Origin of the sequence: Roseovarius sp. E0-M6, from assembly GCF_037083845.1 — a bacterium.
Classification (GTDB): domain Bacteria; phylum Pseudomonadota; class Alphaproteobacteria; order Rhodobacterales; family Rhodobacteraceae; genus Roseovarius.
Genome location: NZ_JBAPLA010000007.1, coordinates 114,941 through 172,611 on the forward strand (window position 1 = coordinate 114,941; position 57,671 = coordinate 172,611).

Sequence of the window (57,671 nt, forward strand, 5' to 3'; positions counted from 1 at the left end):
CATGTGCGGGATGACCCGTGCGCTTATTTCCGACCCCGAGATGCCCGAGAAGGCGCGCGCCGGGCGGATTGACGATATCCGCGCCTGTATCGCCTGCAATCAGGCCTGCATCGGTCACATGCTGAACGGGACGCCGATTTCATGTATTCAGCGGCCCGAAACCGGGCGCGAGCTTGACTATGGCACGCTTCTTCCCGCCGCCACGCCGCGGCGGGTTCTGGTCGCCGGGGGCGGCCCTGCCGGTATGAAGGCCGCGATCACCGCCGCCAAACGGGGTCACGCGGTGACGCTTTGCGATGCTTCGGCGCGATTGGGCGGACAGGTGAACCTCGCGCAGCTTTTGCCGGGCCGGGCCGAGTTCGGCGGTCTCACCACGAACCTGTCGCATGAACTCGGCATGGCGGGCGTGACCTTGTGCCTCAACACGCCCGTTACCCGCCAGATGATCGAGGCCGAGGCCCCCGATGCCGTTGTGATCGCCACCGGCGCGCGCCCTTATGCACCCGCCATTGATGGCGCGGAGGAGGCGCATGTGCTTGACGCGTGGCAGGTTCTTGAGGGGGCGAATACCGGTGCGCGCGTCGTGATTGCTGATTGGCGCTGTGACTGGGTGGGACTTGGCCTTGCCGAGAAGCTGGCGCGGGATGGATGCCATGTGCGCCTTGCGGTGAACGGGCCAATGGCGGGGCAGGCGATCCCGCAATATGTGCGGGACAAATGGCTGGGTGATCTGCATCGGCTTGGCGTTGAGATCATGCCGCATCTGCGCCTGTTCGGTGCAGATGACGAGAGCGCGTGGTTTCAGCACACTCTGAGCGGGGAGCCAGTCGAGATGGAGGGCACCGACACGCTTGTCACCGCGTTGGGCCATGCGCCCGAGACGACGCTTGCGCGCGCGTTGACGGGGTGGGGCGGAGAAACGCACGAGATTGGCGATTGCCTGAGCCCGCGCACCGCCGAGGAGGCGGTGCTTGAGGGGTTGCGCATCGGGGCTGTGATATGAGGTTATGGCAATGATCCACATGCTCTCCGCATTCGACCTCGGGGACGATGAGGCGATGAGCGATTTTCAGGTGGCCTATGCCGCCTTCGTGGCCGACCTTGAAAAGGCGGGCCTCATCGCCTCTGCCTCACCTCTGGGGGCCCGCCACGCGGACACCCCGATGGACACCGACGACAGCCGGGATCATACCCTGTTTTCGATCCTCAGTTTCCGCGACCGGCCCCAGCTCGATGCCGCCTATGCCCATATCGAGGCGCGCGCACACCCCGGCACGGCCAGTCATGGCGATATGTATGCCCGCGTCCGCAAAGCGGTTTTCACCTGCTGGGAAGATATTTCGCAAGCGGGTTGATCGGATCGCGGGGGCGCGGCATGATCATGTCGGGACGGGTCATGACAGGGGCGAACGGGACATGTCAAAAGCGATAGAGATCGCCGCTGAGCGATTTGCACGCGGAGAAATCACCCGCGAAGAGTTTGAAGATATCCGCGACGCGTTGGGTGAGTCGGAGGCCGCCGCCCCGGCCCCCGCGCCATCGCCGGATTTGCAGGTCAACGTCGCGGCCACCGGAACGCAGGCCGCAGCGCCCATCGCCCCGGCCGCGATGCCCGCCCCACAGGCGGTGGATGTAACCGGTATCTCCAAGGCACTGGCGATCTCGCTGCATGTCTCTGCCGTTGTCTCGGTGATCTGTGCGGTGCTGATCGCGGTTCAGGGCTCGCCCGAGGCGCGATTGGCCATGGTGCTCGCGTTTGAGACACAGCCGGGTCTTATCGCGATTACCGTGTTGCCATCGCTTGTCGCGACGGTGCTGTATCTTGTCTGGAAGAAGAAAAGCACCGACACGCTTGTCGCGCTGCGGGGTCCGCAATCGGTGACACCGGCGGGGTCGGTCTATTGGTATTTCGTGCCGGTCGCGTTTTTCTGGAAGCCCTACGAGGCGATGCGGAATCTCGTGCTGGGCTTCGGGATCAAGCAGGACAAGCATTGGCTCATGCCGCTCTGGTGGGGCATTTTCTGGGGCACTGTCGGCTTTGCCATTGTGATTGGCATGATCTTTGTCGACGGTGTCAACACCTCGTCGCAGGCGCGCGCCTATGTCGTCTTCTCAATGATGCTCTATCTTGCCGAATCGGTGTCACTCTTTGTCACTTGGATGATCACCGACGCCGTCACCACTGCCGAACGCCGGACCCTGCGCGAGGCCGACTTGTGATGGCGGTGAAAGAGAAGGCGCGCCCATCGGTCGGAGCGCGCCCCGCAGGCTTCAGGCGTTCTTGAACCACCATCTTTCCAGGAACAAGCGGCCATCCACTTCGTAATTGTTCGAGATCTGGCCAAACCCGACCTTGTCCGTGACCGCGAACACGTCATTGGCGAAGAAAGGCACGATGGCGCCGCCGTCGTCACGGACCAGTCGTTGCATATCGGCGTACATTTCACCGCGCACATTCGGGTCAAGTTCGGACCGGGCCCGCACAAGCAAATCGTTGAACTGCTGATGATCCCAGAAGGTATCGTTCCATGACGCCCCTGCGGCATAAGCTTGGGTAAAGATGCTGTCGGGCGTTGCATAGCCGGGCCAGTAGCAGGCGCACCACGGCTTTTTCATCCAGACTTCGGACCAATACCCGTCATCGACCTCGCGATTGACCTCGATGTTGATCCCCGCTTTGGCGGCGTGCTCCTTGTAGAGGACGGCGGCATCCACCGCGCCGGTAAAGGCGGCGTCCGCGGCACTGAGCGACAGATCCACGCTATCAAGCCCCGCCTGCCTGAGATGCCACCGGGCCTTGTCGGGGTCATAGGCGCGCTGTTCAAGTTCGGCGTTGTGGAACGGGTAGGCCGCACTGATCGGGTGATCGTTGCCGATCTGTCCGTGACCGAACAGGATGGTTTCAAGCAAGGCTTCACGATCGAGGCCAAGTTTCACGGCCATGCGGATGTGATGATCATCAAACGGCGCGGTGTTGGTGTGCATCGGGAAGGTGTAATGCGTCTTGCCCTCCACCTCGCTGACGGTGATGCCAGCGGTCTGACGCAAGAGATCGATGGTTTTGAGTTCGACACGGTCCATACCGTCGATTTCACCGGTCCTGAGCGCGTTTGTCCGCGCCGTGACATCGGGGATCGACACAAGTTCGGCGCTGTCGAAATGGCCACGGTCCTCGTGCCAGTAGTTCGGGTTCTTCTCGAAGGCGGCCCGCACCCCCGGTTCGAAATTCACCAACCGGTAAGCGCCCACGCCCACACCGTTTTCGAAGGCCAGACTGCCATCGTCCCGCGCGGCATATATGGGGAAGTTGAAGCTGCTCAGCTTGAAGGGGAAATCCGCGTCGCCACCGGCCAGTTCCACAACCACGCGGTCCGGCCCGTCCTGTCTGACCTCGAGAACCGGGTCCATCATCGTCTTGGCCGAAGACGATGAATTTTCGCCCCGATGGTGATTGATCGAAGCGATCACGTCTTCGGCGGTCAGCGACTTGCCGTCGTGAAATTCGACACCGGACCTTAGCTTGAAACTCCAGACCCGGGCATCAGGGCTCGAATCCCATTCGGTGGCGAGCTTGGGCACAAGCGCGCCATTGGTGTCGACCTCGGTCAGGGTGTTGGTCACGGCATAATGGGTCGATGACAAAAGACCGTTGAGAACCTTGCCGGGGTCCAGCACATCGGTGGAACTGCCGTGGCCCATGCCGAACCGCATGTGACCGCCCTTGACGGGGGCTGAGGCCTGCGCTGTGCGCGCGAGGCCCGCTGCCGCCGAAAGGGCCACGCCGGTGGCCATGGAGTGCTGAATGAATTTTCTGCGTGTGACATCGCCCTGTCTCGGGGCGCGGACATGTCTTGGATCATTGGTCATCTTGTCCTCCTTGTGGGTGTTCGCCAACGCTTCTGACGGGTTGGCTGATTTTTGAGTGGTGGGTATGCCGGGGCTTATCCGACCGCTTCTTCGCGGCCATAGATGGTGGCGTTGACTTCCGGGTCACCGACAACGCCCGGGGCCGTCTCGTAGACGAAAACACCCATGATACGCATCGTGTCGCCCTCGACCGGGGATACCCTGTGCAATGAGTTGCACCCCCGGAAGACGCAGAGCGCCCCGGCCTCACGGGCGACCGACACGGTGTCGTCCGGGCGTTCGCCCCGCAAAACCGCCGCGACATAGTCGTAGTTCTGATCGTCGTCGCTTCGGGTGTTGGGCACCATTTCGAAATCACCGCCGCTTTCGGACGCCTGTAGCATGAGGGTCATGGTAAAGGCGTTGACGGAGTCGAAATGCCATGCGGACCTATCGCCGGTCTTGTAGCAGACAAGGTTCACAGGTTGGCTGGGGTCCGCGTTGTCATAGAGTGTTTCGCTGCCGACGATCTCGGCAATGAATTCGCGAACCGGTGCCCAGTGATAAAGTGTCTTCACGGGGCTGTCTTCGTTGAACCGGTCATAGGCCAGCATCCGCATGCTCGCGCTCAGGAACATGTTGATCGGATGGCTTTCAGACAGCGACGGATCGCCCTTTCGCTGTAGATAGCAATTGCGCTCTGAACAATTGTGATGCGCGCGGGGAAGCGCGCCCTCGGCATCGGCCACGGCGCGCAGGCGCGCCTCGGGGCGAATGAAGTCAGGGAGCGAGACATACTGATTTTGGTCGAGCTCCTGCTTGAGACGCGCGACAAGGGCGGCGCGACGGGGGTCGTCACGGTCGGCAATCGGATAGGCATCCAAGTTCACAACATCTTCGGGGCGCATTTCCAGTATCCTTTTCTTGGCGGTGTTGATCTTATCAAGCATTCATAAATTTGTTGGACGATCAACAAAAAATTTACGTCCGCCAATAACGCCCCTATGATGGCACGTGCAGATTCTTCAGGAGCCCGGAATGTCCGATACCTCGCCCACACTGGGTAAAACACGCCCGCGCACCCATGCGGAAATCAACGAATACAGGCGCAAATCCTTTGTGGAAGGGGCGATCAGATCTCTGGCGGAGCATGGCGTCTCGGGGACGACTGTCGCATCCATATGCAAGCAGGCCGGCAGTTCGCGTGGCCTTCTGGGACATTATTTCAGCACCAAGGATGAGGTGATGGTCGCGGCGCTCCAACACCTGTTCAGCCAGATTTCGGGCTCGATCAAGACCTCACTTGACCGTCAGGACGCCACCGCGACACAGAAGCTGCTGACGCTGCCGGACTTCCTATTCGCGCCGGCGATCTTCACCGATCTGAACCGCACCGCGTTTCTTGCGCTGTGGCATGAGACCCGGTTCAACCCGCATGTGCGCAAGGCCAATCGTCAGCTTTACCGCGACTATATCAATCGTGTGGAACGCATGGTCGACGCCGCCGCCAAAGAGACCGGCATATCGGTCGATGCGCGGCGTATCACCCTGAGCTTTGTCGCCATATCGGACGGTCTGTGGCTGGGTCTGTCGATCCATGACGACGTGATCACCGGAGAGCAAGCCATCGAAATCTGCCGCGATCTTCTGCTCCGGGAACTGCGGATGACGTAACGGACAGCCCCGCGTCGTGCCGGGTTTGCCAGAGGCTCCAACGCTTGAGAAGGATGGAGCATCATCAGCAAGATGTCGCCGCATTTTGCACAGGCGGAGCCCGGCTGTCGCAAAAGATGTGTGCGAGGTTTGATCCAAACATCAAACCCGGATATTCACCATGAGGCGATCATGCGACCGAGCAATTTCACATCAGTAGATCAACAAAACCCAACTGCGGTCAAACTTTGAACACGTCCGCATGTTCTGATGCAATGAAAGATCGGTAGAATTTGGGAACGAACTCGATGACATGCTTTGCGGGAGCACTGGCGGATCCTGTTTTCTTTGTCGCAACAGGCATCATTGCGCTGGCTGCCTTTACCATGCTTTGGATGCTGATAACCCAAAAGTTCAATGGCAAGGTATTTTACGCGCTCACGTTCATCGGGATAATCTGGATGCTGTTGAGCGTCGGTTTCGAGGCAGCCTCGAGCAGCTTCTCCTGTCAGCTTCAATGGGCGATCATGGCCTGGCTGGGCAATGCTCTGGTTCCGCTCGCCTGGTGTTACTTCGTGGTCTCCTATGTGGATAATGCGTCGTGGGTCCATACGCGCATTGCCCGCGCCACACTGATCGCGTTGCCCGTTGGTATTTTCGCGTTGGCCGCGACGAACCAATGGCACAACCTTGTCTATACCGAAGCCACGGTCATTCAGGCCGGTAGTGACCACATAAATTACGTTCACGGGCCGGGCTTCTACGCGATCGTCGCAATTCTTTACTCTTTCGTGCTCGTAACGCTCGTGCGCCTTGCCAAAGCATTCGCTCGCGCCAAGCGGGCCGCGTGGCCATTGGTGACCATGCTTGCCGTGATCACCGTGACACCTCTTGCAGCGAATGCAGCCTATGTGGGCCTTGGTTTTACCGTCTTCGGACTCGATCCCACGGCCTTCATGTTCACGCTTGGTGTTCTCGCGTTCTCTTGGTTGCTCGTTACAAACAAGACGATGGATATGGCCTCTATTGGTCAGTCCGTCCTATTTAACACCATGAGCGAACCTGTTGTTCTGATCGATAAGCAGCGCGACATCGTGCTTATGAACACGGCGGCAAAATCCAGAAATCTGGATAACGGCGCCGGCCATGTGTTGCACGACCTGTTTGCGAATGTCGAACACTTGACCACGTCCGACAGCGTCGCTCAGCTGCGCATAGGGCAGCGCGATTACGAACCTCGGATCCAGAAGATTGAAAGCCCGCTCAACCCATCAGAGGCGGTGCTTGGCTGGAGCATTACCTTCGTGGACATCACGGACAGAATCGCCATCCATACGTCTTTGGAGGACGCACTCGAAAAGGCAAATCACGCCAATCGCGCGAAAGACGAATTCGTTTCGGTCGTCAGTCATGAAATGCGAACGCCCCTCACATCGCTGAGAGGTGGCTTGGAACTCGCGCTCAGTGGCCGTCTTGGAGAATTGAGTGGCCCTGTACAGTCGCTGCTCGAAATTGCACACCGAAACGGCGTCCGTCTGTCACGAATGATCGACCATATTTTGCTGGCGCAAAAGATGGACATCGGCGCATTGTCTTTGGAATGCGAGGCTGTCGATCTTGACCGCCTCCTTGATGAGAGCCTTCAAGAGAACAAGCTCTTTGCGGCCGAACGGGGCATACACCTTGTCAAGGCGCAGACCGAACAGCCCGCATTCGTTTCAGGCGATGCCTTCGCGATCCGTCAGATCATCGACAACCTGCTGTCCAATGCCATCAAGTTTTCCAGAAAAGACGGCGTCGTCGAGGGTGCGATACACGTCACGGGCCGCAACGTAAGGTTGTCGATCAAAGACACAGGTCAAGGGATCCCCGAAGGCATGGAAAAGCAAGTCTTCGGTCGTTTTGAACAAGTGGCAAATAGCGAACAAGGCTCCACACAAGGATCTGGGCTCGGTCTGCATATCTCCAAGCAATTGGCACAGCAGATGAGGGGCGACATCTATTATGAAAGTCAAATAGGCACAGGCACCACGTTCAACGTCGAGTTCGCGCTTTTGGAGCAAAACGCCGACGACACCGAACGGCTGGCGGGGTGAGCTCATCATAACGATCTCGTCAGAGCAGAGGTTTATCGCCCGATAGAAGCCGGTTCTAGGCGCGCCCACTCACTCAACAGAAAGATAGCCAGTTCACGCCCTTTCCTTGGGCAAAGCGGCCGCTTCGATCTTTCTGGCTGCCATGGTCGACTTTCAACTGGCGCAAGAGTCACCAAGGTGCCTTCACTATCAGGTCCTTGCCACCGGTATCCTATCGGTCTGCGTCATCGGATCGCTCGCGTATGGCGATACAGATGCCGCCACGCTCATGCTAGTCTTCGCCTGCGTCGGCCTGGTGCTCGAGGCGGGGAAGTACCCGCTGGCCCCGGTCATCCTCGGACTCGTACTTGCACCGATCATCGAGGTCTCGCTGCGTCGCGCACTTATTATGGAAGGTTTTGACCTCCTTGCCGTCGTCACGCAGCCTCTGGCGGCGATGATCCTGTTGATTGCGCTTATCTTCCTGGTGGGTCCGTGGGCGGCGCGCGCCGTTGCGGCGGCTCGTCATGGGCGATCCACGCCTAAATCCACACCGACTGACGGAGACTAGAATGGAAGGCAGAATTACCCTCGAGCGAGATGGTCACGTGGCAACTGTCACAATAGACCGACCGACAAAGTTGAATGCGCTGACCCTCGGCATGTACGAGGCGCTCGGCGAGGTGATGCAGCAGGTGTCGCAGGCGCGTGCCTATGTGGCCATTTCGATGATGCTTTACCTTGCCGGGTCGGTGTCATTCTTTGTCACATGGATGATCACCAACGGCGTCACCACCGCCGAACGCCGGACCCTGCGCGAGGCTGATTTGTGATGGATGTGCTGGGCGAGGCGCGCCCATGGGTCGGAGCACGCACCACAAGCTTCTGGCGTTCTTGAACCACTATCTTTCCAGGAACAAGCGGCCATCCACTTCGCAATTGTTCGAGATATGGCCAAACCCGACCTTGTCCGTGACAGCGAACACGTCATTGGCTTGAGACAGAAGAGCAGCCGATAACAGGGGGTGCGAGCGTTCCATTAACAATCGACTCACGATTGCTTTCAACCCAAGTTTGTAACGTGTTTCAGCAACCGGCAAAGCCTAGGATGAGGGGCCCACTGAATTTGATGCTACTTGCTGGGTCATCGCTCTGAGAAAACGGAGAAGCGGCAGGTCTGATCTCTTCTGGCCGACCGACGCGCAGGTGACGCGGCTGGAGCCTTTTCCCCGGATTCCCACGGCACGCCCCGAACCGATGATCGGCGTGTTCTGAATGGCATTATCTTTTTAAATCGCGATGGCTGCGGTGGTGGAACGCATCTGCCGAATACGGTCGGCCAAAGACGTTGAGCTTTGACGCGGCGACCCGGACCTCTGTATCGGCTCGGACGATTCGGTCGCAATCTGTGAGCAGCACCTTGAGGCGTGTCCCAGCCCCATGACCTTCCGGTGCCAGAGGCGCCTTCGCAACGTCCCGATCTGATTGCAGGACGTCGCTGCTATCACAAACCTACGCCACATAAGGAGGCCACGCCCAGGCAACCGTTAAAGGCGTTCCGAGCGATTGAGGCTTCTGTTGACAGCCTGTCAATGCGGGGCCGTCACCCTGTGTGGCGCGACGAAACACGGGGTGACGCGATCGGGTTGCACCACTAGCGCAAACCTGTTTCGTTCCCCTCATCACTTACCTCTTACGCCTTTTGAATGCGACAGCCGCCTGGCTGCCGCAGCATCAGAGTTTCGGCGGATTGGTGCCACGTTCTCGCGACGCATCCCTGTTGACGCGCTCGCGACGAACCCAAACTAAGAAGATGTCGATATGAAACGTTACTTGTTGGGAACCGCACTCGCAGCGACGATGCCGGTGGCCGCAGCCGCTCAGGATTGCGGTGAAGTCTCGATTGCGGAGATGAACTGGGCCTCGGCGCAGATCGTCGTTGCGGTCTCCGAGTTTCTGCTGACCCAGGGTTATTCCTGTGACGTCACGGTAGTGCCCTCGGACACCACGCCGGCTGTAACGTCGTTGTCGGAGAACAATGAACCCGACGTCGTGCCCGAAATGTGGCCGAACTCGGCAGGGGCGGCCTACGATAAGCTGAAGCAAAACGGTCGAATCGTCGAACTCACCAGCGTGCTGAACCCCGGCGGGGTCGAGGGCTGGTGGATCCCGACCTACTTGGCAGAAGAACATCCCGAGTTGACGACGATCGAGGGCATCCTCGAGAATCCCGAACTTGTCGGGGGCATGTTCAACAACTGTCCAGATGGCTGGGGCTGCCGGATCGTCAGTGATAACCTGGCCCGCGCCTACGATCTTGAAGGTCACGGAATTGAGGTGTTCAACCATGGCTCGGGCGAGACGCTCGCCACCTCGATGGCGTCGGCCTACGAGAGCGAGGAGCCGTGGTTTGGCTACTACTGGGGGCCGACCACGCCACTCGGCAAGTTCGATATGACGAGCGTTGATCTAGGTGAATTGGACGAAGAGGCGCATGCAGCCAACCAAAACGCCGACAACCCCAATCCGCAGCCCTCGGCCTTCCCGACCGCGCCTATCCTGACGGTCGTCACCAAGGATTTCCACGACAACAACCCCGAGCTGGCCGACTTCTTCAGCAAGGTGTCGTTCGAGACGTCCAAGATGAGCCAGCTGCTGGCCTGGCAGGATGAGAATAACGCCTCCACCGAGGAAGCCGCGGTCTACTACCTGCAGAACAACCAAGATACCTGGAGCGAGTGGCTGAACGAAAGCGCGCGCGAGAACCTGTCACAGTTGCTGGAGCAGTAACGACAGGAAGAAATGAATCCGGCGGGGAAGCATGGCTGTTTCCCCGCCGGTCCTTTGGCGCCGCAGCGCTACGGTCTGTGTTCTTTCTCGATGACTGTCGTGGCGCCTGTGCCAGATGGCAGTCCCGCTGCAAGGACACGAGTGAGCCGCTTGCGAGAAGGTTCCATTCATGCTCATCGCGGTGCGCGCGGAGCAATGAACCCGGTGCCCGGAAGGCATTCAAACGGTCCGTTCCGGATCCGGGAAAGTGAAAAATGGCGACTTACGATTTTCTCTTCGATACATTGGGCTTGCGAGATTGGTGCGGTGCAGAGCAGAGCGGCGGGCTCAGTTCTATGGCCGATCTCATGGGCCAGGCCGGAGGCGAGACGGAAACCACGGTCTGGGATATCCCCTTCCCTTCGCTCGACGCCCTTAACGAGGCTTGCAGCAGCGTCCCGCAGTCGCGTGACCTGACCCGCGGGTTGGAGCGTGGCTTTCTGGACATCAAGGATAGCCTCAAGGTCGTGGTCGATCCGCTGACCCAACCGCTGAGTTGGGCATTGGAAAACGCGCTCTGGACCATGCAGGCCGTTCCGTGGTGGATCATGATCCCGATGTTGATGCTTGTTACCTGGGGTGTTGGGCGCTCGGGCAAGCTGGTGGCGCTGGTTGCAGCCTGTTTCGGGTTCCTGGCGTTTATTGATTTCTATGATCACACCATGCAGACGCTGGCGATCATCTTTGTCTGTGCCTTCATATGCGTGCTGTTGGGCGTGCCCATCGGCATTGCCATGTCGCGCAATGACCGCGTGCAAAAGGCGTTGATACCGGTGCTGGACATGCTTCAGACATTGCCGCCCTTCGTTTATCTGATCCCGCTGATTTTTCTCTTCTCCGTCACCGAGCCCAAGCTCTATGGCATCGCCATCATCCTCTATGCCATTGTCCCGGTGGTGCGGTTGACCGATCTCGGCATCCGTCTCGTGGACAAGGACGTGATCGAGGCCGCAGACGCCTTCGGCATGACCAAGCGGCAGAAGTTGTTTGGCGTCCAGATTCCGCTGGCCCTGCCGAACATCATGGCAGGTGTGAACCAGACGATCATGATGAGCCTCGCGATGGTGGTTATCGCCTCGCTGGTGTCGGCGCCGGGTCTCGGCGTGTTGGTTCTGCGCGGGATCCGTAGCCTTGAGCTGGGCGTCGGCCTGCTATCCGGGCTTGGCATTGTGCTGCTCGCGATCATCCTCGATCGGGTCACCAAGGCCGCCCTGGCGCGGATCAACGCGGAGCAAAAGTCATGAGCGACGACATCAAAATCTCGGTGCGCAACCTCTACAAGATATTCGGCGAAGACCCCCAGTCCGCGCTGGAAAAGGTGCGCACCGGCACGGGCAAGGCCGAGCTGCAACGCGAAACCGGCCACGTCCTTGGGCTGAACGACATCAATGTCGACATGCCGACGGGCAAGACCACGGTCATCATGGGGCTTTCTGGGTCCGGGAAATCCACTCTGATCCGCCACCTCAATCGGCTAATCGAGCCTACGGCGGGCGAGGTCCATGTGAATGGCGAGAACATACTTGACTACAACGAACGCCGCCTACGGCGGCTTCGGCAGAATGAGATGTCGATGGTGTTCCAGAAATTCGCGCTGCTTCCGCACCGGACGGTGCTGGAGAATGCCGGCATGTCTTGGGCCATCGAAGGTAAAAATCGACGGCAATACGTCGAAGAGGTGACGAATTGGCTTAATCGCGTGGGTCTTGAGGGGCAGGGGGAGCAGTATCCTGCGCAGCTCTCGGGTGGCATGCAGCAGCGCGTCGGGATTGCCCGGGCACTGACCTCGAACTCGGACATCATGCTCATGGACGAGGCGTTCTCGGCCCTGGACCCGCTGATCCGCACGGACATGCAGGACTTGCTAATCGAATTGCAGGGGGAGCTGGCCAAAACAGTGGTTTTCATAACCCACGATCTCGACGAAGCTTTGAAGCTGGCTGATCACCTGGTCATCCTGAAGGAGGGCTTCGTGGTGCAACAGGGTGAACCCCAGAATATCCTCCTCAACCCGAACGACCCCTACATCGAGGCGTTCGTGAGCGATATCAACCGGGCCCGTGTTCTTCGAGTCCGTTCGGTGATGGAAAAGACGGCCCAAATGCCGGGCGACATCGCCGGCGAGGTGGATTTCAACGACACGCTGGAATCGGTTATTGCGGTGTCGAAGGGCGATACGACGAACAATTACCGCGTCATGGAAAGCGGCCGTCAGGTCGGTGTCCTGCACATGCGCGATCTCGTCCGAGCCTTGGTTCCGCGCAAGTCCGGTGAGGAGGTCGATGAACGTCAGGGAGCCTGTTGATCCGGCGGAAGCGGGCCAAACCTGCGGTGCGGGCAGCTTATCGAGAAACACGTAGTTGCCCATCAATGATGGCGGCTCGGATGACCGCGATCTGACGGGTGCCTTTGGATGGCCATCCCATTTGGTGATGTTTGCTCATACGCGCGGAAGAAGCGGCGCGCTGCCGACCCACGGGGGCTGGTATGACAATCGCGTTGCCTACACAAACGACCCTCTGTAAGACGCCCGCATCGCCGCCTCAGGGCGCGCCACATCTGCGGGCGCACCGCGGACCGAATGCCTTGTTCGCCGGGTCATTTTACCTATTGTGCCTCTGGCTATCCCTGTCTTGCCTGAACCGGACCTTGAACCCATGCCTGATTTCGCTCCTTTCCTGTACCGGATGGCGCTGCTGTCCGTTCTGATCGCTGCGGCGCTGCCGGCGCCGGCCCAGCAAAGCGACAGGCCGCCGCCCGCGGTAACGGTGGTGACGGTCAAGGAGCAGGACGTGTAACTGACGACGACCCTGCCGGGTCGCGTTGTCGCCTCGTCCGAGGCCGAGGTGCGCCCGCAGGTGGCGGGCATCATCACCGAGCGCCTCTTTGACGAGGGCGGGCACGTCGAGGCGGGTGATATCCTCTACCGGATCGACGCGGCGCGCTATGACGCCGCCGTCGCTCAGGCCGAGGCCGCCGTCGCCCAGGCGCAGGCACAGGTCAAGGCCACCCGCCGCGAGGCCGAGCGGCTGGAGACATTATCAAGCCGCAACGTGGTTAGCGAGCAGGCCCTGGACAGCACGATCGCTGCGCGCGATGGCGCTGTCGCCAGTCTTCAGGTCGCCGAGGCGCAGCTGCAAGCGGCCCGGATCGAGCAGGACCACACCGTCATCCGCGCGCGCCTGTCGGGCGAGATCGGGCTCTCGATGGTCAGCCCCGGCGCGCTGGTCACGGCCAGCCAGCAGGCCCCGCTGGCGACGGTGCGCAACATCGACCAGGTCTATGTGGACGTGACGCAATCGGCGGCGGAAATCCTGGCCTTTCGCAGGAGCCATCGCGACGAACGCGTCAAGGACATCCCCCAGGAGGTGACGCTGACACTGGCCGATGGCAGCGTGTTCGACCAGACCGGCACCCTGACCGCGGCCGAGCCCGTCGTCGATCCGCTGACCGGCGTCGTCGTGCTGCGGATCGAGTTCGCCAATCCCGACAAGCTGCTGCTGCCTGGCATGTATGTGCAGGCCGAAATGCCCAGCGGCCGGGCCGAGGGCGCCTTCGTGGTGCCTCAGGAGGGGGTCGCGCGCAACCGGCGCGGCCAGCCCACCGCGATGATCGTTGGCCCGGACGGCACGGTCGAGCAGCGCGTTTTGACCATACGTCAGGACGTGGGCCAGTCTTGGGTCGTCACCGGGGGTCTTGAAGACGGCGACCGTGTCGTCGTCAAGGGTCTGCAAAAGGCGTCGGCCGGCGCCAAGGTGAAGGCGCAGGAGCGCGCAGCCGAAGGCCAAAACGGGGTCACGCCCGAAGCCGGAGCCCCCGCTGAATAAACCGATCCGAACCTGACACCGACCTGACCGGAGCGCCCGTATCATGGCCCGTTTTTTCATCGACCGACCGATCTTTGCCTGGGCCATCTCGATCTTCATTCTGGGCATTGGTGTTCTGTCCATCGTCACGCTGCCGGTCGCACAATATCCGCAGATCGCGTCGCCGACGGTGTCGGTTAATGCCTCCTATCCCGGAGCAAGTGCAGAAACGGTGGCCAATACCGTCACGCAGGTGATTGAGCAGCAGATGACCGGGCTCGATGGGCTGCGCTACATTTCGTCCAGCTCGACCAGTGCGGGTGGGGCCAGCATCACGCTGACCTTCGAGACGGGAACAGATCCCGACATCGCGCAGGTCCAGGTGCAGAACAAGCTGGCGCAGGCGACCGCGCTACTGCCCGAGCCGGTGCAGCGACAGGGCGTTACTGTTCAGAAATCGTCGTCCGGATTCCTGATGGTGATCGCGCTGATCGCCGAAAACGGTGGCTACGACGCGACTGATCTGGGTGACTACCTGGAAACCAACATGGTGAACGAGCTGAGCCGCGTCGAGGGTGTCGGCAATGTGCAGGTCTTTGGCGCGCAATATGCCATGCGCATCTGGTTGGATCCTTCCAAGCTGGCCGCGTTCGAACTGACCCCGCAGGACGTTGTGGATGCGGTGCGTGTGCAGAACGCTCAGATATCGGCCGGGGAATTCGGCGCGCGCCCAGCGGTCGAGGGGCAGGTGCTGAACGCGACGATCACGGTGCAATCGCTGCTGACCACCCCCGAGGATTTCCGCCAGATCGTGATCCGTGCGGAAACCGACGGTGGTCTCGTACTGGTCAATGACGTGGCGCGGGTCGAAATCGGCGCCGAGACTTACGGCACCATTTCGCGCTACAACCAACAGGCCGCGTCCGGCCTGGCAATCAGTCTGGCACCCGGGGCCAACGCGTTGGACACGGCCGGCGCGGTCGAGTCCCGCGTTGCGGAACTGTCCGAGTTCTTCCCCGAGGGGGTCGAATACGTGATCCCCTATGACACCACACCTTTTGTCGAGATTTCCATCAAGGAGGTCATCAAGACCTTGGTCGAGGCGATCGTGTTGGTGTTTCTGGTGATGTATCTGTTTCTGCAAAACCTGCGCGCGACGTTGATCCCGACGCTGGCCGTGCCGGTTGTTCTGATGGGCACTTTCGGCGTGCTGTCATTGATGGGCTTTTCCATCAACACGCTGACCATGCTGGCGATGGTGCTGGCCATCGGCCTTCTGGTGGATGACGCCATCGTCGTGGTCGAGAACGTCGAGCGCATCATGGAGCAGGAAGGGCTTTCGCCCCGTGAGGCGACGCGCAAGTCGATGGACGAGATCACCGGCGCGCTGATCGGCATCGCCGTGGTCCTGTCGGCGGTGTTCGTGCCGATGGCGTTCTTTCCCGGCTCGACCGGGGTGATTTACCAACAGTTCTCGGTCACGATCATCTCGGCGATGATTCTCTCGGTGGTCGTGGCGCTGACGCTGACGCCGGCGCTGTGTGCGTCGCTGCTGAAGGGCAAGCATGAAGAAGGCACGCGGCACGGGCCGTTCGGCCTGTTCAACCGGGGGTTCGATGGCCTGTTGGGTGGCTATGCAGGCACCGTCGGTTGGATCGTCAAGCGGCCCGTGCGGTTGGGCATCGTCTACCTCGGCATCGTCGCGGTGATGGTGGGCCTTTTCCTGCGCACGCCAGAGGGGTTCCTGCCCGAAGAGGACCAAGGCATCATGTTCACCCTGATCCAGGGCCCCACCGGCACCACCGCCGAGCAGACGTTGGACGTGGTCAAGCAGGTCGAGAATTACTACCTGACGCAGGAAAGCGAGATGGTGGAATCCGTCTTTGGCGTCGTCGGCTTCAGCTTTGCGGGACGGGGGCAGAATCTGGGACTGGCCTTCGTCCGGCTGAAGGACTGGAAGAAACGCGAGGCGGCGGATCAGAGCGTCCAGGCGCTGGCGGGGCGGGCCTTTGGCGCGTTCAGTCAGATCCAGGGCGCGCAGGTCTTTCCCATCGTGCCGCCCTCGGTGATTGAACTGGGCAATGTATCGGGGTTCGATTTCTACGTGCAGGCGCGCGGCGGGCAGACCCACGAGCAGCTTCTGCAGGCCCGCAATCAGATGCTTGGCATGGCCGCTGAAAGCCCGCTGATCGCCAGTGCACGGCCCAGCGGGCTTGAGGATGCGGCGCAGTTCGACTTGGACATCGACTGGCGCCGTGCGGGCGCCATGGGCGTGGCCGCGACTGACGTGGGCAACCTTCTGAGCACCGCCTGGGCGGGGCAATACGTCAATGATTTCGTCGACGAGGGCCGCATCAAGCGGGTCTATGTGCAGGGCGAGCCTGAGGCGCGCAGCACTCCGTCGGACATCGAGAAATGGCGCGTGCGCAATGCCAACGGCGGGCTGGTTCCGTTTTCAAACTTCGTCACCGCTAGCTGGACGCAGGGGCCGCAAGGCGTGAATCGCTACAACGGGGTGCCTTCTATGCAGATCCAGGGCTCGCCCGTGCCGGGGGTCAGCACCGGTGAAGCGATCGCCGAGATCGAGCGGTTGGCCGAGCAGTTGCCGCCGGGGTTTCAAGTTTCACTAACCGGCCTGTCGTTGGAAGAGCAGCAATCGGGCAGCCAGGCGCCGCTGCTTTACGGGCTGTCGCTGGCCGCGATCTTTCTGGCGCTGGCCGCGCTTTATGAATCTTGGTCGATCCCCTTCGCGGTGATGCTGGCGATGCCCATCGGCGTGGTCGGCGCGCTGGGCGGTGCCTGGCTGGGCGGCTTCAAAAACGGGGTGTTCTTCCAGGTGGGTTTGCTGACAGTGATCGGCCTGACCAGCAAGAACGCGATCCTGATCGTTGAATTCGCGCGGGACAAGCGCGAGGCCGGAGAATCGATCCTGGAGGCCGCCGTCGAGGCGGCGCGACAGCGGTTCCGACCCATAATCATGACCTCGATGGCGTTCAGTCTGGGCGTTCTGCCGCTGGTCTTGAGTACCGGCGCCGGGTCCGGCGGGCGCACCGCGATCGGCAGCGGTGTGCTTTCGGGGACGATCACGGCGACGGTTCTGGGCGTGCTGTTCGTGCCGCTGTTCTTTGCCGTCATCGCAAGGCTGTCACGGCGAAAGGACGGCTGAGGCTGGCGCGGGGTTGCCACGCAGATGCGCAGTTCAAAAGTTCTATTATCGGAGGGCGGGTTTGCCGGGCAACGATCGGCCCATCGCAAGAGACGCTGAAGTATCATAAAGCAAACCGGGAATACTTTATAAATCGGCTGTCTCTCGTTCTGACCGAGGGGACGAGGGGCGCTACGCATCTTGCGAAGCCCGCCACCGGCAAGAGCGATGCCTATGCCTTGGAGCCATTGCTGGAGGTGGGCGCGCGAAAAACCACCGGGACACGCGGCGGCGATGTATCGGGCCGAACGATTGCTCAGACCTTGAACAGAGCGAACCAGCAAAAGGTGCTTCAACCGTCCGAGTTGCGGTCGTCTTCCGCGCTCACGCCGGCAGGGTCTTGCACATCGCGACCGAGTGCCGCCAGATCAGAGTATCGGTCCCCGATCCGATGGTGCGGTCTGCCACCGGTTGCGCCACCCAAGGCCACGACCAGTTCATCCGAGGCAGGGGCGTCATTGATTGCAAATTGTACAGTCAGGTAGTGCGAGCGACGACCGGTGTCGTGTTTGTCCATCAACGGTATTTGGATCTGCGTATTGGCAGGGCCACGCGAATTGGTGAAGCCAAGATAGCTTTTGGCACCAACCGCCTCACGGTAGAAGTTTCCGAACTGCAATGTATGGATCAGCGCCGAGGCGTGTTCCAGTTCGCAATCCGTGCCGGCGACGCAGGCTTTGCCGTATGCTTCGATTACCGCCCCTGATCCCGCAAGGTCGATCATCCGGTCAGTCAGGAGTTTGCCCAGAAGCGGTGCCATGCGGCGGATTTCGGGAGACAGGTCATCGACAAAGCCGCGCCCGCTTCAAGGATTCGAAACCACCGCTGCAACACCGATCATTCGCAGCATCGGGTCGGCGGCGCGGCCGCCTTCGGTGTGAATATCTTCATCGTACGTAACGACTTTTCTCAGTTCCGGAAGCATTTCAGTTCTCCTGTAGGATATTGTATTCGGTCTGGCCCGAGATCGCATGGACGATCCCGTTGGTTTCCGTCCCGTGATAGATACCGAAACGACCGTGCCGGTACTCCCGCTGGTAGCGGCGCAGCATGGAACGTTCGGCGTCGCTTTCGACTCGGTCGAGCGGCAGTGCATCGAGATCGTAGAACCTCAGGCCTTTCGGCGCTGCCCCGCTAACCGAGCCATGATAGACGATTGAGTGGGTGCCGGTCTGCGCATTCTGGAAGACGGCGTAGAGGTGGTCGAGCTTTGGGTCGAGGCCACGTTTCGCGAGATGATCCAACATGCCCTGCACCGTGTTGTCCGCCGTCGGGGCCTTGGATATGGTGACGAGCCCATCTGGTTTCTCTTCCAGCAAAACCGTCTCGCGGTCGGCCAGAACCGCGCCGATCGTGCCTTCTCCGGGTTGGGTTGCAGCGTCCACCAAGCTGCTTTCCAGGCTCAGATCGAAATATGCTCCGCGAAAGAAGCCCAAAGGCTGCCCGTCCCGGGAGTGGTGCGTCAGAACGCGCCCGATCAGAACAAGATGATCACCAGCGTCAACCAGCCGGTGACGAGCACAAGTGAAACAGGCGAGCGCGCCGTTGAGCAGCGGCATGTCCCGTGGGCCTGAGTGCCACTTGGAGAGCTTGAACTTGTCGGGGGACCGGGAGGCGAACAGCCCGGAAACCTCTTTCTGGTCGTCTGCGAGAATATTGACCGCGAAGTGCTCCGCCGAGACGAAAGCATCGCGGCTGTGCGCGGTCTTGGCAATGCAAACGAGCAACAATGGCGGGTCCAGCGAAACCGAGCTGAACGAGTTCGCGGTAAAGCCCCGGGGCATGCCATCGTCCTGACGGGTGGTCACCACCGTCACGCCAGTCGCAAAGCTGCCAAAGGCATCGCGCAGGGCGTGTTTGGCCTCGGCATCCATTGCCGAAACATTGTCCAGCGTGGAGGTCAGATCATTATGCTCCCCGAGCCGAGGCGGCGCCGGAAGGAGGCGTTGCTCTTGCCCCGTAAAGCGCAGAGGGTTGGCCGCCACCGTCCACGGCGCATGGTCCGGGTCGGGATGTTTGATCCGTTCGAGCATGTTCCGGGCTTCGACATGAGGGTCCTTGAAGATATCTGCTATGGTATTCAGCGGGCCGAAGGGGACTCGACCGCCCAGCATTTCTGTCATTTCCGCCTTGCTATGCTCCGCGCTCCACCCCGAGACGATCTTGTTGATTTCCGCGGCGTGTTGGGCCCGGCCGGCGCGCGTGGCAAAGCGGCTATCACTTCCCAGTTCTGGCCTGTTCATGACCGTGGTCAGAATCTGCCAGAAACTGTCGTCGACGATCCCAAGCGCGACATGGCCGTCCGTAGCGGGATAGAGGCCGAAGGGGACGAGAAAGGGATGCCCGTTGCCCTCAGGGCCGGGCACCGCTCCGGTCATGTCGTGCTGGTAGACCATGCGCTCGCAGAGCGAGATCATCGCGTCATACATTGCGACATCGACAAATTGGCCGATGCCTGTGGCCTCGGCCTCTCGCAAAGCCGCGAGGATGCCGAAAGACATCATCATACCGGCAAACACATCGCCGATGCCGGGGCCCACCTTGGTGGGGCTTTGCGCATCGGGGCCGGTCATCGACATCAGCCCACCCATCGACTGTGCGACCACGTCGTAGGACGGCCAGTTGCCGTAAGGGCTGACCCCTGTGCGCGGGTCGCCAAAGCCGCGAATGGCGGCATAGACGAGCCTAGGGTTTTCCGCCGCGAGGGATTCGTATGACAGCCCGAGCCGGTCCATCACACCGGGCCGGAAGTTTTCCAGAACGACATCCACCGTCGCGGCCAGCTTGCGAAAGTCGGCCTTACCCTGCGGCGACTTGAGATCAAGCTGAATGCTCTTCTTGCCGCGGTTCAGACTGACAAAGTAACCGGCCCAATCGTGGTCAGGGTCATCCGAGCGGTAGGGGCCGTTGTGGCGGCTGGTATCGCCCGTGCCGCTTTCGATCTTGATTACCTCGGCGCCGTGATCAGCAAGGAACATGCTGCAATACGGGCCGGAAAGCATTCGGCTCAGGTCCAGAACCCGCACACCCTTGAGTATCGAGCTGCTCATTGGTTCTGTTCCTTTGCGAGATCGTCCAGAAAACGCCGGATCGGCAGGTTGATAGCGCCGGGGTTTTCGGCGAGCGCCATGTGCCGCAGGCCGGGCAGAACAAGCGCCTCGGCGCCGTCGATCTCGGCCGCGATGGCGTCGGTCATTTCAGGCCCGTTGCCGAAATCCTCGTCTCCGGTAATCACCAGCGCCGGACAGGAGAGCGGCGGCTCAGGCAACACGATTTCGTCAATGCCGTCAGCGAGGACGCGATATATCGTGTCATAGATGCCCGTGCGATTGGCGAGAACCCAGCCGCGCACGGTGTCCATCATCGCCGGGTTGGCCGTCCGGTAGGCATCTGTGAACCAGCGTTCGAGCGCCGCATCGACCGTTGCCGCCGGGCCCATCTCGCGGGCTTGTTCCACACGGGCCAGAATGGCGGCTTGCGCCTCGGCGCTGCGCTTGTGCGGGGAATGGAGGATGATCAACGCACGCGTCATTGACGGCACGTCCTGCGCAAAGCGGCGGGCGATCATCCCCCCCAAAGAGAACCCGACGATACAGGCTTTCGACATGCCGCAATGCATCATTAGGTTTTGTAATTGCTTGGAAAAAAGTGACAGGTTTGGGGGGGCTTTTGGATCGGCGGATTGCCCGTGGCCGTAGAGATCATAGCTGAGCACGCGATAGTCATCGGCAAGCGCCGGAATTGTCCATTGCCAGCAATCCTTGTTCAGTCCAAGCCCATGAATGAGCACCACGCAAGGGGCGTGGGAAGGCCCTGTTATTTCATAGGCGGTGCCGTCTGGAGTGGTGTGCATCAGTGGTCCTCGTTCCGGGTCTGAGAGGCCGCGATTCCGGCTGTGACCCTAACGCCGATTTTCGGCACCCCGTCGGTCACCTGCTCGCAAGTCGCGGTCATATCGTGGCAGCTCCTTTCCGCTCAACCTGACCGTTCTGCGAAATTCGGCTTCAGATTTTTCGACGCCGAGTGACGATTTTTTGCATATCCCGAGCACCAAAAACCGTTCTGTATGAGTCGAATGTTGACCGGGAGAGACAGAATGGCAGAAATTCAAGCCTATCAAATGCTGATCAATGGCGCCTGGGTCGATGCGTCGGACGGGGGGGCGTTCGACAGCACGAATCCGGCGACTGGCGAAGTTTGGTCGCGTGTGCCGGAGGCCACGGAGGCCGATGTCGAAACCGCTGTGCAGGCCGCGCACGAGGCCTTTCTGAAAGGCCCGTGGTCGAAGATGACCCCGACGCAGAGGGGCAAATGTCTTCGGCGGTTAGCCGAGTTGCTGGTTGAGCGGTCGGAAACACTGGGGCGCATCGAAAGCATCGACACCGGCAAAATGCTGAAGGAAACCAAGTGGCAGGCGGCCTATATCGCCGAATTCTTCCAGTTCTTCGCCGGCTGCGCCGACAAGATCAGCGGCGAGACGCTGCCTATAGACAAGCCCGACCTGTTTGTCTTTACCAAGCGCGAGCCGCTGGGAGTAGTGGCGGCCGTGGTGCCATGGAACAGCCAGCTTTTCCTTGTGGCGGTGAAAATTGGGCCCGCACTGGCGGCGGGCAATACGGTGGTGTTGAAGGCCAGCGAACACGCCTCCGCCGCAATGTTGGAGTTTGGCAAGCTGATTGAGGAGGCCGGGTTTCCTCCGGGTGTGGTCAATATCATCACCGGTCACGGAAACCCGTGCGGTCGGGCGCTGACCAGCCATAAGCTGGTGGCGCGCGTAAGCTTCACCGGTGGCCCGGGGGCGGCGCGGCATGTGCTTGAGAACACCAAGAACAACTTTGCCGAGGTGAGCCTCGAGCTTGGCGGCAAGTCGCCCTTCATCGTCTTTGACGACGCCAATATCGAAAGTGCCGTCAACGCCTCTATCGCAGGCATCTTCGGGGCGACGGGGCAAAGCTGTGTCGCTGGCTCGCGGCTTTACCTGCATGAGGACATCGCCGAGGAATTCCTTGATCGCATGGTTACGCAAGCCCGCGAGATCACGATCGGCGACCCGCTGGCGGACGAAACCCAGATGGGTCCGCTCTGCACGCCGGGACAACGCGACCGGATCGAGAGCGAGCTGGCCTTCGCGGTGGAGGAGGGTGCGACGGTGCTTACCGGCGGGAAACGACCCGAGGGCATGCATGGCCTGTATTTCGAGCCCACCATCGTGTCGTGCCCGCGGCAGGATTTGCGCATCGTCGATACCGAGCTTTTCGGCCCGGTCCTCTGCGTGCAGACGTTCAAGACCGAGGACGAGGTCATCGAACTGGCCAATGACACGGAACATGGGCTGGCCGCTGGTATCTTTACCCGCGACAGCGCGCGCTCGCTGCGGATGGCAGATGCGGTGCGTGCCGGGATCGTCTGGGTCAACACCTATCGTGTCGTCTCGCCGATTGCCGAGTTCGGTGGGGTCAAGGGCTCGGGCTATGGCCGGGAGAGCGGGTTCCAGGCGATGTACGATTATACCAGACCCAAGACGGTGTGGATGAACACGTCGGATGCGCCGATGGCCAATCCGTTCGTGATGCGCTGAGGGAGGCATGACAATGAAGTTTCAACTGGCAATCAACCTTGAACGGGTAAGCGACGGTGCGGACATGCGCGCGGTACGTGATCACACGCTTGAGATGGTGCAGATGGCCGAAGAAGGTGGGTTCGACATCGTCTGGGCCGCCGAACATCACGCGCTCGAAATGACCATCGCGCCCAACCCGTTTCAGATTTTGACATGGTGGTCCGAGCATACCGATCGTATCCGCCTTGGCACTGCTGTTGCCACCGCCGCCTACTGGCACCCGATCGGGCTTGCCGGGGAAGCGGCGTTTCTCGACCTGATCAGCGGTGGGCGGCTGGAATTCGGAATCGGTTCAGGTGCCTATCAGCGTGAGTTTGACCGGATGCATCCCGGTCTCAAACAATCGGATGCGTGGCAGTACATGCAGGAGATGTTGCCGGCTGTGCGGGCCCTGTGGAAGGGCGACTATTCCCATGACGGTGAGTTCTGGAAATTTCCCACCGCCACGTCTTGTCCCAAGCCCTTGCAGGATGAGGTGCCGGTCTGGGTCGCCGCGCGGTCGCCGATCACGTTTGACTATGCGCTGCGCGAGCGCTGCAACGTCCTGAGCTGGCCTCTGACCCGCCCGTTCTCGGAGGCCGAACTTTACAAACAACGGCTTGATGAGGCGATCGAGAAGGCTGGCCACGATTTTCGCCCGATATTCGCGATGATGCGCCATGCCGCCGTTTACGATAACGAGGCTGACCGGCAGAGAGCTCTGAATGCGATCCGTTTGGTGTTGGGGCAGTTCGAAAACCTGTTCCGCAATGCGGGAGACGTGGAGAACGGCTTTCCCAAGCAGATTCCCTTGGAGGAACTGGCAGGGCGCGAGCAATATGACCCGGCAATGCTGGAGGAAAACCTGCTTTTCGGTTCGCCCGACACGGTGATCCGGAAACTGAAACGTTATGAGGCATTGGGCGTCGATGCCTTTGTCTACTATGCGTCAATGGGATTGGATGCCGACGCGCAGAAACGCTCGATGAAGTTGTTCTGCGACGAAGTGATGCCCGCTTTCAAGTAAGGAGAAAATGTTATGTCTGAAGGGGTCAAGGTCGTTCGAGACGGTCATGTGCTCGAGGTCACGCTGGACCGTCCGAAGGTGAATGCGATTGACGTGGAGACCAGCCGCGCGCTGGCGGAGGCGTTCCGGGAATTGCATGAGGACAAGGAGTTGCGCTGTGCCATCCTGACTGGCGGTGGCGACAAAATCTTCTCTGCGGGGTGGGATCTGAAGGCGCTGAACGCAGGCGAGATGCAGCTCGATAATTGGTGGGAAAGCGATGATTACGGCTTTGGCGGATTCACCGGGCTGACCGAGAACTGGGCGTTGAACAAGCCGGTGATCGCGGCGATCAACGGGTTGGCCATCGGTGGCGGATTCGAGATGGCGATGGCCTGTGACCTGATGATTGCCGCCGATCATGTGGAATTCGGATTGCCCGAGATGCCATTGGGAATCGTGCCTGATGCCGGCGCTTTGCAGCGCCTACCCCGGCGCATTCCGCACAACATCGCGATGGAGATGTTCCTGCTGGGTCGGAGGATGACCGCAACGGAAGCGGCGCACTACGGTTTGGTCAATAAAGTTGTTCCGAAAGAAGGGCTTATAGATGCCGCTCGGGAGTGGGCGGCGAGCATCGCGTGGTCCGCGCCTTTGGCCATGCAGAGCGTGAAGGAAGTGCAGCGGGCCATCGAATGCGTGCCGCTGGAAGAGGCGTTCGAGAAAATGCGCGGTGATGAGCTTGAGGTCTATCGGAAAATGCTGAAATCGGAGGATGCCAAGGAAGGCGTGGCGGCCTTCGTGGAAAAACGCGAACCGAAATTCCTGGGGGAGTAAGGATGTATCGGGAGCCCTCTGATGTGAAGCGCGTGGCGAGCCTTGGCGCAGGACCGATTGGCGGCGGTTGGACGGCGCATTTCCTGGCGCGCGGCTATGACGTGACCGCCTATATCCACGACCCGTCGGAGCGTGATGCGCTGATGGCAGTGGTCGAAACCGGGTGGGTGAGCCTAACCGAGCTGGGACTTGCGCCGGGGGCGTCGATGGACCGGCTCCGGGTTACAAGCGATTTGGACGAGGCCGTGAAGGGTGTTGATTTCATTCAGGAAAATGGGCCCGAGCGGTTGGATGTGAAACAGGCGCTGTATCGGCGTTTGGGGGAAATCGTTCCGGAAGACGTGGTGATCGGATCATCGACCTCGGGGCTGACGATGACCGAGATCGCCTCTGACTGCGCGACGCCGGAGCGCTGCGTGATCGGACACCCCTTCAACCCGCCTTACCTGTTGCCGCTGGTTGAAATCGTTGGTGGAAAACAGACGGATAAGCGGGCAGTGGACTGGGCGGCGGCGTTCTATGAGGCGGCTGGAAAGGCGCCTTTGGTGATGAAGAAAGAGGTGCCGGGTTTCGTGGCCACGCGGTTGCAGGAGGCGCTTTGGCGTGAGGCGCTGCACATGGTGTCAAATGGCGAAGCGACGCCGGAAGATATTGATATCGCATTGAAAAATGGCCCCGCCCCACGCATGGCTGTGCAGGGGCAATGCATGGCGTTTCACGTCGCCTGTGGCGAAGGTGGCATGGCGACAAACCTCGATCAGTTCGGTCCGGCGCTGAAATGGCCATGGACACGGTTAGAGGCTCCAGAGCTGACACGAGAGTTGCGAAACCGGATGGTCGAGGGCTGCAACGCGATGGCCGGAGGGAGAAATTTCACGGATATGGCGGCGGAAAGAGACCGGAAGATCGTCGCGGTTCTGAAGGCAGTCAGGGACACCGGGTAGGGCCGAACTCGACGTTGGCGTTTGAGCGGTATCATTTTCGCCCGCGCATCCGCTGGTTCACTTGGAAGGTATCGAGATACTTCGACAGCGTTCCCGGCCATGTCGGTGCGTCTTCCTGTTCTGGCCATGCCTGACGGTATTCGCTGGGACGGCGCCCGAAACACTTACGGAATGTATAGGCGAAATGGGACAGCGAATTGAAACCGGAGGCTGCTGAAATCTCGCGAACGCCGAGATCGGTGGATATGAGCAGCACGCGGGCGTGTTGGAGCCGGAGCAGTAGGCCAAACTGAACTACCGAGCAGCCCATTGCCTGATTGAACTGGCGTTCGAGCTGACGCTGGGAGATGCCGACCTGCCGGGCGATCTCGGGCACGGGCAAGGGTTCAGAGATATTGGCCTCGATCAGGTCGATGGCGGCGGCGACGCCGGACGGCAGGCTTTCGGCGCCGCGCCCGAGCGTCTTGCGCTGGGGTGCGTCGGAGGGGCGCATCGGGTGGTGCATTATGTTGTCGGAAATCTCGCCCACGAGCCCCTCTCCGTGATCGGCGCGAATGAGATGCAGCATGAGGTCGGTGGCCGATGTGGAGCCGGCGCAGGTCATGATCTTGCCGTCGATTGTGAAAAGCTGTTCGGTGGCGAACACTTCGGGAAATTTCTCCTGAAATCCGGCGAGGTAGGACCAGTGAGTGGTTGCCTGCCGCCCGGCCAAGAGACCTGCGCGGGCGAAGACATAACTGGCGATTTCCACCGCGCAAAGGCGGATGCCCATCCGCGCCTGCCGCCGGAGCCACGACAGAAGTGCCGGATCGGCGTAATGCTCAGTTCCCCAACTGCCGGCGACGACCACGAGATCGTCGCGTGTGAGCTTTTCGGGCAGGTCGGTGCAGGTGATGGTCATCCCGTTGCTGGCCGTTACCTTTCCGGCGCGGACTGAGTGAAGCTCGTGCCGGTAGAGCGGCGCTGGCGAGAGGTAGTTAGCTATGCGCATGGGTTCCAGCAGACTGACCAGTCCCATCATGTTGAAACGCGGCAGCATTACGCATGCGATTCGGCTTGGACCGGGCTCGTTTTTCTGTGGGGCAGTGTCGGCTGGCATGGTGACATCCGTTATCGAAAGAGTGAGCAATTTCGCCATTCATATTTCAATTGCGGCGAATAATCGACATTATTTGTCCCTTCTGACCGCAATCTTGGAGAAAAAGGAGAGCATATGAATTTCGAGGTCGTTGTTACCTGCGCCGTCACTGGCGCCGGAGATACCACGGGCAGAAGCCCTCACGTGCCGGTCACACCGCGGCAGGTGGCCGATGCCGCTATTGAGGCGGCCAAGGCCGGAGCCGCCATCGCGCACATCCACGTTCGCGACCCGGAGACGGGTAAGGGCTCGCGCGATGTGGGGCTTTTCGAGGAGGCGGTCGCGCTGGTGCGTGAGAGCGACACGGACGTGGTGATCAACCTTACCGCTGGCATGGGTGGCGACTGGAGCCCGTCCACCGACGACCCCGCCATGCCCGGCCCCGGCACCGACATGATCGGCCCCGAGGACCGGTTGGCGCATGTGAAGGCGTGCCTGCCGGAAATCTGCTCGCTCGATTGCGGAACGCTGAATTTCTCGGATACCGACGATATCTATATCTCGACACCGCCCACCCTCCGGCGCATGGCCGGACTGGTGAAGGAGTGGGGCGTGAAGCCGGAACTGGAGGTGTTCGATCTTGGTCATATCCGGTTCGCCAAGCAGATGGTGGAGGAAGGGCTGATCGCCGATCCGCCGATGTTCCAGCTATGCCTTGGTATTCCGTGGGGCGCCGACCAGACGGTCGAGACCATGGCCGCGATGAAGGCGCAATTGCCATCCGGGGCGAGCTGGGCCAGTTTCGGGATTTCCCGAATGCAGATGCCGATGCTGGCCGCCGCTGTGGCGATGGGCGGTAACGTGCGTGTGGGTTTGGAGGATAACATCTATCTGGATCGCGGCGTGCTGGCCACGAATGGCCAGCTTGTCACGCGCGCGGTCGAGATCATCGAGCGGATGGGCGGCCGCGCTGTCACCCCGCAGGAAGCCCGCAACAAACTGAAGCTGAGAGGAGCCGATGGATGACTGAGGTTGCCAAAGGTGGCCTGAGCCTGAGCGGGCTGACCAAGAACTTCGGCAATTTCGTCGCGGTCGATAATGTCGATCTGGAAATCCGACGTGGCGAGTTTCTGACACTTCTCGGCCCCTCGGGGTCGGGCAAGACGACGCTGCTGATGATGATCGCGGGGTTTCTGGATATCTCGGCTGGCGATATTCTGCTGGATGGCACATCGATCCGGGAGGTTCCCGCGGACAAGCGCAATTTCGGCATGGTGTTCCAGGGTTATGCGCTCTTTCCGCATATGACTGTTCGGCAGAATGTCGGGTATGCGCTTGATGTGCGCGGACGCCCGAAAGCCGAGATCAAGGCCCGTGTGGACGAGATGCTGGACCTCGTTCAGCTTCAAGATTTCGGTCATCGCAAGCCTGGTCAGCTTTCAGGCGGTCAGCAACAGCGCGTGGCCCTTGCGCGGGCGCTGAGTTTTGCACCGCCGGTCCTGCTGCTCGACGAACCTTTGGGTGCGCTTGACAAGAAGCTGCGCATCGAAGTCCAGGCTCAGTTGAAAGAAATTCACCGCCGCGTCGGCACCACCTTCATCTATGTCACTCATGATCAGGAGGAGGCGCTTTCGATGTCGGACCGCATCGTGATCATGCAGAACGGCCGGGTCGAACAATTGGGCACCCCCACAGAACTCTATGAGCGCCCGCGCACCCGCTTTGCGGCGGGGTTCCTCGGCAAAAGCAACTTCCTGATCGAAGGCGGGGCGACCTATACACTCCGTCCCGAAAAGATCGACCTTGCGCCGAAGGGGCATATCAACGGGGCCGCCCGCCTGACTGGGACCATCCGCAGCATCACGTATCTCGGATCGATGCGCAAATACATGATCAATGTCGAGGGTCGTGACGACATCGAGGTCGATGTGGACAGTTGGCGCAATCCCCACGAACTGAACGAAGGCCAGCAGGTCGATCTGGGATGGTCGGACCAGGCCGCCGTCAAGCTGGACGAGGACTGAAGACCCGAAAACGGCGCACGGGCGAACGCGCCGGCAGATAAGGGCCGCCACGGCCCATCACCAACAAGGAGATACTGACATGCAAGACAAGCAATTCATGAAAGAGACGCTTCTCGAAAGCGCACACGCCTATAAGTCCGGGAAAATGGACCGCCGCACCTTTCTCGCGCTTTGCGGAATGGCCGGGGTCGCAACATCCTCGGTGATCGCAGGCGACGCTCAGGCTGCTGCCGACCACATCGTCATGTGGAACTGGGGCGGGATTTCCGAGGAATGCCACGGTTCGGCAATCGGTGAGCCGTTCAAGGAAAAGACCGGCATGGGCATGCGTTTTGACACCTCCGGCCCGCTCGAAGGCAAGATTCGCGAAATGGTGGACAGCGGCAACGTGACGGCGGATGTCTGCGATGCCGACCTGTTCAACGCCGTGTCGCTTGGCCCGACGGGGCATTTGGAACCCATCGACTATGACATCGTGAGCAAGGACCGGACGCTGCCGAACTATGCGCTTGAGCACGGTATCTCGATCATCCTCTACGGCTATGCCTTCGTCTATGACACCGAGATGTACGGGGATAACCCGCCGAAGGACTGGGCGGATTTCTTCGACACCGAGAATTTCCCGGGCATTCGGTCGCTCTACAAGTGGGCCAACGGGTCGCTGGAAGGCGCGCTGATGGCCGACGGGGTGCCGGGTGACGAACTCTATCCGCTCGACATGGAGCGGGCGCTGAACAAGGTGAAGTCGATCAAGGATGACAGCATCTATTGGGGTTCGGGATCCGAGGTCCACTCGATGTGCATCAGCGGCGAAGCGTCGATGGCCATCATCTGGCAGAACCGTGGCAAGAACATCGAGAGCGACACCGGGGGCCGCTATAAGCTGGTCAACAATCAGGCGCTCGCAATGCCCGGCGCCTACATCGTGCCCAAGGGCAATCCGGCGGGGCGCGAGGCGGTGATGAAATTCATCGCAACCGCACAGGAAGTGCCGGTTCAGCTCGATATCCTCGACTGCCTTGGCATGACGCCATCGAACCCCGAGGCCTTCCCGGAAATCCCTGAGGAGCAACAGGCCTATGCCATCACCTCAGAGCAGAACATCGACAAGATCGTCTATAACGATCCGGTCTGGTGGGGCGAAAATGGCGGTGACGCCGTGAACGCGTTCCTCGAGGCCATCAGCTAAGCAGACAGGTCCGGCCGACCGTCCCGGATGGCCGGACCCTTACCGACACCGCCCGAGGCAAGATTTCGCCCCGGGCAGCATCCACGCGCCCGGACACCCAAGAATGCAAGCACTCAGACAATATATTCACCCCGGCTGGTTCTTGGTCGCGCCCTTCCTTTTGGTGGTGGTGGCCTTTTATCTTGGTCCGTTGGTCAACATCCTGTGGCTTAGCGTCACCGATCCCGAACCGGGCCTTGGCAATTACGAGGCGCTTTTCACCTCGGATTCATTGGCGCGCATCCTCTGGACCACTTTGCGGACCTGCCTCATCACCACGATCTTCAGTGTGGCGATCGGCTATTGCCTTGCCTATGCGATGGTGCACGCACACAACCGAAACCAAAACATCATGCTGACGCTGCTGCTGATCAGCTTCTGGATATCGGTGCTTGTCCGGACATTCGCGTGGCTCATGCTGTTGGGTCACAACGGCCTCGTGAACAACGCGTTCGAAACGATTGGTCTCATCGACCGGCCAATCCGTTTCATGCGCAATGAACTGGGCGTGCTGATCGGCATGATCCACTACATGGTGCCCTATGCCGTGCTGCCACTCATGGTGAACATGCAGACGCTTGACCCACGTGTGATGGCCGCCTCTCGCAATCTGGGGGCAAGCGGACCTCAGACCTTCTGGCGCATCTACCTGCCGCTCACCCTGCCGGGCCTCGTGGCGTCGTCGCTCCTCGTCTTCATTCTAAGCCTCGGGTTCTACGTGACACCCGCGATCCTGGGGGGCGGCAAGGTCTTGATGGTGGCCGAATATATCTCGGTGCAGCTTCTCGTCACACTCAGATGGGGAACAGCGGCGATGCTTGGCACGCTGATGCTCCTCGGGGTGCTGGCGCTCCTTTGGGTCATGTCCCGCTTCATGCGATTCTCGGCCGTGTTCGGCGGGGGGGCGACACGATGAAACCCGGTCTTTTCGCCCATTTGACGCGGGTCGGTGCGTGGATCGCACTCCTGTTTCTGGTGCTGCCGGCGCTTATCTCGATCCCGGTGTCATTGACGCCCAAACGGTTTCTGTCGATGCCCGAGGGCACATATTCGCTGCGCCACTTCCAGAACCTCTTTACCAGCCCGGACTGGCTTTCGAGCTTTGCGCAGAGTGGAATTATCGCCACGAGCACGGCACTTCTTGCATCGACGCTTGGCACGCTCTGTGCGATCGGCCTTTGGCGCGTGACCTCACGCTTCAGCGAAATGGTCCGCGCTTTCCTGTTACTGCCGCTGATTATTCCGCAGATCATTTCCGCCATGGTGTTCTACCGGCTGCTTGTGCCGATCGGGCTCATTGACAGCTATCTTGGCCTCATCCTTGCGCATACGATTCTTGCAACGCCGATGGTGCTCATCACGGTCAGTGCGAGCCTTGCCAATTTCGATCCCAAGCTTGAACAGGCCAGCCGCAACCTTGGAGCGTCCAACTGGACAACCATGCGCCGCGTCATCCTGCCCTCGATCAAACCGGGTGTGATCGCGGGCGCACTCTTTGCCTTTATCCTGAGTTGGGATGAGATCGTCGTCACGCTCTTCATCTCGAAATTCAATGTCTACACGTTGCCGCGCCGCATGTGGAACGGCATCCGCGAAAACACTGATCCGACCGTTGCCGCGGCTGCCGTAGTCTTGATCGCCATCACGCTGCTGGCCTTTGTCATCTATGCGCTTGTCGCGCGCCGCCGGGCGCAGACAAGCCCTTCAGAGGAATGAACTCATGAATTTTGTAGTCAATCACGAGAACGAACTTCTGCTGAACACCGTGCGGAACTTCATGGAGCAGGAAATTTATCCGCACGAAGAAATGGTGGACCGGACGGGCGAAGTGCCCGAGGAACTGGGCCGCGAGATCGAGAAGAGGTCAAAGGAGCTGGGCCTCTTTGCCTGCAACCTGCCCGAAGAGGTGGGCGGCGGCGGGCTGGACTATGCCGCGATGCATCTGATTGAGCGAGAGTATGGCAAAACAAGCCATGCGCTCCACGCTTGGGCAGCACGGCCCACCGAAATTCTTCTGGCCTGCGAAGGAGATCAGCATGACCGCTATCTGACGCCTTGCGTGACAGGGGAGAAACGTGAGCTCTTCGCTCTTAGCGAACCCGAAGCAGGGTCGGATGTGATGGGCATGAAGTCCAACGCGCGCCGCGATGGAGATGACTGGATTCTCAACGGTTCCAAGCATTTCATTTCGGGGCCCTGCATGCCCGACTTCGCCATCGTTTTTGCCGCCACCGGAGAAGATGAGCGGCCGCGCGGCCCCCGCAAGCGTATCACCGCCTTCCTTGTCGATGTGGGCACGCCGGGGTTTGACTGTCGAGTGGGCAACAAGTGTGTGAGTTATCGGGGTTACAACACCTATCAGCTTAGCTTTGACGACGTCCGACTTGGTCCCGAGCAGATCTTGGGCGAAGAGGGGCGCGGCCTCGAACTGGCTGGAAAGTGGCTTGGCATGGGCCGTATCTGGGTCGGCGCATGCTGCTGTGGCAAGGCCGAGCGTATCCTTGATATGGCAACCGAATGGGCTGCGGGGCGCAGACAGTTCGGTCAGCCCATCGGGCGGTTTCAGGCCACTGGCTTCCGCCTTGCGGATGGGGCTATGGGCCTGCGAGCGGCGGACTTGCTCGTTGCGGATGCGGTTTCGCGTGCCGAGCGTGGCGCGATGGAGGACGCAGACGCCGCAATGGTCAAGGTGTTTTGCTCCGAGATGTTGAACCGGGTCGCCGATGACGCGGTGCAAATTCACGGTGGTATGGGATTAATGGAGGAGTTGCCGATCCAGCGCCTGTGGCGGGATTCGCGTCTTGAACGGATATGGGACGGCACGAGCGAAATCCAGCGGCACATCATTACCCGCGCGATCCTGCGACCGTTGGGTGCGTGAGACGTGACCCCGGAAAAGCGGAAGAACTTCGAGCGGCTTCTTAACCCGCGCCACATCGCCTTCATCGGTGGTGCCGACGCGGCGGTTGCAATCGGTGAGGCGCGCCGTGCCGGGTTCGCCGGGCAGATGTGGGTCGTCAATCCGAAACGAGAGACGCTTGCCGGGCTTGGCTGTGTGCCCGCGATTGCGGATCTGCCCGAAGCGCCGGACGCGGTTTTCCTTGCCATTCCAGCGTCGGCCGTGCCGGAAACAGTTGCGGAACTGGCGCGGATGGGGGCCGGCGGGATTGTTTGCTACACCGCCGGGTTCGGTGAGGCGCACGCGGCGGGACGCGCACTCGAAGCGGAAATGAAGGCCGCGATTGGTGACATGGTCCTGATCGGTCCGAATTGCTACGGTATTATCAATTACGTCGGTCGGTCCGCACTCTGGCCCTTTGCCCATGGCGGGGCTTGCCCCGGGTATGGCGCGGCGATCATCACCCAGTCGGGGATGTTCTCTTCCGACATTACGATGAGCCAACGGTCATTGCCAATGGCTTACATGGCCTCGGCGGGAAATCAGGCGGATCTTGGGTTGACCGAGCTTGTCGATTTGTTGTGCGAAAGGCCGGAAGTGCGGGCCATCGGTCTGCATGTCGAGGGATTGTCGGATATTGCAGCCTTCGAGCGGGCGGCATTGAAAGCATTGGGGGCCGGCACGCCGGTGGTGGCGCTCAAGACCGGGCGTTCGGCGATTGGCGAGACGTTGACGCTGAGCCATACCGGATCGCTGGCGGGGTCGGCAGAGCTTTATGAGGCTCTCTTCGAGAGGGTGGGCGTGATCAGCGTCACCAACCCGTCGCAACTGCTGGAGACGCTGAAATTCCTCTGCGTCGCGGGTGCGCCGGAAGGGCCGGACGTGCTGGGCTTTACCTGTTCCGGTGGCGGGGCGACGATGCTGGCAGATCATGGCGAGGCGATAGGGCTGAGTTACCCGGCGCCGGACGCGGGGGCGCATGCGGCGCTGACGGCGCTGTTGCCGCCGATCGCTACCGTGTCGAACCCGCTGGATTACACCACGCCGATCTGGGGTCAGCCCGACCGCACCGGTCCGGTGTTTTCCGAGGCGCTGGCACGTGTGCCGGCGCAGGCGACGCTTCTGGTGCAGGATTATCCCGCGCCGGGGCTGGATGAGACAGAACACCTCTACCTCAATGACGGGCTGGCCTTTGCCGAAGCGGCGAGGGCGGCACGCCTGCCTGCCGCGATCTGTGCGACCATTCCGGAGAATATCGGGGCGCATGTGCGCGACACTTTCATCTCTCACGGGATCGCGCCTATGCAGGGAGTTCACGAGACGTTGAATGCGATCCGCGATGCCGCCAGATGGTCTGTGGCGCGCAAACGTATCCTCGCTAACCCGCCGGCCCGCTTGGTCGCGGCATCCCTTGGGGGGCGGCCGCGCATGCTTAGCGAAGCGCGGGGCAAGGACCGGCTTGCGGATGCTGGAATTCCCGTCCCGCCGGGCCGCCAAGTCTCAGAAGATCAGCTTTGCGAGATCGCCGATGAGCTTGGCTACCCGGTGGCGCTCAAGATGATGGGTGAAGAACTGGCACACAAGACCGAGGCCGGCGCGGTGGCGCTTGCGCTCGAAGACCCCGACGCGCTTCGCAGGGCTGTCACAGAAATGCGCGACCGCGTGGCTTGTTATTCGGAACAGGCCGTGACCGACAGTTTCCTGGTCGAAACGATGGCGCCAACGCCGCTTGCGGAACTTGTCGTGGGCATCCGCCGCGACCCACAATTCGGCATGGCCATGACATTGGGCAGTGGTGGCATCCTTGTGGAACTTGTCGGGGATACGGTTTCGCTGCTTCTGCCAGCCAAGCCCGCCGACATCGCCGATGCGCTTGACCGTCTGCGTGTCTCGGCGCTCTTGCGCGGTTTTCGTGGTAGGCCCGCCGCCGATCAGTCGGCGCTCGTTGCCGCACTTGCCGGGCTGGCCGATTATGCAATGAAACATGCGGACAGTATTGCGGAAATCGAAATCAACCCGCTATTCGTCTATGAAAAGGGTGTGTTGGCCATCGATGTTCTGATGCAAATGGATGACCCATGACCCGTATTCCCAATCCCGATCTTTCCGTGGGTGCGGACAACAAGCAAGGCTGGAACCAGCCGGCACATCGCAGGCATGGTTTTCACAACGCTCACCTGTTGTTGCGTCGCGCACTGATGCTGCGCGCCGACCAACACCTTGTTCTGGAGTCTGCGGAATGTTCCGGCCTCGCGGACCGGCCCGAGGTCGCGACCCTGATCGGACGGCCTGAATTCTCGGCGCTTGTGTGTGTGCGCGGCACCGATGTCGTTCTGTCGCGCCACGCACCGGATTTCCCGGCGGATCAGCCGCATTCGATCCAGTCGGTGACCAAACTTTTCATGCATCTGATCGCTGGCCGGCTGATTGGCGAAGGCCGGTTGGACCCTGATAAAGCCGTCGAACGGCACGTCCCGGAGATTGGCAGCGGTTACCGGGGAGCCAGCATTCAGGATGTGCTCGACATGAATGTTATCAACGATTTCGTCGAGGACTATTCCGACCCGTATGCCGACAGCTTTGCAGAGGAGGTTGCGCTTGGCTGGCGCCTGCCATCTGAAGGCACGGTTGAGATCACGTTGCGGGATTTCGTTTCGTCGATCAAAGGCCGCGATCTTGCGAACCGTTCGGGCGAGATCAATTATTGCTCTGCCAATACGGATCTTCTCACATTGATCTGTGACCGAATAATACCGGGGCAGTTGCCCGACCTAATGATGGATATTGTCGAGGCGTCGGGCTTGACCGGGGCATTCCACATCAGCTTGAGTCCAGACGGACTGCCGGCCTTTTCCGGGGGCGGCTGTCTGAGCGCGATTGATCTCGCGCGCTTCGGCCTTCTGCTGGCGCGTGTCGCCCGGGGCGAAGATGCCGGGCCGTGGAACCATGACCTCGCCCGTCAGACCCGCGTCGAAGCGGCTAAAACTTTGTCGCCGCCACGCGATTTCGTTCGCTACGCGAACCAGATGATGACCAATGGCAGATGGATCGGTCACGCGGGATATGGCGGTCAGTTTCTTATGGTGGACACGAAGACGGGTTTGTCCTGTGCATATCTCAGCGTGCTGGAGAACGCGTCCGGGTATTGCGAAGATTATATGGCCGAGACGATCGAGTGTCTGCAAATCCTGACCGAGGTATTCGAGCGCGAAACGGGCCTGTAAGGGTAGGGCAGGATCTAACTTTTGGTTTTGCTGCTTTGCGGCGAGCAGCGTCATCTTAGCTGACCCGTGCAGATTCTGTTATTCGGAGGCCGGGTGTGTTCCCGGCGGGCGTCGAGCATCCTGAGCACACCATCACTGGAAGGGTCGTAACGGTTTTCAGGCGCCATCCACAGCGGTGCTTTTCTGGTGGGGGCGTTGATGATCAGAAGCACCTCCTCCCAGACCATGCCTGAAGCCAAACGACGAACACGCAGCACCCAGCCTTGTGAGGTTTCGTTCAGCCGCTCGATGTAGCGGCTTTGCCGCTTTCGAGCTATTCTGCAGCAGTAGATCCACCTTTGCCTGAGAACCCACCATGCCCCCGAATGCAAGCCTGCATCTAATCCGAGCGTTTGTTACTGTCGCGAACGCTGGGAATATCAAACGTGCCGCTGAAATAACTGGCCTGACACAAAGCGCAGTCAGTAAGCAGATATTGCAACTTGAGAACGCCCTGAAAGTGAAATTGTTCAAACGAACCGCTCGGGGTGTAATCTTGACGGAAGCGGGCGCGCTGATCTTTCAGGATTGTGAGTTCGGTTTGAAAACAATCGACATCGCGCTGGGGCGGATTGAGATGGGCGCTGGCCCTGCCGTACTCGTCGTTGCTTGTGCGCGGTCATTCGCGACCTGCGTCCTATCGCACTATATCGGTGAATTCTGTCAGGAACATCCTTGGATCGATGTGAGGGTCGATGGCTATCGCCATTTTGGTGACTTGCGTCGTGGGGAAGCAGATGTGGGAATCCGCGTGGGGAAGGGCGGCTGGCCCGGCGTTGCAGCCAAGCGCCTTTGCATCGATCCGCTTGTTCCGGTGTGTTCACCATCATTGAAATCCAAACTTTCGCTTGGATATCCCGGGGATTTTCTTCGGTATCAAGGCCTGCTTTTGCGATTTTCGGATCGCCCATACTGGCGAAACTGGGCGCATCATCACGGTGTTGATGCGCAGACTTTTGCGCGTGGACCGGTGTTTTCGGAAACTGTCATGATGCTTGAAGCCGCCGAGGCCGGGCAGGGAATTGCACTTGGTCGGGCATCTTTGGTCGGTCAAAAGATCCGTGCTGGTCGCTTGGTCGTCGCGTCACCCTACACTTTCGACGATGGTGTTGGCTATTATCTGATCGAAGACGAGCGCACCCGAAATAGGCGCGCCAATCGCCTGTTTCGAGAGTGGATTTTTGATCGGGTCGTCCCGGAAATGCTGTTCGAGATCGATGGGTGAAAGCCACCAAAAGGTATTCCACTATGGAATACCTTTGAATATCCGTTTTCGTTTGTCCTGTGTGCGGCAAAGCGACATCCTAAGCGAAGATGAACGCCAAAACAGGGGATTTCGGGAATGACAAAATCTTTTGCCTCCAGCGCCAGTGCAGCCGCGATGCTCACACTTCTCTTCGGCCCACTATCAGCAGATCAGTTATCCGACATTAAAGCGGCCGGTACGATCAATTTTGGGGTCAAGGCAGATTCAAAGCCTTGGGCCTATGTTGATACCAGTGGCAATCCTGTCGGGTTCGAGATCGACTTGGCCGAAGCCGTCGCCGAAAAGTTAGGCGTCGAGCCCACATTCACAACGGTCTCTAGCGCAAATCGCATCCAATTCCTCGAACAAGGCAACATCGATGTCGTTCTGGCGACCATGAGTGACACTGAAAAACGACGCCAAGTGGTGACCATGGTCGAGCCGCACTATTTTGCCGACGCCACCAATATTCTATTTACCGATAGTGCATTCACAGATTGGGACAGCGTCGACAACGCATCACTTTGCGGGGTTAGGGGCTCTTTCTACAACCGCTGGGTAGCTGAAGAGTACAGTGCCGATGTTCAGGCCTACGCAGGCGTGCCTGAAGCGATCGCGGCGCTAAAGCAGGGCCAGTGCGGGGGCTTCATCTATGCTGATCAGATCTTGCGGATGCAGATCGCAGAAGATGCAGCTCTGGCCGACTACGTCGTTGGGCTGGAACCGGTCAATCCGGATTACTGGGCCATGGCCGTAGAACTGGGTGAGGACGGGGCCGCGTTGAATTCGGAGCTGTCGGAGATCGTGGCCGACCTGCATGCTTCGGGGGCTATACTCAGATTTGCGCAAGAACACGGGCTGGGTGATAACCCCTTCCTGCAGGAGCAAGCAGCCGACTGACCTACGCACTCTGTGGCATGGAACTGGGGACACGGATTTGGTTCACTGTCCGCCTAAATAGGAGCCGGGATGGACCTGGAGACAATCGCCACGATGGGTGATTTCGATTTCACCTTCCTGTACGATAGCTTTGATCGGAGCCGGTTTCTCAAGGGCATCTACTATACCGTTTTAATCTCAGTAAGCTGTATAGTAATCAGCGTCTCGTTGGGCATGGCGGGTGCCATTCGCTTAGCTTATGGAACCCGAATTGAACGGTGGCTGATCGGCGGGTTTGTTAGTCTGTTTCGCAACACGCCACCGCTTATTCAGATCTACCTGTTCTTTTTCGGGTTTGGGGCGATTGTCTCAAATGCTACCGACAACAGCATCGTGATACCGGCTGTTGCTTGGGCCGTGATTGCCGTATCGATCTACATAACTGCGTTCAACATCGAGGCGTTTCGGGCCGCCATCGAAGGCATCCCCAAGGAACTAATGGAAGGGGCTGCATCGCTGAGCCTACCGCGAACCGCCGTGCTGTGGAAAATCGTTGTGCCCCTGGGAGTGCGAGGCGCCTTGCCTTCGGTGGGTAACAATCTGGTCGAACTGGTAAAGTCGACGTCCTATGCCTATGCGATTGCCGTTCCCGAGCTGCTCTATGCGTCCAGTCAAATCTGGGCTGATTCACTGAATGTCGTCGAAATGATGTTCGCGATGCTCGCGGTCTACATGGTCTTGATTGGAGCGGTTGTCCTGTGCACGCAAACGCTTGAAAGGCGCCTCGCGCTGCCGGGGTACGGCGGATGATCGCCTCTGTCTCGCCTGCCTCACCTCCTTCGCTTGCACGGCTCGGCGGTCCGGCGGGCGTGATACTTGGTGTCAGCCTGATCATCGCACTGCTTGTTCCAATATTTGGAGAAGATGCGATGCGCGCCGAAGTTCCCATTCTGGCAGCCCTGTCTAATTGGACACCGCTTTTGGCCAAAGGGTTTGCCGTCGACGTCGCTCTCGCGACTGCGGCTATGGCGCTGGGAACCGTCGTCGGTGTGCTGCTCGGTGCCCTTTCGACGTCAAAGAACCGGCTCACCAGAAGTATCGTATGGAGTTACACGCAGCTCTTCAGGAATATACCTGGGCTGGTGCTGCTGTTCGCTTTTGCCTTCGCCTTACCCTACAATATAGAAATAGGTCCGGTCGCGATCCCATTCCCGGCAGAGGCAAAGGTGATCGTATCCTTTGGACTCAAGATAGCCGCAAATGTAGCAGAGTTGGTACGCGGAGCAGTGGCGGCGGTGCCAAGCGGTCAGTGGGAAGCCTGCACCGCACTTGGCCTGAAACGCTTCTTGACCTTCAGATTGATCATTCTTCCCCAGTGCGTCAGGCGCATGGCGCCTCCCTGGATGAATGTAGCTGCAATTTTCTTCACCGCTGTGCCTGTGGCCTCGCTTGTGGGGATCTACGATGCCGTGGCCTATGCCGGGCTGGCGCTAAGAGCGGAGGGCAACTCCACTCTCATCATCCCGATCTACACCTACGTGCTAACTTGGTTTTTTGGCGTTGCCTACGCGCTGCAAGGTCTGACCCAACGCTTGGAAGCTCGTCAGCATGTGGTCTCCCAACAATGATACAGGAAACGCCATGACAGAGATTCAATCTTCCATACGCTTTCTTTCCGCGACTGATCTCGATCAGTTGAAACTTGGTATGGGCGATATCATTGTCCTGCTAGAAAAGGCGTTCCGCTTGAAGGCTGAGGGAAAAGTGCAGATGCCGCCCAAGATTTTTTTTCACCGTGGGGGCGCGCAGTTTTACAGCTCAATGGTCAGCGCGAGTTCCCATCTTGGCTTTGCGGGCTGCAAGTGGCAAAGTGGCGACCCCGACAATCCGTCCCTGGGCCTACCTTATATTCAAGGTCTTTACGTTCTCAACGAAGACAAGACCGGACAGATGCGCGCGATTATGGATTCCGAATGGATTACTGGCGAGCGTACTGCCGCCGCGTCCGGCCTGGTGGTTAAGCATCTTGCCCGAAAAGATGCGGCAACAGCTGGAATCCTTGGATGTGGTTTGCAGGGGCGCAAGCACGTCGAAGCGATACACGCCGTGCGACCGGATATCACAGACTATGTCTGCTACGACTTAGTACCAAGGCGTCAGGCGGAATTCATAGCAGATATGACGGAGCGTTTCCCAATGCGCTTCCGGGACGCTGCGGGGCCAGAAGAGGTTGCTCGGGCGAGCGATGTTTTGATCACTGGTGGACCCATAGAAAAGTCCCGGAAGCCTGTAATCGTACCAGAGTGGATTAGGGAAGGTGCATTGGTGGTTACCATCGACTACGATAGCTACGTGTGCGACGAGATGGTCGCTGCGATGGATCTCATACTGACAGACGACAGTGGGCAGATCGAAGATGCGAGGCGCAACGAGGGCAAATTTCCCGGTGTAAGTCGTATAGACGCGACGCTCGCAGATTTGATTTCCGGCGGCCAGGGCGCGCGCGCAAATGACAAGCAGCGTATTCTTGCCTTTAATCTTGGAATTGCCCTAGAGGACCTCGTCACCGCAATAGAAGCTCTTCGGAGAGCGCAAATCAGCAGCATAGGCACAATGTTACCATTGAGAAAACGCGTGCTTGCGGCGGAGGCGTGACTTCTCAGCTCCCGTGTCAAATCAACCCTGAACCCGTCTAAAGTTTCCGGCTTGTTCAAGCACAATTCGGCGACCTTTGACTGTCTGCTTTGATACGCGCATTTGCCAACTCGATGAGGTTTCTCATCAATGCTGTGAGGGCCAGGTTGGCAGGTTTTCCCGCTGAACCTTGAACGGATATTTCTTGGCCAGATCAGGATAGTGCCGAGCCGCGGCGAGTGCGGGCATGTAAAGCGCATCGCCAGGAACTTAAGCCCACATTGATTGAATGCCTCGCTGCGCCATGACCTCACTGGCGCGTCATGGGGCGGGGCCTGTTAGACTGAAACCTTGTTGTGGTTAAGTGTGCCGATCTTGGCGAACTTGATCAGGGTCTAAAGCGACACCACTCGACCATCGGTTTGTCCGACCTCAGCACCATCGGACAGATTTGAGGAATTGAACACTGGAGGATTTCTGGTTCATCGCATTCATCATGGAGCGAAGAGGAAAAAGAAATCTGGAACATCAATAAACACGGTTGAAAGCTGGTCAAAAAATATCCGTCGCAACACCGCTTTTGCCTACGAAAACAACTGGCCAAAGCGGTGGCGAAAACAAAGGCCCAGGCTCGGCTTCGTAGAACGATTGTCGCTGTTCCCATCGCCAGCATTGGCGCCATCGCCTACTTTGAGGAACAAGACTATAGGGAATGGAAGGAACAGAACCCAAAAGGAACCAGCCAACAGTATGCATGCGAGGTAGCCGTTCTGACAGCTGACATCATTGATGAGGTGCTGCAAGAGCTACCGCAAATGGTTAGGCCCTCGCCATCCGCTGTCATACTGCAAATGCCGGAGTGCGAGTGAAGAGTTTGAGGGTCAGATAGGTCGTCTAATTGTCTACGTCAGCACGTGTGGACAGATTTGAGGCTTCCATCCAGTGCCCTTGGAGCAGTTGCTTGCGTGGTTCTTTTCGCGTCATTGCAATATATCCGTCAAGAACTCTGACACAGGGATCACCCCGGAGATCCAAAGGTGATCCCGGGCGCGAGAAGCAGCGACATAGAGCAGGTGTCGTTCGGTATTCATAATCTCGTCGAGCCGCGCCTCGTCATTCGCAGACATCAGGCGATCCTCGAGCGGGACGATATCCTGATCAAGCGCTAGCACAGCGACAGCACGATATTCAGCGCCCTTGGCCTCGTGCATCGGCATCACCCGGACAGGCAGCCGCGGCCCGATTTCAACAGAAAGCTTGGACATGCGAACAAGGCACACGACCTCGTTATTCGGGACACCGGTCTGCTCGAGTTTCCCGAGCCAAGCATTGACCGCCTCTAATTCATCCTCACGCGTGTCAAAGCTATGAATTTCTGGTGTCTCGCCATCGAAGACGGATGTAATCCCGAGACGGTTTTCCTCTGTGCCATCTGGCTCAACGAGCGTTTCTGGCAAGAGATCATCGCTGTAGCGACGGATTTGATGGGAGGTGCGGTAGTTAACCTTGAGACTGCGGGAGCGACCACGGATTTCGACCCCTGCCGCAGCCCACGGAAATGGAGCGCGAAAGATCCGCTGCCCGATATCTCCGGCGAAGAAGAGGCCGTTCGGCGTATCACCGAGGGATTTTCCCAGCAACCGAAGCTCGGGCACGGAAATATCCTGCGCTTCGTCGATCACAGCGTGGGTGAACGGGAAGGCACCGGTTTCGGAGAGGTCGTGGGCCAGCTGCGCATTGGTTTTCATGCCTCGCGCGCCCAGCTGGGCGCGCACTCCATCGAAAATCATCCAAGCCGCATCGCGCCGCGCGGCGGGCATCCGGACCTTGCGGCCGAGTCGCGGCAGGTCGCGGTAGGTATCGAGATCCCGGATATCCCATGCATCCACGACGAGGCTCCACTCGTCGTGAAGAAAATCGTCGGTGAACGAGACATCGCTCGTGGCAGCACCGTCGCGCAGAAGCGAGCGTATCTCGTCCTCGGATGCGATGCCAGTTTCCCCGAACCGCTCGGCGTGCAAATCCGAGATCAAGGAGCCGAGAGCTCTAACCGTTATCCGCGCCCGAACGTCTTCGCCTGCCAGCAGGGGCAGTTTCCGCGCCAGACCCTCGGCCAGAGCTTCGTTGAACGTGGTCAGAAGCACCTGTGCGCCAGTGTCCTGCGCCAGTCGTCCGGCGCCTCGCGCGGGATTTCCCATTCCATGAAGCCGTTTGCCGGGGCCAGCTCGCCCGAGGGTAATTCAACCTCTCCTTGGGTGGTGAAGTCGATCTTCTCCCCCTTGCGACCGCCGGTCTGCACCTCGAATGGGGTGGGATGCCCGGCAAGGGCGGTGTTGAGCGCCGCGCGGGCGTCCTCGACGGCGGGCTGCATCGCCTCCCAGATCGTGTCGATCTCGGTGTTGTTGGCGATGCTTTTCAGCGTGATGTGCGGCACGCGGGCGTAGACGAAGCCGTGGCGGATGTCGTTATAAGTGGCGTGGGTGGCCGGGGCGGATCGCGTCACCTCGGCCTCTTTCCTCTGCCCCTCTTCGGAGTCCTTGAGCAGATACCAGGGGTATTTCGCGCCCATGATGCGGGCGCGGGCGAGAGCGAGCGCCACGCGGGAGGTGTCGATGGTGATCCAGCGCCGCCCCCATTGCTCGGCCACGTAAGCGGTGGTGCCGGAGCCGCAGGTAGGATCGAGCACGAGGTCGCCGGGATCGGTGGTCATGAGGAGGCAGCGTTTTATCACTTCGGTTGCTGTCTGAACAACATAGAGCCGCTCAGTGCCAATCTGTGTGGACTCCCAGCGGTCGGTCATCGGCAACATAGGAACATCTCCGACAAAGCGACGATAACGAATAGTGTTCTTTGTTCCTTCTATTCTTGACGCTTTGCTGAGTCTCGAAAGCCCAACAGCCCTAGTCTTCCAATGGGTTCCTTTTCGAATGCTTTCAATCGCTCCTCGGAATACAAACTCTCGGGAAGCATTTTCAGATTCACCGTCAGAATAGAGAGGGAAGAGTTGATACCTTTTGTATAGGTCTAGATGCGCGTCGTTGGCCTTTTCTGCCTTTGATAGGCTGCGATAATCGAAGGCAGCCTCTTCATACTGGTCGTAACGATCCAGCGAGGTATGGCCAGAACGCCTTGGCAACATCAATCGTCGATATTTTGTAGAATCTTTGGCCTTTCCATACCAGACCACATAATCAACCGTGTTGCTGATGAAGTTCCCTTCGATACCGCCGGTCTTCTGAAAAGCTACTAGCGATAGAAAATTCTCCTCTCCGAACACCTCATCCATCAGCGCCCGCACCCGGTGGACGTTTTCGTCCCCGATCTGGACGAAGCAGGACCCGCTCTCGGTCAGCAATTCCCGCGCCACGACCAGACGGTCGCGCAGGTATTGCAGGTAGGAATGGATGCCATCGCGCCAGGTGTCGCGAAAGGCCTTCACCTGCTCGGGCTCGCGCGTCAGGTGGTCCAGCTTGCCATCCTTCACATCGCGCGAGGTGGTGGACCACTGGAAGTTGGAGTTGAACTTGATGCCGTAGGGCGGGTCGATATAGATCGCCTGCACGCTGTTTTTCAGCCCCTCGCGCTCGGCGAGGCTCGCCATCACCTGTAGCCCGTCGCCCAGGATCATCCGGTTCGACCAGCGGGTGGCATGGCGGTAGAACTCCACCTCGGCCTCGGCATCGTCATCCGTCACGCCGAAATGATCGAAGAGGTCGGCGCCCGAACCCTCGCCGTTGCGCTGGCCGCCCCGGCGCAGATCCTCGATGATCGCCTTTGGGTGGACCTGTTCCTGCAAGTAGATTGGGGGCGCGTCGGCGGTGACGTGGGTGGCGTCCATGTCCTTGCCGCGCCAGACCAATTGCGGGTCAAGGTCCGGGTTGCGCCGGTCATACGCCGCCCGGATGGGCGCGGCATCGGCGGGATCCATCATCGGGGCAAGCTCGGGCGTGGGGATGTTCACGCGGTCGTCGGGGTGGGTGATAGGCTCGATCGGGGTTTTCTTGTCGGTCATTGGTCGGTCTCCCTGGAGCCTGCCCTGCTGTTCAAAATCATAGGCTGTGATCTGAAAATGCGTGTCATGCCGGCTCTTCTTCCAGCATGGCGCTGATCGCAGCGTCGAGTTCGGGGCCGAAGTCATGGACGGACCGCAGTTCGGCAAAGCCCCAGCGGCCGTAGCTGCCCAGCCGGTTGACCGCCGGCACCCATTTGCCGCGCATCGTGTCGGCCTTGAGCATAGCGTCGTGGCCGCGATAGCCCTTGACCTCGACCACCAGCGTGGTGGGCTCGGGCGTGTCGAGGCGGATCAGGAAGTCGGGCAGGTAGGTGCGCGGTTCGCCCTCCACCAGGTAGGGGATTTCCAGCCCGAGATTGTGGTTCTTGGCGTAAGACAGCACGCGCGGATGATCCTCGATCTGGGCGGCCAGCTTGTCCTCCCAGTCGCTGTCGGTGATGATCCAGTTGATGTGAGATTTGTCCGGGCGGGGCTGGTAGCGCGTTGATTTCGAGGTGTTGAAATTGACGCCCATGGTCGAGCCAGTCGGGTTGTAGGGATCGAGCACCGCACGCAGGATCTTCTCGCCGCCGGGCTTGTCGATCAGCGCGCCGAAGATGATGTCGCAGACCTCGTCAGCCAGTTCACGGTAAAGAAGCTGGGCGGGAACGGTATCGCCCTTGCAGACAAGGTGGCCCTCGGTCAGCCATTGGTTGACGATGCGCTTGGCCGCCGGGAAGAGGTGCATGCGCGGGGCCTCGTTCGCGTCGCGCAGCTTCTCGAAGATCATGTGCTTGGCGACATGGGTTGCAATGGTCGATTGCCGCTGTGCCTTCAGATAATCGAGCGTCAGCTTCTCGGCCTCGCCCACGATGCCCTGCATGGTGACAACGGTGGCCGAGACCTTTTCGGGGGTGAGCACGTAAGGCTCCAGCCCCGAGAAATCGGCGGTGAGCCGGTCGGGGGGCAGATCGGCGGTATAGCCCTGCACGCGGGGGAAGGTGATTTCCAGCGCGTCACGCTCGGGGCTGATGGCGCGGACATTGACCACGTCGCGCGGCGGCTGTGGCGGGGCGACGCGCGGCCCGTCGGAGAAGTTGAGCCCGTCGATGCCGAGGATGTCGGCATATTCGGTTCTGAACAGGCCATCCTCGTCGGTGTCGTAGGACAGGCGGCGCAGGGCGCGACCGATGACCTGCTCACAGATCAACTTAGTGCCGAAGGCGCGCAGTCCGAGGATATGGGTGACGTTGTTGGCGTCCCAGCCCTCGGTCAGCATCGAGACCGAGACGACGCAGCGCACCTGTTCGCCGAGGCGGTCCTTCTTGCCCACCGTGTTCATCACCTCGCGCAGGATGTCGGCATCGGTCAGGTCGCTGGACATGTTGCGCTCGGCCTGCTCGCGGCGGAACGCCTCGATCTCGTCGGCATTGGCATCGCGGAAGGATTTGTCGATATCGCCGCCCGCCTCGAGCGTGACGCTGTCGATGAGGACGGTGCGCGGGCGCGGCAGCCGTTCGAGATCGGTCGAGAAGTTGGAGAAGAGCGGGCATTTGCCCTGCACCGTCTCGATATTGCCCTCCGCATCCTCGCGGTCGTAGCCCGCCATGTAGTCGCGCAGAAGCTGGGAGTTCGCCGTATTGTTGCACACCACGATGAAGACCGGCGGGATGCCCACCTGCTCGTCCTGCCACAGCTTGAAGGTCTTCTCGTAATGGCCGTAGAGCGCGTCGATGGCAGATTTAAGCTCGATGGGGAGCTTCTGCGGATCGGGCGGCGTGCCTCTGGCCTTCTTGGGCATCTTATTCCCGATGGCCTTCCACAGGTTGCGATAGAGCGGTTCGGGCTGGCCAGGCACGTTGTCAGCCACCGGCACGCGCGGCAGCTTGACGATTCCGCACTCGATGGCATCCATCAGCGAGAAGTCGGAGACCACCCAGGGGAAGAGCACGCCCTCGGGCCAGCCCGAGCCCGACAGGAAGAACGGCGTGGCCGAGAGATCATAGACGGCGTGCAGCCCGAGTTTACGCTTGGCGGCCTCTAGCCCGGAAATCCAGAGTCGGGCCGCTTCGCGGTTTTCCTCGGCCTCCTTCCGGTCTTCGCCGGTGAGCTTCTCGACCTCGGCGGCTGGTCTTTCCCGGTAGCAATGGTGGGCCTCGTCGTTGATGACCATGATCCGGCCCAGCCCCATCAATTCGGGCATGACCCGCTGGATCATCTGGCCTTCGGTCTCGAGCGTCACGAGGTCCTCGCCATGGCCTTCCAGCGCGGCACGGGTGCCCTTGGTAAGCGGAACCTTCTCGCGCAGCTTGAAGGCGTGATAATTCGTCAGCACGATCTGGGCGCGCTGCATGTCCTGCATCAGGTCGCCGGGAACGAGGTTGATCCGGCGGTAGTAGTTGTTCGCATCGTTGGGCAGTAGCACGCGCAGACGGTCGCGGATCGTGATGCCCGGTGTGACGATCAGAAAGCCACGCGTGAAGGTCTTGGAATTCGCGCTGCGCACGGCGTTAAGCGTCTGCCAGGCGATCAGCATCGCCATCACCGTGGTCTTGCCCGCACCGGTGGCGAGTTTCAGCGCGATCCGGAAAAGGTCCGGGTTGGCCGCGTCATTCGCCGCTTCCAGACGCGCCTTGAACCGCTTGCCCCGCGCGCCCAGCTTCGGAGCGACCTCGGTCAGCCAGATCGCCACCTCGACCGCCTCGAGCTGACAAAAGAACGGGCGGATGGTCTGGCTCTTGTCGGTTTGCAGAGCGCGCCAATGCTGCAATAGCCGCTGCGTCGTGGGCGAGACCTGCCATTGTGCCGGGTTGGGCAGCATGCGCCAGACATCCACTTCGCGGCGGATTTCGTTGACGAACTAGGTGACGTTGAAGTCGATTCCAAGGCCGCCCAGTCCCTCGGTGCTCAGGTCGAGCTCATCCTGCTGGTTGCCCTTACGGCTCTTCGATTGCGGCATTGCCGCGATCAGGTCAGATCTACGGCGCGTATCAATGATGCGGTCCGTCGGCCGCCCTTCGTTATCCAACTCCCAATGGCGGTCTGGCATGGTGTAGGGCGTGTTGAGAATGGGTTGCTCGAAAAATGACATGGCGCTTATCCGATCTTTCGTCAGCCTACACGACAGCTCGAGAGGTGGTTGAATTTGCCTGAGGCTGCCACTCCTGCGCATCGCTCACAACGCCAACAAAACAAAGTCTTTGCACGCCAATGAAGGGCAGCACCACCTTGCCATACTCGGACTGTTTGAAATCACCCCGGAGAAGTTCTGCGATCGACCAGACGAAACTCCCGAGGTTCTTGATATCGCTGCCGCTCATTACCGCCCCTGACTTTTTCTCGCTCAGGATGTGCGGTGAGGCGCAGAAGTGCAAGGATGAAGGTGGCGGGCTTGTCGTTCCAGTGGTGTGTTATCTACGCCGCCGGTGCAACGATCACGCACTGCACATCTTGGATGCGCCGCGATTGCCTCCGTCTCGGCTGAGGTCAGACCTGGCCATTCTTGATCGCGGCCTTGGCCTTGCCGAGCGTGATGAACTCGCTCTCGTTCACATAGTATCGATCACCGCGCTTGATGATCTCGTAGCCCATATACCCGCGGTGGTCACGATCATCGTCGTCCGACCGAAGCGTGGGCTCTTTTCGCGCCGGTGACGATGTGCTGCTGGTCACGGTCTTGCCCGCCGCGGTCTTGCCTTTTGATTGCAACGACACGCCCTGCGCCTCCGCCAGCCTTTGGAGAACGAGGAGATTGGCGCGCGAGATGTCTGCCTGGTCGATCACCGCGAACGATACTTGGGATGTTGCCAACAGCACGAGGCCGGATACGAGCATGACGACCCCCGGAATCATGACCTGCCAGTTTAGGGCACCGCGTCCCGCGAATGACGAGACGAGGGCGATCAGTCCGATGACGATGATGATCCAGCCCGTAATCGCGACGATACCGAGAACGAGTCTCGCCGTTCCGTAGCTCTTCTCATACATCGCGTCGCTCCTTGGCCGTCAAAATACCGACCATATCCATCGACGAGAAGACTGCAACGGCGCGGTGTGCCTATGTCGGATGTCTGGGTTCTCCGAGAGCGCGTTTGCCGATGCGCACGGTCGTCCGAAGAGAATCTAGAAGCTGCATGTCGCGGATGGCACCTGAACCAATACCCACTTGACGGAGCACGCCAGATGCTGACTAACAGCGAAGCAGATCGTGATCTAGAAATGGAACCAGATGACCTGTTCGATGCCAGATTCGTAACAGACGACAACCGAGTATGATATGCCTCTGCCAACATCAGCCAAGCTTATACCGCTCAATCCGGCCAAGCCTATCCGCGAATTGAAATTTACGGAATCTTGGGTGACTGCTGAACAGGCGCGTTTTCAAAATCGCCGGATGCTCATTCCTGACGTTGATCTGAAGAACTATCGCTTCAAGGCGGTCATTGACTACATCGTAGTCCGGGTATTCACCCGCAAAACCCAGCATCAATGGATACAGAAAAAACTTCGCACAGTTCTAACTCGCGACAGTTGGATTTTACCCAGCAACCCTGGTGCCGGCGCGGTAGCTGACGAATTCGACATAAAGATCCAGGAACCCGGTTCAACGGCACTTGTGGCTGCGGCTATCGAGGCTGTTAGCAAGGAGCGAGGTGAATGCAGCGCACCAGAGATTCGCGAGATAGAATTTAGTCTCGACGTCTACAGCCGCGGTGGTGACGATGAAGAACGCGACAAAATGGTAGGTCTCCTGCAAAGGACGTATTTTGCAGATACAGAACGCTGGCCGAATAATCTGGACATGCCCAGAACGACCGCAGCTAAGACGGGTCAATCTGAGCCCGAGGTGAAAACAAATTATTTGACGCCTAGGATGGGGGCAGCGCGTGATACGTCATTGCCTGTGCGCCCCGAGCCGGATGAGTTCAGGAGCCCGTTCCTAGAAGGCACAATGTATCTGGGCGCGAAAGATAGGAGTGGCATGATCCGCATTCAGAACAAGATAAAGGATCAGCAATACCCCGAGAAAGGCACATTCACTGCACTGGCCGAAGATCAAGCAAGAGCACGTGTCGAGGTCACGCTCAAATCCTGTGACTTAGAGCGCCTCGGACTTCGCGAACTGCGCGACCTAGAAGGCTTCAGCTACGCAAAACTCCAAAGAAAATACTTCCAATTCATGCTGCCAACGTTTGCTGGCGAGAACCCGGAGAAGAGTTCAGCCATCAACGCCGGTATCAGTTTGGACCAAAAAAATCGCGCCGCCATTTTTCTTCAGTCTGGTTTGCTGGCGTTATTGAGACGAGATGAAGTCTGGGAGCACCATAAGGCTTTGGAACGTTCGAAGATAAAGAAGGTGCTTCGCCTCCATGCGGCCAGAACTGGCCCCCATTTCGACCGGGCACCTTGGCCGGACCAGGATGGCTTAACGATAGCCTTAAGCATCTGCAAATGTCTGAGATAGAAATCATCGCCGATGGCGGTCGCCTGGTTTTAAATGCTTCGCCTCTTCAGAAGGCCCGGCGGGGAGATTGGCAGGCGGGCTGGCGCCTGCGATCGTGGGCCGATAAATTGGGCCGTTTCAAAGTTGGTATCTTCCAAGGCAAACCGACCCGAACTATTGGAGCCGGGTTCGTTGCACGGGAGCGTTGGGGGGCGGGACGTCGCGGCTTTGCCGGATCTGTCGTTCCATCTCCACCAACAGCAAGCCCGGGACCGTGCAATGCACGCCTCGCGCGCGTGGTGATCAGAAACGTCATTAACAGTCGTGTGCTCCCGTTATCCAGATGATACTTCTCACGACAGATGACGGAATGTATTCCGTCCAAAAAATCCCGTCTTTGCAGGCAGATCCTTCACGGTCGGGAGTTCATAGAAACGAGGATCAGTAATGAATATTCCCGAAGCTACTAAACCCGCAATCTGGGGTGCCATCGGCGGCGCCATCGTCGCGATGGTTATCGGATTTACGTGGGGTGGTTGGGTGACTGGCGGAACGGCGACGCAGATGCAGACCACCAGCGCAGAATCAGCCATCGTTCAGGCGTTCACGCCGCTCTGCGTCGTCAAGGCTGAACAAGAGCCGGAACAGATCGCTTTGCTGAAGGAAGAAGCGAGCTATCAGCGTGACAACTTCGTGGTTGAGGCTGGCTGGGTGGACAATGTGAGCGAAAAGTATCGCTCGGAAGTGGCTGATGCGTGTGGTGATTCGATCGTGGAAGGGATGGAATAACACATGCGATTCCTGCCGATACATATGGCTGATTGAGCAGATGCTTTTCGTCACCCTGCTTTCCAACTTGATCCCTATGACGGCGATTTGAGCCGATTTGGCAACTTCACCGATGGGACCAGTGGAAAGATCGACGTGGCGGCCCCTAAGGCGTTTCGCGAACATCGGTGAATCAGTTTTTTCGCCAAACGATTTAGCGTGATGTTATGGAGGTTGAAACGGGCTATGTGGCGACAGCGATGCTGATGGTGGCGTTGAACGCCTCTAGTTGGTGGAGCTCGGGCCGCATGTTGGACACGGCGCGCGTTCTAGCCTATCTCAAGGTCTCAATGCCGTTGGTTTTGAGTTGGACCGGCCGGACCACTTGGACCACGTTGAATTTATGGTGTTATTCCGGTCCAGTCGGTCCAAGTGGTCCGGCGGCTCAGTGAGTTCGTCGCCTCTCTCGCCTGTGAATGCCCTGATCAGATCGTCGGTCAGGCTTGGCGCTTTGTCACTCCGGTTTGTCCCGGCCGGCTTCAAATACGCGCGGGCGTCTAGCATCGGCGCATGGACGTAGCGCAAGGCGCAAATTGCTCGAAGATTAGTAAAATCAGGCGAGCTTGGCAGTTAGCGGCAAGCCGCTTGGAAAATGTCAGACAGATAGGCGGACCCATTAATCCAGTGCAGACCAGTCTGGTTGCCTCTGGGCATTCATGCTACGCGCCACTCATGAGCAACCCGATCTACGCCATTGGCGACATTCATGGCCAGATGGCCCTATTGACTGACGTTCTGGACCGCATCGAAAAAGACAGTGGGCCTGAGGCTCGCATCGTCTTTCTGGGAGATTATGTGGACCGGGGTCCCGACTCCCGCGGTGTGATCGAGTTATTGTCTTGCGGGCTGGCCGAGGGGCGCGACTGGATCTGTCTGAAGGGTAACCACGATCGCTTGTTCGAATGGTTCATCGCCCCGCCGGTGCCGCGTCAGGACGCACATCTCATGGTCGGCCACCACTGGTTTCACGAACAGATCGGCGGGATCGAAACCGCCGCCTCCTACGGGATCGGCGGCATTGATCGCATGCGGCAGAAAACCTTGGCCGCTGAAATGCGCGCAGCTGTTCCCGACAGCCATTTGCGATTTTTGCAGGGCCTTTGGCTGTCACACAGGGAAGAAGATAAGTTCTTTGCCCATGCCGGTGTGCGCCCTGGTGTTCCGCTGGACCGTCAGGATGAAGAAGATCTTTTGTGGATCCGACAGGAATTCCTCCAGGATAACAGCGATCATGGTGCTTTTGTCGTCCACGGACATACGCCTGTGGATGCGCCGGACCGGCGCGCCAATCGGCTGAATCTGGACACCGGGGCAGCATACGGCGGGCCGTTGACGGCAGCAGTCTTTGAGAAGGACGAGATTTACATCCTTGGTCCAACAGGCCGCACCCGGCTTTGACCTCCCCGCGCGCGGCGTGGTCAGCGCCCCGAGGCACCGTGTTGCGACAGATAGACGTGACTGCATCGGTTCTCCGCGACACTCCGGCGAGCATACTCTTGCGTGACCGTGACCAAACATCACGCCCCCAATGATCAAGTAACCAATGAAGGTTCGTGAGCGTCATGATCTGGACACAGGCCAGATCAGCGTCTCCTATGCCCCACATGGGCTCCAGTGCTGCGTGGCGGCCATCGTCACCTAGTGTTCACTACACGATGGAAGATGCCTGATGGAAGCAGGGTTTCGAACGCCGGTCCAACATCCCTGGGCGAAACTGTCAGATGACAGCTAGGAGCCCAGTTCAACCGGTGCTGTATGTTGTAGGAGTGGCTGCTTCTACTCGTTTGAGAATGTGAATTCAGCAAAATTGGCTGCCAGGCTTTCAAGTTCCATTTTTCTGTGGTCAGCTCAACTACAATGCACCGCGCACTCGTCAGTGGAGTTGAAGAACTTTTCTCCGATGCGTAGGATAATGACGATGGAGACCAATGAGCCGACCAAAAACGTGAAACAAGCCATAGGACGCGGTGTTCTTGGCCGATGCCCGAATTGCGGAACAGGTAAGTTGTTCGCGGGTTATTTGGCGGTTAGGGATCGTTGCGAAAGCTGTGACGAGCCTTTGAGCGAATACAAGACTGCAGACTTACCTGCCCTGTTCACGATCCTTTTTGTAGGCATTTTACTGGTGCCTACCCTCTGGGTCGGCTTCGCCGTCTTTCGGCCAGATCCACTTCTGCTATTTGGTTATATGAGCGTTTTGATAATAGTGTTGACGCTGGTGATGCTGCGCTTGGTGAAAGGTGCGAACGTAGGCTACTTTTGGGCGATAGATGAAAGGGACCGTGGGGCGTAGAGGGCCAAGTCCTCCGAAAGATTGGTTTTTGCCGCAGAAGTGTAAGGTTGGCATTGTCCGCATTGCTGCCCCTCGAACTTTCATTCAAGCAACCGAGCGCAAATCAGAGGCAGACTGAGAACTATTTTTCAGGTGGTGGACACCAGATTCTGTTGCAGCCTCTGGCGCGTATGGGAGGTTCCGACCCCGGAACGTGCCGGCGCCAGAACGCATCCCTATCGCATATCTATGGCAAACCTAGGACTTCGCTTTCTCTATGGAAGGTTGCATCGGCTGCTCCCTGGATAACGAGCCATTCCTAATCCAAGCATCCGCCACGCTGCACAAATGATCCGTGGAATCCCTCCACCAACCACACTCCCATTCAGGATTGGCGAAATGGGATGACATTGCCCGCGCCACGCATGAAGGCTAAAGCCCCTTCGCGTTCGATGGCTTCTATTGCCGTGTTTCTGGCACCCTCGTCGGAGTGGAACTGATCATCCCATACGTGGCTGGTGCCTTCGTGATCTTCGACCTCCAGCGTCCATGTCCTGTCGCTCTCCAACCGATAAATATTGATGGAGAATGAGACGCCGTCGACGGTGATCTGTTGACTCTTGGCGGATTGCACAAGGTTGGGTTCGTCATCTTCGCTCATATGGAACGACTTTCAAGCTGGCGGGTTACGATCGGTTTCTTCGAAACTAGCGGTGCTTCTAGCTCCGATACAAGACGAACTGGCGGTGCAGAGCAGGTTTTTCGTGGAGAACATGGGAGCTTCAGCACCGCTCCTCGTGCCAGAAGCCATCGATGGCGACGTTCCAACGCTACTTTGCCACCGCCAAAAACGCACTTTCGAGCGGTTTTGCGCAACTCCATATCTCTAAGTCATTGATTATATTATACTCATAGGTTGCATCCATATGACGGGAACCCCAAAAACCGGGAGCAAATGTCGCGCTGTCAACGTCGATGCAACCCAAAACCCGATTTACGCAACCCTTATGCAACCCTATGGCAACCTCTTCGCGGGGGTCTGAATTAGTGAGTTCTTCTAGCTTTGGCCCGTCGATCTATAGGTGATAGGAATTGCCGCTCTTCACTCTCATTGAGTCGGATAACTGCGCCAGGCCCAGCGATCTGCATCCCAAGGCGGCGCATGCCGCCCTCCTGAAGGCGATCGAAGGCGCGCAAGCTGAAGAACGCGATGGATCGTGTTGACCGCTTCGCCTGTCCCGGAACCGGTGCCTTTCATCAAGACCCAATGCGAATAACGCCCGTTGTTCTCTTTCCCTGCGATCTCTTCAAGCCATGCGCTCAGCCGCCCAGTCCCTGAATCTGAAGCGCAACCGATAGCGCGCAGCCGGTCGACGCGGTCTTGGATCCGAGAAGCCTAGGCGCATCACTCTTGAGATTGCCATGTCCAAAATCCGCGCGCTTCCGCAACGGCAGCACCTTTGCACGGTCAAACTCGTTGTGCGCTTTTCTGGCATTACGGTTCCAGCGAAGCCTACCACGCACTTCATGCATGTCGGTCAGTCTCTGGTCACGGGTTGCACCGCGCAAAGTCGGTTCCCACAACTGGCAATGCGGATCTGACGAAAAACCCCTCTCAGAGCACAGCGTGCCACACTTCTCGCCGCCAGTCTGAGCCAGCGAATGGGCGGCCATGAGCTATGCCTGCGCAAACGACACCGCCGAAACAGAGGTCGTTATCGGCCCGAAATTCCACATCATGTCCGAGAGCCCGCAACTGTTCGGCATCGCGATGGTTCTCCGCCATAAGAAGCCTGCCATCCTCGCTTCGCCAGCGCGGCGCGTGGATGGCACTGGCTATGTCTGCGCCCGCCGCCATCCTGGCGAGGATCTGCAGAAGCGTCTGCACCTGCCCGTCGGCACCTGGTGTGGCCAGCGCCGTGGCTCCCTCTGGCCCGTGCAGGAGCATCGGCGCGAGCGTGTGGACCGGACGCTTGCCGGGCGCGGCCTCGTTCGGGGCAGTGGTGAAGCCCTCTGCCCGGTTATTGAGTGCAAAACCACCTTCCGGCACGTAAATGCACGACCCGAAGCTGTCGAAAACGCTCACCAGAGACGAACAGACCTGCCCCTCGGAATCTGCGGTCGCCACCCCCGCCGTATGCAGGTAGGCGCGCGGGCCGCCGCGCCCCGAGGATTTCTTCAAGTTGATCTCCAGAGGTTCCTCCAGAAGCGCCGCGCCCTCGGCGGCGCGCTCGCGAAACTGAAAGCTCGCCTCCGTGAGTTCGATACATAGATGATCCAGCGAGGCCGCCTCGGCCAAAGGTGCCGCCTGGAAACCCTTAAGGCTCATGGCCAGAAGCACGCCTTGCGTCATCGGCGGTTGCACCTCCACGGTGCCCTCCCCCCATGGCACTGAGAGCGGCGCGGCAAGCTCGCTCCTCTGGCACGCCAGATCCTCTTCGCTCAGGAGCCCGCCGAGGCCCTGCACGGCACGGGCCATGGCGGCTGCGATGGCGCCCTCGTAGAAGGCATCTCTGCCTTGGGCGCCGATGCGTTCCAGAAGTCGCGCCATTTCAGGTTGCGGCACGGGCGCACCGCCTGCGGCCTCGCGAATGACCGCCCAACGTTCGGCTCCACCCCGCTTGAGGCGCTCGGCCTGCTCGCCGATCGAGGCACGATCGTAGATCGAAAGGGGGCACCCCTTGCGCGCAAGCTCCACCGCAGGTGCGAGGCAGACAGACAGCGGCAGCCGCCCAAAGGTGGCGTTCGCTTCGCACCACCCCTCGGCCAGGCCCGGCACGGTTACCGAGAGGCCAACAGACCCGAGCGCCGTGAACCGCTTGTCCATCGGGGCCGCACCGGTGCCGTTGATGGCGCCTGTGCCGCGCACGGAGTCATGCATAAGCGCCAGCATGTCGCCGCCCAGCCCGCAGCTTGCGGGCGCCACCACCGCCAGTGCCGCCTGTGCCGCAATCATCGCGTCGCATGCATTTCCACCGAGGGCAAGCACCTTAAGCCCGGCGCCCGTGGCGAGCGGATGCGCTGCCGAAACCGCACCTGTGCCACCGGTTGTGATCGGTCTGACGGGTTGCATGATACCTCTTTCAAACGTTGCGAAGCAACTGGCCGAAGCCCGCGATCCGGTCATCGATGCCGGCGAGCCTGAGGCAATGCCAGAAACTTGCCTGGTTGCTGCAGATCATCGGCTTGCCGGTCGCGGCCTCCACCTCTTCCACCACCTCGAGCGAGCGCAGCGCGCCGCAACTGAGAAAGATCGCGTCCGCCTCGGGCCGGTCGAGCGAAATCGCGAAATCGCGCAGATAGGCGGGCGAGACGCGGTTCATCTCCACATCGGTCATCAGCCCCATGCCCGTAAGCGCCGCGATGCCGATGCCCGCCTCCTCGAAATAGCGCCGTTCCAGCGCGTTGATGTCTGCTGTGTAGGCTGTGCCGAGAGCGATGCTACGCACCCCGAGCGCGTCGAACGCCGCGTTCACGCCGCTCAGAAGTGTGGTGGGTTTCGCGCCCGAGGGGTGCGCTCCGATCTTGGTCGCGATCTTCTCCTCGCCGATCACGAAACTGCCGGCGGTGCAGTTGTAGCAGAGCACGTCGATGTCGCGTCTGCCCGGCAGGAAGGCCGCAAGCGTGGCGTCGAGATCGGCCTCCATTCCAGCGAGGCTTTCAACGGTGCATTCGGTGCGCATGGGCATATGGGTGAAGCTGAGCCCTAGGCCGGGCGGCGCCATGCGCATCATCTCCCCCTCGGTAAGCCCGGCATTGGCTACGCAGACAAAGCCGATGCGCCCGCGCGGATAGGGTCCGTCATCGTAGAGGATGCGTTCTTCAGGTTCGATGTCGTTCAGCATGGGGTTTGTCTCCTGCTCCGGGCGTCCCTAGTCACGGGCGGTTAGTGTTTCGGGAAGCCACAGCGCGATCTCCGGGACGGCGATTAGAATAATAACCGAGGCGAACATGATGAAGAAGAGCGGCGCCGCCGCGCGCGAGACGAAGCCGAGGCTGCGGCCTGTCATGTTCTGCACGAGGAAGAGGTTGAACCCAATCGGTGGGGTTATCAACGCCATCTCGCCGACCAGCACGATGAAGATG

At 59.6% G+C, this 57,671-nt stretch carries 47 protein-coding genes and 3 pseudogenes (2 of these 50 running past the window's edge); 35 read left to right on the forward strand and 15 right to left on the reverse strand.

Annotation, left to right across the window (positions count from 1 at the left end; all coding sequences use genetic code 11):
- From V8359_RS15880 to V8359_RS15890, 3 genes are all read left to right on the forward strand, one after another.
- Positions 1-1,003, forward strand: the 3' portion of a protein-coding gene (locus V8359_RS15880; RefSeq protein WP_336430046.1) for an oxidoreductase. 953 nt of this gene lie to the left of the window's left edge; the window shows 1,003 of its 1,956 coding nt (coding positions 954-1,956); its start codon lies beyond the left edge, outside the window; it ends in the stop codon at positions 1,001-1,003.
- 10 nt (positions 1,004-1,013) lie between these two features.
- Positions 1,014-1,355, forward strand: coding sequence for a hypothetical protein (locus V8359_RS15885; RefSeq protein WP_336430047.1), 342 nt, complete (start codon positions 1,014-1,016; stop codon positions 1,353-1,355).
- Between the two features lie 61 nt (positions 1,356-1,416).
- On the forward strand, positions 1,417-2,220 hold the full coding sequence (locus V8359_RS15890) for a DUF4328 domain-containing protein (protein ID WP_336430049.1): 804 nt from the start codon (positions 1,417-1,419) through the stop codon (positions 2,218-2,220).
- A gap of 51 nt (positions 2,221-2,271) precedes the next feature.
- On the opposite strand, the gene V8359_RS15895 is transcribed toward V8359_RS15890, so the two are convergent.
- Entirely contained in the window at positions 2,272-3,867 is a 1,596-nt protein-coding gene (locus V8359_RS15895; protein ID WP_336430050.1) for an ABC transporter substrate-binding protein, read from the reverse strand.
- A 74-nt stretch (positions 3,868-3,941) separates the two neighbouring features.
- Positions 3,942-4,796 (reverse strand): HalD/BesD family halogenase, encoded by an 855-nt coding sequence (locus V8359_RS15900; RefSeq protein WP_336430051.1) that lies wholly within the window; start codon positions 4,794-4,796, stop codon positions 3,942-3,944.
- 88 nt (positions 4,797-4,884) lie between these two features.
- Here V8359_RS15900 and V8359_RS15905 point away from each other — a divergent pair, with 88 nt between their 5' ends.
- The 11 genes and pseudogenes from V8359_RS15905 (at position 4,885) to V8359_RS15955 (ending at position 17,375) form a co-directional block, all read left to right on the forward strand.
- Entirely contained in the window at positions 4,885-5,520 is a 636-nt protein-coding gene (locus tag V8359_RS15905) for a TetR/AcrR family transcriptional regulator (RefSeq protein ID WP_336430052.1), read from the forward strand.
- 287 nt (positions 5,521-5,807) lie between these two features.
- Positions 5,808-7,595 (forward strand): sensor histidine kinase, encoded by a 1,788-nt coding sequence (locus V8359_RS15910; protein ID WP_336430053.1) that lies wholly within the window; start codon positions 5,808-5,810, stop codon positions 7,593-7,595.
- Positions 7,596-7,701: 106 nt separating this feature from the next.
- Positions 7,702-8,145 (forward strand): hypothetical protein, encoded by a 444-nt coding sequence (locus V8359_RS15915; protein ID WP_336430054.1) that lies wholly within the window; start codon positions 7,702-7,704, stop codon positions 8,143-8,145.
- A gap of 1 nt (position 8,146) precedes the next feature.
- A complete protein-coding gene (locus tag V8359_RS15920) occupies positions 8,147-8,407 on the forward strand; it encodes an enoyl-CoA hydratase/isomerase family protein (protein WP_336430055.1) in 261 nt (86 codons plus the stop codon).
- Positions 8,408-8,726: 319 nt separating this feature from the next.
- Positions 8,727-8,925 (forward strand): annotated as a pseudogene (locus V8359_RS15925) (transposase); the annotation flags it as partial.
- A gap of 470 nt (positions 8,926-9,395) precedes the next feature.
- The gene (locus V8359_RS15930) at positions 9,396-10,364 is read left to right on the forward strand and encodes an ABC transporter substrate-binding protein (RefSeq protein WP_336430056.1); all 969 of its coding nucleotides are present in this window, start codon (positions 9,396-9,398) and stop codon (positions 10,362-10,364) included.
- Between the two features lie 254 nt (positions 10,365-10,618).
- Positions 10,619-11,647 carry an ABC transporter permease gene (locus tag V8359_RS15935; RefSeq protein ID WP_336430057.1) on the forward strand — a complete coding sequence of 343 codons (1,029 nt, stop codon included), beginning with the start codon at positions 10,619-10,621 and terminating at the stop codon, positions 11,645-11,647.
- A complete protein-coding gene (locus V8359_RS15940; RefSeq protein WP_336430058.1) occupies positions 11,644-12,708 on the forward strand; it encodes a quaternary amine ABC transporter ATP-binding protein in 1,065 nt (354 codons plus the stop codon). Before V8359_RS15935 ends, V8359_RS15940 begins: the two co-directional genes overlap by 4 nt.
- Before the next feature lie 352 nt (positions 12,709-13,060).
- A complete protein-coding gene (locus V8359_RS15945) occupies positions 13,061-13,201 on the forward strand; it encodes a hypothetical protein (RefSeq protein ID WP_336430059.1) in 141 nt (46 codons plus the stop codon).
- Positions 13,202-13,213: 12 nt separating this feature from the next.
- Positions 13,214-14,230: an efflux RND transporter periplasmic adaptor subunit gene (locus tag V8359_RS15950; RefSeq protein WP_336430165.1), complete on the forward strand. Its 1,017-nt coding sequence runs from the start codon at positions 13,214-13,216 to the stop codon at positions 14,228-14,230.
- Positions 14,231-14,273: 43 nt separating this feature from the next.
- On the forward strand, positions 14,274-17,375 hold the full coding sequence (locus tag V8359_RS15955; RefSeq protein WP_336430060.1) for an efflux RND transporter permease subunit: 3,102 nt from the start codon (positions 14,274-14,276) through the stop codon (positions 17,373-17,375).
- 331 nt (positions 17,376-17,706) lie between these two features.
- Here V8359_RS15955 and V8359_RS15960 read toward each other — a convergent pair.
- The 3 genes and pseudogenes from V8359_RS15960 to V8359_RS15970 all read right to left on the reverse strand — a co-directional run bounded on the left by V8359_RS15960 (position 17,707) and on the right by V8359_RS15970 (position 21,267).
- Positions 17,707-18,339: pseudogene (locus tag V8359_RS15960) on the reverse strand (amino acid synthesis family protein).
- Between the two features lies 1 nt (position 18,340).
- Complete coding sequence (locus tag V8359_RS15965) at positions 18,341-20,464, reverse strand: CoA transferase (protein ID WP_336430061.1); 2,124 nt, start codon at positions 20,462-20,464, stop codon at positions 18,341-18,343.
- Entirely contained in the window at positions 20,461-21,267 is an 807-nt protein-coding gene (locus V8359_RS15970; protein WP_336430062.1) for an alpha/beta fold hydrolase, read from the reverse strand. Before V8359_RS15970 ends, V8359_RS15965 begins: the two co-directional genes overlap by 4 nt.
- 243 nt (positions 21,268-21,510) lie before the next feature.
- Here V8359_RS15970 and V8359_RS15975 point away from each other — a divergent pair, with 243 nt between their 5' ends.
- Genes V8359_RS15975 through V8359_RS15990 form a run of 4 tightly spaced genes read left to right on the forward strand, consistent with a single transcriptional unit; the run spans position 21,511 to position 25,800 of the window.
- On the forward strand, positions 21,511-22,992 hold the full coding sequence (locus tag V8359_RS15975; protein ID WP_336430063.1) for an aldehyde dehydrogenase: 1,482 nt from the start codon (positions 21,511-21,513) through the stop codon (positions 22,990-22,992).
- Positions 22,993-23,005: 13 nt separating this feature from the next.
- Complete coding sequence (locus V8359_RS15980; protein WP_336430064.1) at positions 23,006-24,040, forward strand: LLM class flavin-dependent oxidoreductase; 1,035 nt, start codon at positions 23,006-23,008, stop codon at positions 24,038-24,040.
- A gap of 12 nt (positions 24,041-24,052) precedes the next feature.
- Entirely contained in the window at positions 24,053-24,856 is an 804-nt protein-coding gene (locus V8359_RS15985) for a carnitinyl-CoA dehydratase (RefSeq protein WP_336430065.1), read from the forward strand.
- A 2-nt stretch (positions 24,857-24,858) separates the two neighbouring features.
- On the forward strand, positions 24,859-25,800 hold the full coding sequence (locus V8359_RS15990) for a 3-hydroxyacyl-CoA dehydrogenase NAD-binding domain-containing protein (protein ID WP_336430067.1): 942 nt from the start codon (positions 24,859-24,861) through the stop codon (positions 25,798-25,800).
- 31 nt (positions 25,801-25,831) lie between these two features.
- Here the strand turns inward: V8359_RS15990 and V8359_RS15995 are convergent, their stop codons facing one another.
- Positions 25,832-26,899 (reverse strand): GlxA family transcriptional regulator, encoded by a 1,068-nt coding sequence (locus tag V8359_RS15995; protein WP_336430068.1) that lies wholly within the window; start codon positions 26,897-26,899, stop codon positions 25,832-25,834.
- Between the two features lie 114 nt (positions 26,900-27,013).
- Between V8359_RS15995 and V8359_RS16000 the strand changes: the two genes are divergently transcribed.
- From V8359_RS16000 to V8359_RS16060, 13 genes are all read left to right on the forward strand, one after another.
- Complete coding sequence (locus V8359_RS16000; RefSeq protein ID WP_336430069.1) at positions 27,014-27,904, forward strand: 3-keto-5-aminohexanoate cleavage protein; 891 nt, start codon at positions 27,014-27,016, stop codon at positions 27,902-27,904.
- Positions 27,901-28,902 (forward strand): ABC transporter ATP-binding protein, encoded by a 1,002-nt coding sequence (locus V8359_RS16005; protein WP_336430070.1) that lies wholly within the window; start codon positions 27,901-27,903, stop codon positions 28,900-28,902. Before V8359_RS16000 ends, V8359_RS16005 begins: the two co-directional genes overlap by 4 nt.
- 79 nt (positions 28,903-28,981) lie before the next feature.
- Positions 28,982-30,091 (forward strand): extracellular solute-binding protein, encoded by a 1,110-nt coding sequence (locus V8359_RS16010; RefSeq protein WP_336430071.1) that lies wholly within the window; start codon positions 28,982-28,984, stop codon positions 30,089-30,091.
- 103 nt (positions 30,092-30,194) lie between these two features.
- The gene (locus V8359_RS16015; RefSeq protein ID WP_336430072.1) at positions 30,195-31,046 is read left to right on the forward strand and encodes an ABC transporter permease; all 852 of its coding nucleotides are present in this window, start codon (positions 30,195-30,197) and stop codon (positions 31,044-31,046) included.
- Positions 31,043-31,846: an ABC transporter permease gene (locus tag V8359_RS16020; protein WP_336430074.1), complete on the forward strand. Its 804-nt coding sequence runs from the start codon at positions 31,043-31,045 to the stop codon at positions 31,844-31,846. Before V8359_RS16015 ends, V8359_RS16020 begins: the two co-directional genes overlap by 4 nt.
- Positions 31,847-31,850: 4 nt before the next feature.
- Positions 31,851-33,011: an acyl-CoA dehydrogenase family protein gene (locus V8359_RS16025; RefSeq protein ID WP_336430075.1), complete on the forward strand. Its 1,161-nt coding sequence runs from the start codon at positions 31,851-31,853 to the stop codon at positions 33,009-33,011.
- 3 nt (positions 33,012-33,014) lie between these two features.
- On the forward strand, positions 33,015-35,111 hold the full coding sequence (locus tag V8359_RS16030) for an acetate--CoA ligase family protein (RefSeq protein WP_336430076.1): 2,097 nt from the start codon (positions 33,015-33,017) through the stop codon (positions 35,109-35,111).
- Positions 35,108-36,253, forward strand: a complete 1,146-nt coding sequence (locus V8359_RS16035) for a serine hydrolase (protein WP_336430077.1) — start codon at positions 35,108-35,110, stop codon at positions 36,251-36,253. Before V8359_RS16030 ends, V8359_RS16035 begins: the two co-directional genes overlap by 4 nt.
- Before the next feature lie 355 nt (positions 36,254-36,608).
- A complete protein-coding gene (locus V8359_RS16040) occupies positions 36,609-37,517 on the forward strand; it encodes a LysR substrate-binding domain-containing protein (protein ID WP_336430078.1) in 909 nt (302 codons plus the stop codon).
- Between the two features lie 117 nt (positions 37,518-37,634).
- Entirely contained in the window at positions 37,635-38,438 is an 804-nt protein-coding gene (locus V8359_RS16045; RefSeq protein ID WP_336430079.1) for a transporter substrate-binding domain-containing protein, read from the forward strand.
- Between the two features lie 69 nt (positions 38,439-38,507).
- Entirely contained in the window at positions 38,508-39,227 is a 720-nt protein-coding gene (locus V8359_RS16050; protein WP_336430080.1) for an amino acid ABC transporter permease, read from the forward strand.
- Positions 39,224-40,045, forward strand: a complete 822-nt coding sequence (locus V8359_RS16055; protein ID WP_336430081.1) for an amino acid ABC transporter permease — start codon at positions 39,224-39,226, stop codon at positions 40,043-40,045. The genes V8359_RS16050 and V8359_RS16055 overlap by 4 nt, the downstream gene beginning before the upstream one ends.
- Before the next feature lie 13 nt (positions 40,046-40,058).
- Positions 40,059-41,072, forward strand: coding sequence for an ornithine cyclodeaminase family protein (locus V8359_RS16060; protein WP_336430082.1), 1,014 nt, complete (start codon positions 40,059-40,061; stop codon positions 41,070-41,072).
- Between the two features lie 959 nt (positions 41,073-42,031).
- On the opposite strand, the gene V8359_RS16065 is transcribed toward V8359_RS16060, so the two are convergent.
- The 5 genes and pseudogenes from V8359_RS16065 to V8359_RS16090 all read right to left on the reverse strand — a co-directional run bounded on the left by V8359_RS16065 (position 42,032) and on the right by V8359_RS16090 (position 49,029).
- Complete coding sequence (locus V8359_RS16065) at positions 42,032-43,249, reverse strand: 3'-5' exonuclease (RefSeq protein ID WP_336430083.1); 1,218 nt, start codon at positions 43,247-43,249, stop codon at positions 42,032-42,034.
- The gene (locus V8359_RS16070) at positions 43,186-45,063 is read right to left on the reverse strand and encodes a site-specific DNA-methyltransferase (RefSeq protein ID WP_336430084.1); all 1,878 of its coding nucleotides are present in this window, start codon (positions 45,061-45,063) and stop codon (positions 43,186-43,188) included. The genes V8359_RS16065 and V8359_RS16070 overlap by 64 nt, the downstream gene beginning before the upstream one ends.
- A 64-nt stretch (positions 45,064-45,127) precedes the next feature.
- A pseudogene (locus V8359_RS16075) lies at positions 45,128-48,133 on the reverse strand (BPTD_3080 family restriction endonuclease).
- A 25-nt stretch (positions 48,134-48,158) separates the two neighbouring features.
- Entirely contained in the window at positions 48,159-48,362 is a 204-nt protein-coding gene (locus tag V8359_RS16085; RefSeq protein WP_336430087.1) for a type I restriction-modification system subunit M N-terminal domain-containing protein, read from the reverse strand.
- A 166-nt stretch (positions 48,363-48,528) separates the two neighbouring features.
- Entirely contained in the window at positions 48,529-49,029 is a 501-nt protein-coding gene (locus V8359_RS16090; RefSeq protein WP_336430088.1) for a hypothetical protein, read from the reverse strand.
- Between the two features lie 289 nt (positions 49,030-49,318).
- Between V8359_RS16090 and V8359_RS16095 the strand changes: the two genes are divergently transcribed.
- The 4 genes from V8359_RS16095 (at position 49,319) to V8359_RS16110 (ending at position 53,606) form a co-directional block, all read left to right on the forward strand.
- The gene (locus V8359_RS16095; protein ID WP_336430089.1) at positions 49,319-50,506 is read left to right on the forward strand and encodes a hypothetical protein; all 1,188 of its coding nucleotides are present in this window, start codon (positions 49,319-49,321) and stop codon (positions 50,504-50,506) included.
- A 426-nt stretch (positions 50,507-50,932) separates the two neighbouring features.
- Positions 50,933-51,274, forward strand: a complete 342-nt coding sequence (locus tag V8359_RS16100) for a hypothetical protein (protein ID WP_336430090.1) — start codon at positions 50,933-50,935, stop codon at positions 51,272-51,274.
- Positions 51,275-51,823: 549 nt separating this feature from the next.
- A complete protein-coding gene (locus tag V8359_RS16105; RefSeq protein ID WP_336430091.1) occupies positions 51,824-52,711 on the forward strand; it encodes a metallophosphoesterase family protein in 888 nt (295 codons plus the stop codon).
- 520 nt (positions 52,712-53,231) lie between these two features.
- Positions 53,232-53,606, forward strand: coding sequence for a DUF983 domain-containing protein (locus V8359_RS16110; RefSeq protein ID WP_336430092.1), 375 nt, complete (start codon positions 53,232-53,234; stop codon positions 53,604-53,606).
- 364 nt (positions 53,607-53,970) lie between these two features.
- On the opposite strand, the gene V8359_RS16115 is transcribed toward V8359_RS16110, so the two are convergent.
- The 4 genes from V8359_RS16115 to V8359_RS16130 all read right to left on the reverse strand — a co-directional run.
- Entirely contained in the window at positions 53,971-54,246 is a 276-nt protein-coding gene (locus V8359_RS16115; protein WP_336430093.1) for a hypothetical protein, read from the reverse strand.
- A gap of 954 nt (positions 54,247-55,200) precedes the next feature.
- Positions 55,201-56,658, reverse strand: coding sequence for a gamma-glutamyltransferase (locus V8359_RS16120; RefSeq protein WP_336430094.1), 1,458 nt, complete (start codon positions 56,656-56,658; stop codon positions 55,201-55,203).
- A 10-nt stretch (positions 56,659-56,668) separates the two neighbouring features.
- Positions 56,669-57,430: a maleate cis-trans isomerase family protein gene (locus tag V8359_RS16125; RefSeq protein WP_336430095.1), complete on the reverse strand. Its 762-nt coding sequence runs from the start codon at positions 57,428-57,430 to the stop codon at positions 56,669-56,671.
- Between the two features lie 27 nt (positions 57,431-57,457).
- Positions 57,458-57,671, reverse strand: partial view of a TRAP transporter large permease gene (locus V8359_RS16130; protein WP_336430096.1) — the final stretch only. It continues 1,094 nt past the right edge of the window; only the last 214 of its 1,308 coding nucleotides appear in the window; the start codon falls outside the window, past its right edge; its stop codon occupies positions 57,458-57,460.

What these genes read in the sequence shown, in the direction of transcription:
- V8359_RS15890 (WP_336430049.1), top strand. Translation starts at nt 1,417, where the DNA reads ATGTCAAAAGCGATAGAGATCGCCGCTGAGCGATTTGCACGCGGAGAA.
- V8359_RS15905 (WP_336430052.1), top strand. Translation starts at nt 4,885, where the DNA reads ATGTCCGATACCTCGCCCACACTGGGTAAAACACGCCCGCGCACCCAT.
- V8359_RS15970 (WP_336430062.1), bottom strand. Translation starts at nt 21,267, where the DNA reads ATGCACACCACTCCAGACGGCACCGCCTATGAAATAACAGGGCCTTCC.
- V8359_RS15975 (WP_336430063.1), top strand. Translation starts at nt 21,511, where the DNA reads ATGGCAGAAATTCAAGCCTATCAAATGCTGATCAATGGCGCCTGGGTC.
- V8359_RS16035 (WP_336430077.1), top strand. Translation starts at nt 35,108, where the DNA reads ATGACCCGTATTCCCAATCCCGATCTTTCCGTGGGTGCGGACAACAAG.
- V8359_RS15985 (WP_336430065.1), top strand. Translation starts at nt 24,053, where the DNA reads ATGTCTGAAGGGGTCAAGGTCGTTCGAGACGGTCATGTGCTCGAGGTC.
- V8359_RS15965 (WP_336430061.1), bottom strand. Translation starts at nt 20,464, where the DNA reads ATGAGCAGCTCGATACTCAAGGGTGTGCGGGTTCTGGACCTGAGCCGA.
- V8359_RS15900 (WP_336430051.1), bottom strand. Translation starts at nt 4,796, where the DNA reads ATGCTTGATAAGATCAACACCGCCAAGAAAAGGATACTGGAAATGCGC.
- V8359_RS16115 (WP_336430093.1), bottom strand. Translation starts at nt 54,246, where the DNA reads ATGAGCGAAGATGACGAACCCAACCTTGTGCAATCCGCCAAGAGTCAA.
- V8359_RS16055 (WP_336430081.1), top strand. Translation starts at nt 39,224, where the DNA reads ATGATCGCCTCTGTCTCGCCTGCCTCACCTCCTTCGCTTGCACGGCTC.
- V8359_RS15980 (WP_336430064.1), top strand. Translation starts at nt 23,006, where the DNA reads ATGAAGTTTCAACTGGCAATCAACCTTGAACGGGTAAGCGACGGTGCG.
- V8359_RS16000 (WP_336430069.1), top strand. Translation starts at nt 27,014, where the DNA reads ATGAATTTCGAGGTCGTTGTTACCTGCGCCGTCACTGGCGCCGGAGAT.
- V8359_RS15995 (WP_336430068.1), bottom strand. Translation starts at nt 26,899, where the DNA reads ATGCCAGCCGACACTGCCCCACAGAAAAACGAGCCCGGTCCAAGCCGA.
- V8359_RS15990 (WP_336430067.1), top strand. Translation starts at nt 24,859, where the DNA reads ATGTATCGGGAGCCCTCTGATGTGAAGCGCGTGGCGAGCCTTGGCGCA.
- V8359_RS16065 (WP_336430083.1), bottom strand. Translation starts at nt 43,249, where the DNA reads ATGGGAAATCCCGCGCGAGGCGCCGGACGACTGGCGCAGGACACTGGC.
- V8359_RS15930 (WP_336430056.1), top strand. Translation starts at nt 9,396, where the DNA reads ATGAAACGTTACTTGTTGGGAACCGCACTCGCAGCGACGATGCCGGTG.
- V8359_RS16010 (WP_336430071.1), top strand. Translation starts at nt 28,982, where the DNA reads ATGCAAGACAAGCAATTCATGAAAGAGACGCTTCTCGAAAGCGCACAC.
- V8359_RS16085 (WP_336430087.1), bottom strand. Translation starts at nt 48,362, where the DNA reads ATGAGCGGCAGCGATATCAAGAACCTCGGGAGTTTCGTCTGGTCGATC.
- V8359_RS16110 (WP_336430092.1), top strand. Translation starts at nt 53,232, where the DNA reads ATGGAGACCAATGAGCCGACCAAAAACGTGAAACAAGCCATAGGACGC.
- V8359_RS16015 (WP_336430072.1), top strand. Translation starts at nt 30,195, where the DNA reads ATGCAAGCACTCAGACAATATATTCACCCCGGCTGGTTCTTGGTCGCG.
- V8359_RS16045 (WP_336430079.1), top strand. Translation starts at nt 37,635, where the DNA reads ATGACAAAATCTTTTGCCTCCAGCGCCAGTGCAGCCGCGATGCTCACA.
- V8359_RS15955 (WP_336430060.1), top strand. Translation starts at nt 14,274, where the DNA reads ATGGCCCGTTTTTTCATCGACCGACCGATCTTTGCCTGGGCCATCTCG.
- V8359_RS16020 (WP_336430074.1), top strand. Translation starts at nt 31,043, where the DNA reads ATGAAACCCGGTCTTTTCGCCCATTTGACGCGGGTCGGTGCGTGGATC.
- V8359_RS16040 (WP_336430078.1), top strand. Translation starts at nt 36,609, where the DNA reads ATGCCCCCGAATGCAAGCCTGCATCTAATCCGAGCGTTTGTTACTGTC.
- V8359_RS16025 (WP_336430075.1), top strand. Translation starts at nt 31,851, where the DNA reads ATGAATTTTGTAGTCAATCACGAGAACGAACTTCTGCTGAACACCGTG.
- V8359_RS16005 (WP_336430070.1), top strand. Translation starts at nt 27,901, where the DNA reads ATGACTGAGGTTGCCAAAGGTGGCCTGAGCCTGAGCGGGCTGACCAAG.
- V8359_RS16095 (WP_336430089.1), top strand. Translation starts at nt 49,319, where the DNA reads ATGCCTCTGCCAACATCAGCCAAGCTTATACCGCTCAATCCGGCCAAG.
- V8359_RS15920 (WP_336430055.1), top strand. Translation starts at nt 8,147, where the DNA reads ATGGAAGGCAGAATTACCCTCGAGCGAGATGGTCACGTGGCAACTGTC.
- V8359_RS16070 (WP_336430084.1), bottom strand. Translation starts at nt 45,063, where the DNA reads ATGACCGACAAGAAAACCCCGATCGAGCCTATCACCCACCCCGACGAC.
- V8359_RS15935 (WP_336430057.1), top strand. Translation starts at nt 10,619, where the DNA reads ATGGCGACTTACGATTTTCTCTTCGATACATTGGGCTTGCGAGATTGG.
- V8359_RS16105 (WP_336430091.1), top strand. Translation starts at nt 51,824, where the DNA reads ATGGACGTAGCGCAAGGCGCAAATTGCTCGAAGATTAGTAAAATCAGG.
- V8359_RS16060 (WP_336430082.1), top strand. Translation starts at nt 40,059, where the DNA reads ATGACAGAGATTCAATCTTCCATACGCTTTCTTTCCGCGACTGATCTC.
- V8359_RS16100 (WP_336430090.1), top strand. Translation starts at nt 50,933, where the DNA reads ATGAATATTCCCGAAGCTACTAAACCCGCAATCTGGGGTGCCATCGGC.
- V8359_RS15940 (WP_336430058.1), top strand. Translation starts at nt 11,644, where the DNA reads ATGAGCGACGACATCAAAATCTCGGTGCGCAACCTCTACAAGATATTC.
- V8359_RS15895 (WP_336430050.1), bottom strand. Translation starts at nt 3,867, where the DNA reads ATGACCAATGATCCAAGACATGTCCGCGCCCCGAGACAGGGCGATGTC.
- V8359_RS15910 (WP_336430053.1), top strand. Translation starts at nt 5,808, where the DNA reads ATGACATGCTTTGCGGGAGCACTGGCGGATCCTGTTTTCTTTGTCGCA.
- V8359_RS16090 (WP_336430088.1), bottom strand. Translation starts at nt 49,029, where the DNA reads ATGTATGAGAAGAGCTACGGAACGGCGAGACTCGTTCTCGGTATCGTC.
- V8359_RS15885 (WP_336430047.1), top strand. Translation starts at nt 1,014, where the DNA reads ATGATCCACATGCTCTCCGCATTCGACCTCGGGGACGATGAGGCGATG.
- V8359_RS15945 (WP_336430059.1), top strand. Translation starts at nt 13,061, where the DNA reads ATGCCTGATTTCGCTCCTTTCCTGTACCGGATGGCGCTGCTGTCCGTT.
- V8359_RS16050 (WP_336430080.1), top strand. Translation starts at nt 38,508, where the DNA reads ATGGACCTGGAGACAATCGCCACGATGGGTGATTTCGATTTCACCTTC.
- V8359_RS16120 (WP_336430094.1), bottom strand. Translation starts at nt 56,658, where the DNA reads ATGCAACCCGTCAGACCGATCACAACCGGTGGCACAGGTGCGGTTTCG.
- V8359_RS16125 (WP_336430095.1), bottom strand. Translation starts at nt 57,430, where the DNA reads ATGCTGAACGACATCGAACCTGAAGAACGCATCCTCTACGATGACGGA.